Annotated in this window: 54 protein-coding genes (2 of these 54 cut by a window edge); 31 read left to right on the top strand and 23 right to left on the bottom strand. The window is 66.6% G+C overall.

Translation table 11 applies throughout. The features are described 5' to 3' along the window. The 3 genes from proC to DOL89_RS04450 form a co-directional block, all read right to left on the bottom strand. Positions 1-547 carry the 5' portion of a pyrroline-5-carboxylate reductase gene (gene proC, locus DOL89_RS04460; protein ID WP_119678051.1) on the bottom strand. 254 nt of this gene lie to the left of the window's left edge, so the window shows 547 of its 801 coding nt (coding positions 1-547); its start codon is at positions 545-547; its stop codon lies beyond the left edge, outside the window. Between the two features lie 72 nt (positions 548-619). Beyond that, positions 620-1,123, bottom strand: a complete 504-nt coding sequence (locus DOL89_RS04455) for a type III secretion system chaperone family protein (RefSeq protein ID WP_119678050.1) — start codon at positions 1,121-1,123, stop codon at positions 620-622. 220 nt (positions 1,124-1,343) lie between these two features. Then, positions 1,344-1,766, bottom strand: coding sequence for an accessory factor UbiK family protein (locus tag DOL89_RS04450; RefSeq protein WP_119678049.1), 423 nt, complete (start codon positions 1,764-1,766; stop codon positions 1,344-1,346). 256 nt (positions 1,767-2,022) lie between these two features. Here DOL89_RS04450 and rfaD point away from each other — a divergent pair, with 256 nt between their 5' ends. The 12 genes from rfaD to rlmH all read left to right on the top strand — a co-directional run bounded on the left by rfaD (position 2,023) and on the right by rlmH (position 12,693). Continuing rightward, positions 2,023-3,009: an ADP-glyceromanno-heptose 6-epimerase gene (gene rfaD / locus DOL89_RS04445; RefSeq protein ID WP_119678048.1), complete on the top strand. Its 987-nt coding sequence runs from the start codon at positions 2,023-2,025 to the stop codon at positions 3,007-3,009. A gap of 15 nt (positions 3,010-3,024) precedes the next feature. Continuing rightward, the gene (gene lgt, locus DOL89_RS04440; RefSeq protein WP_162937326.1) at positions 3,025-3,852 is read left to right on the top strand and encodes a prolipoprotein diacylglyceryl transferase; all 828 of its coding nucleotides are present in this window, start codon (positions 3,025-3,027) and stop codon (positions 3,850-3,852) included. After that, positions 3,839-4,936 carry a class I SAM-dependent methyltransferase gene (locus DOL89_RS04435; protein WP_119678046.1) on the top strand — a complete coding sequence of 366 codons (1,098 nt, stop codon included), beginning with the start codon at positions 3,839-3,841 and terminating at the stop codon, positions 4,934-4,936. Before lgt ends, DOL89_RS04435 begins: the two co-directional genes overlap by 14 nt. Before the next feature lie 22 nt (positions 4,937-4,958). Next, a complete protein-coding gene (gene pgeF / locus DOL89_RS04430; protein ID WP_205574641.1) occupies positions 4,959-5,726 on the top strand; it encodes a peptidoglycan editing factor PgeF in 768 nt (255 codons plus the stop codon). A gap of 275 nt (positions 5,727-6,001) precedes the next feature. Continuing rightward, positions 6,002-6,934 (top strand): ribose-phosphate pyrophosphokinase, encoded by a 933-nt coding sequence (locus DOL89_RS04425; RefSeq protein WP_119680245.1) that lies wholly within the window; start codon positions 6,002-6,004, stop codon positions 6,932-6,934. A gap of 144 nt (positions 6,935-7,078) precedes the next feature. Beyond that, positions 7,079-7,690: a 50S ribosomal protein L25/general stress protein Ctc gene (locus DOL89_RS04420; protein ID WP_119678044.1), complete on the top strand. Its 612-nt coding sequence runs from the start codon at positions 7,079-7,081 to the stop codon at positions 7,688-7,690. A gap of 5 nt (positions 7,691-7,695) precedes the next feature. Continuing rightward, positions 7,696-8,325, top strand: a complete 630-nt coding sequence (gene pth / locus DOL89_RS04415; protein WP_119678043.1) for an aminoacyl-tRNA hydrolase — start codon at positions 7,696-7,698, stop codon at positions 8,323-8,325. Positions 8,326-8,496: 171 nt separating this feature from the next. Then, positions 8,497-9,723: a sensor histidine kinase gene (locus DOL89_RS04410; protein ID WP_119678042.1), complete on the top strand. Its 1,227-nt coding sequence runs from the start codon at positions 8,497-8,499 to the stop codon at positions 9,721-9,723. 110 nt (positions 9,724-9,833) lie between these two features. Continuing rightward, positions 9,834-11,105 carry a glutamate-5-semialdehyde dehydrogenase gene (locus DOL89_RS04405; RefSeq protein WP_119678041.1) on the top strand — a complete coding sequence of 424 codons (1,272 nt, stop codon included), beginning with the start codon at positions 9,834-9,836 and terminating at the stop codon, positions 11,103-11,105. A gap of 10 nt (positions 11,106-11,115) precedes the next feature. Further along, positions 11,116-11,772: a nicotinate-nucleotide adenylyltransferase gene (locus DOL89_RS04400; protein WP_119678040.1), complete on the top strand. Its 657-nt coding sequence runs from the start codon at positions 11,116-11,118 to the stop codon at positions 11,770-11,772. A 47-nt stretch (positions 11,773-11,819) separates the two neighbouring features. Continuing rightward, positions 11,820-12,209, top strand: a complete 390-nt coding sequence (gene rsfS / locus DOL89_RS04395) for a ribosome silencing factor (protein ID WP_119680244.1) — start codon at positions 11,820-11,822, stop codon at positions 12,207-12,209. Between the two features lie 25 nt (positions 12,210-12,234). Beyond that, the gene (rlmH, locus tag DOL89_RS04390) at positions 12,235-12,693 is read left to right on the top strand and encodes a 23S rRNA (pseudouridine(1915)-N(3))-methyltransferase RlmH (RefSeq protein WP_119678039.1); all 459 of its coding nucleotides are present in this window, start codon (positions 12,235-12,237) and stop codon (positions 12,691-12,693) included. Positions 12,694-12,705: 12 nt separating this feature from the next. Here rlmH and DOL89_RS04385 read toward each other — a convergent pair whose 3' ends face one another. Genes DOL89_RS04385 through DOL89_RS04375 form a run of 3 tightly spaced genes read right to left on the bottom strand, consistent with a single transcriptional unit; the run spans position 12,706 to position 16,662 of the window. Beyond that, a complete protein-coding gene (locus DOL89_RS04385) occupies positions 12,706-14,028 on the bottom strand; it encodes a divergent polysaccharide deacetylase family protein (protein ID WP_119678038.1) in 1,323 nt (440 codons plus the stop codon). A gap of 14 nt (positions 14,029-14,042) precedes the next feature. Continuing rightward, on the bottom strand, positions 14,043-15,446 hold the full coding sequence (locus DOL89_RS04380; protein WP_119678037.1) for a S41 family peptidase: 1,404 nt from the start codon (positions 15,444-15,446) through the stop codon (positions 14,043-14,045). A gap of 1 nt (position 15,447) precedes the next feature. Next, complete coding sequence (locus tag DOL89_RS04375) at positions 15,448-16,662, bottom strand: murein hydrolase activator EnvC family protein (RefSeq protein WP_225889889.1); 1,215 nt, start codon at positions 16,660-16,662, stop codon at positions 15,448-15,450. A 428-nt stretch (positions 16,663-17,090) separates the two neighbouring features. Here DOL89_RS04375 and rocD point away from each other — a divergent pair, with 428 nt between their 5' ends. From rocD to DOL89_RS04360, 3 genes are all read left to right on the top strand, one after another. Next, positions 17,091-18,329 (top strand): ornithine--oxo-acid transaminase, encoded by a 1,239-nt coding sequence (gene rocD / locus DOL89_RS04370; RefSeq protein ID WP_205574640.1) that lies wholly within the window; start codon positions 17,091-17,093, stop codon positions 18,327-18,329. Positions 18,330-18,385: 56 nt separating this feature from the next. After that, positions 18,386-19,303 carry a dimethylarginine dimethylaminohydrolase family protein gene (locus DOL89_RS04365; RefSeq protein WP_119678035.1) on the top strand — a complete coding sequence of 306 codons (918 nt, stop codon included), beginning with the start codon at positions 18,386-18,388 and terminating at the stop codon, positions 19,301-19,303. Positions 19,304-19,391: 88 nt separating this feature from the next. After that, positions 19,392-19,874: an Lrp/AsnC family transcriptional regulator gene (locus tag DOL89_RS04360; protein WP_119678034.1), complete on the top strand. Its 483-nt coding sequence runs from the start codon at positions 19,392-19,394 to the stop codon at positions 19,872-19,874. Here the strand turns inward: DOL89_RS04360 and DOL89_RS04355 are convergent, their stop codons facing one another. The 7 genes from DOL89_RS04355 to phaR form a co-directional block, all read right to left on the bottom strand. After that, positions 19,875-20,942, bottom strand: coding sequence for an endonuclease/exonuclease/phosphatase family protein (locus DOL89_RS04355; RefSeq protein ID WP_162937325.1), 1,068 nt, complete (start codon positions 20,940-20,942; stop codon positions 19,875-19,877). A gap of 136 nt (positions 20,943-21,078) precedes the next feature. Further along, positions 21,079-22,131: a phosphotransferase gene (locus DOL89_RS04350; RefSeq protein WP_119678032.1), complete on the bottom strand. Its 1,053-nt coding sequence runs from the start codon at positions 22,129-22,131 to the stop codon at positions 21,079-21,081. Positions 22,132-22,144: 13 nt separating this feature from the next. After that, entirely contained in the window at positions 22,145-22,924 is a 780-nt protein-coding gene (locus DOL89_RS04345) for an SDR family NAD(P)-dependent oxidoreductase (protein ID WP_119678031.1), read from the bottom strand. A gap of 54 nt (positions 22,925-22,978) precedes the next feature. Next, positions 22,979-23,827 carry a glucose 1-dehydrogenase gene (locus tag DOL89_RS04340; protein WP_225889888.1) on the bottom strand — a complete coding sequence of 283 codons (849 nt, stop codon included), beginning with the start codon at positions 23,825-23,827 and terminating at the stop codon, positions 22,979-22,981. A gap of 588 nt (positions 23,828-24,415) precedes the next feature. Continuing rightward, positions 24,416-24,952: a DUF4189 domain-containing protein gene (locus DOL89_RS04335; RefSeq protein WP_119678030.1), complete on the bottom strand. Its 537-nt coding sequence runs from the start codon at positions 24,950-24,952 to the stop codon at positions 24,416-24,418. A 54-nt stretch (positions 24,953-25,006) separates the two neighbouring features. After that, the gene (locus DOL89_RS04330; RefSeq protein WP_205574639.1) at positions 25,007-25,549 is read right to left on the bottom strand and encodes an OmpA family protein; all 543 of its coding nucleotides are present in this window, start codon (positions 25,547-25,549) and stop codon (positions 25,007-25,009) included. A gap of 312 nt (positions 25,550-25,861) precedes the next feature. Further along, positions 25,862-26,500: a polyhydroxyalkanoate synthesis repressor PhaR gene (gene phaR / locus DOL89_RS04325; RefSeq protein ID WP_119678028.1), complete on the bottom strand. Its 639-nt coding sequence runs from the start codon at positions 26,498-26,500 to the stop codon at positions 25,862-25,864. Between the two features lie 403 nt (positions 26,501-26,903). Between phaR and DOL89_RS04320 the strand changes: the two genes are divergently transcribed. After that, positions 26,904-28,139, top strand: coding sequence for an alpha/beta fold hydrolase (locus DOL89_RS04320; RefSeq protein ID WP_162937324.1), 1,236 nt, complete (start codon positions 26,904-26,906; stop codon positions 28,137-28,139). 4 nt (positions 28,140-28,143) lie between these two features. Here the strand turns inward: DOL89_RS04320 and DOL89_RS04315 are convergent, their stop codons facing one another. Beyond that, on the bottom strand, positions 28,144-28,599 hold the full coding sequence (locus DOL89_RS04315) for an HIT domain-containing protein (protein WP_119680240.1): 456 nt from the start codon (positions 28,597-28,599) through the stop codon (positions 28,144-28,146). A gap of 339 nt (positions 28,600-28,938) precedes the next feature. On the opposite strand from DOL89_RS04315, the gene DOL89_RS04310 reads away from it, so the two are divergent. Further along, positions 28,939-31,596, top strand: a complete 2,658-nt coding sequence (locus DOL89_RS04310) for a glycosyltransferase (protein WP_205574638.1) — start codon at positions 28,939-28,941, stop codon at positions 31,594-31,596. 16 nt (positions 31,597-31,612) lie between these two features. Here DOL89_RS04310 and DOL89_RS04305 read toward each other — a convergent pair whose 3' ends face one another. After that, positions 31,613-32,440, bottom strand: coding sequence for an alpha/beta fold hydrolase (locus DOL89_RS04305; RefSeq protein WP_162937323.1), 828 nt, complete (start codon positions 32,438-32,440; stop codon positions 31,613-31,615). A 354-nt stretch (positions 32,441-32,794) separates the two neighbouring features. On the opposite strand from DOL89_RS04305, the gene egtB reads away from it, so the two are divergent. Then, positions 32,795-34,135: an ergothioneine biosynthesis protein EgtB gene (gene egtB, locus DOL89_RS04300; RefSeq protein WP_225889887.1), complete on the top strand. Its 1,341-nt coding sequence runs from the start codon at positions 32,795-32,797 to the stop codon at positions 34,133-34,135. Between the two features lie 20 nt (positions 34,136-34,155). Here egtB and DOL89_RS04295 read toward each other — a convergent pair whose 3' ends face one another. The 3 genes from DOL89_RS04295 to DOL89_RS04285 all read right to left on the bottom strand — a co-directional run bounded on the left by DOL89_RS04295 (position 34,156) and on the right by DOL89_RS04285 (position 38,274). Further along, positions 34,156-35,568, bottom strand: a complete 1,413-nt coding sequence (locus tag DOL89_RS04295) for an FAD-dependent oxidoreductase (RefSeq protein ID WP_119678026.1) — start codon at positions 35,566-35,568, stop codon at positions 34,156-34,158. Next, a complete protein-coding gene (locus DOL89_RS04290) occupies positions 35,543-36,712 on the bottom strand; it encodes a polysaccharide pyruvyl transferase family protein (protein ID WP_119678025.1) in 1,170 nt (389 codons plus the stop codon). The genes DOL89_RS04295 and DOL89_RS04290 overlap by 26 nt, the downstream gene beginning before the upstream one ends. Before the next feature lie 71 nt (positions 36,713-36,783). Beyond that, the gene (locus tag DOL89_RS04285; RefSeq protein ID WP_119678024.1) at positions 36,784-38,274 is read right to left on the bottom strand and encodes a Rieske 2Fe-2S domain-containing protein; all 1,491 of its coding nucleotides are present in this window, start codon (positions 38,272-38,274) and stop codon (positions 36,784-36,786) included. Positions 38,275-38,594: 320 nt separating this feature from the next. Here DOL89_RS04285 and DOL89_RS04280 point away from each other — a divergent pair, with 320 nt between their 5' ends. The 3 genes from DOL89_RS04280 (at position 38,595) to DOL89_RS04270 (ending at position 39,529) form a co-directional block, all read left to right on the top strand. Beyond that, positions 38,595-38,804 (top strand): cold-shock protein, encoded by a 210-nt coding sequence (locus DOL89_RS04280; RefSeq protein WP_119678023.1) that lies wholly within the window; start codon positions 38,595-38,597, stop codon positions 38,802-38,804. Positions 38,805-38,919: 115 nt separating this feature from the next. Further along, entirely contained in the window at positions 38,920-39,114 is a 195-nt protein-coding gene (locus DOL89_RS04275) for a hypothetical protein (protein ID WP_119678022.1), read from the top strand. Between the two features lie 55 nt (positions 39,115-39,169). Next, entirely contained in the window at positions 39,170-39,529 is a 360-nt protein-coding gene (locus DOL89_RS04270; protein WP_119678021.1) for a DUF6481 family protein, read from the top strand. Positions 39,530-39,546: 17 nt separating this feature from the next. Here DOL89_RS04270 and DOL89_RS04265 read toward each other — a convergent pair whose 3' ends face one another. After that, a complete protein-coding gene (locus DOL89_RS04265) occupies positions 39,547-40,308 on the bottom strand; it encodes an RluA family pseudouridine synthase (RefSeq protein ID WP_225889886.1) in 762 nt (253 codons plus the stop codon). A 121-nt stretch (positions 40,309-40,429) separates the two neighbouring features. On the opposite strand from DOL89_RS04265, the gene DOL89_RS04260 reads away from it, so the two are divergent. From DOL89_RS04260 to DOL89_RS04230, 8 genes are all read left to right on the top strand, one after another. Further along, entirely contained in the window at positions 40,430-42,874 is a 2,445-nt protein-coding gene (locus DOL89_RS04260; RefSeq protein WP_404813477.1) for a heavy metal translocating P-type ATPase, read from the top strand. Positions 42,875-43,104: 230 nt separating this feature from the next. Continuing rightward, complete coding sequence (gene soxA / locus DOL89_RS04255; RefSeq protein ID WP_119678020.1) at positions 43,105-44,397, top strand: sulfur oxidation c-type cytochrome SoxA; 1,293 nt, start codon at positions 43,105-43,107, stop codon at positions 44,395-44,397. A gap of 60 nt (positions 44,398-44,457) precedes the next feature. After that, positions 44,458-44,934 carry a thiosulfate oxidation carrier protein SoxY gene (gene soxY / locus DOL89_RS04250; protein WP_119678019.1) on the top strand — a complete coding sequence of 159 codons (477 nt, stop codon included), beginning with the start codon at positions 44,458-44,460 and terminating at the stop codon, positions 44,932-44,934. Between the two features lie 20 nt (positions 44,935-44,954). Next, positions 44,955-45,275: a thiosulfate oxidation carrier complex protein SoxZ gene (gene soxZ, locus DOL89_RS04245; RefSeq protein ID WP_119678018.1), complete on the top strand. Its 321-nt coding sequence runs from the start codon at positions 44,955-44,957 to the stop codon at positions 45,273-45,275. Between the two features lie 103 nt (positions 45,276-45,378). Further along, positions 45,379-46,398, top strand: coding sequence for a metallophosphoesterase (locus tag DOL89_RS25455; protein WP_225889885.1), 1,020 nt, complete (start codon positions 45,379-45,381; stop codon positions 46,396-46,398). After that, positions 46,395-47,069, top strand: coding sequence for a 5'-nucleotidase C-terminal domain-containing protein (locus DOL89_RS25450; RefSeq protein ID WP_225889884.1), 675 nt, complete (start codon positions 46,395-46,397; stop codon positions 47,067-47,069). Before DOL89_RS25455 ends, DOL89_RS25450 begins: the two co-directional genes overlap by 4 nt. A gap of 63 nt (positions 47,070-47,132) precedes the next feature. Continuing rightward, positions 47,133-47,978 carry an alpha/beta hydrolase gene (locus DOL89_RS04235; protein WP_119678017.1) on the top strand — a complete coding sequence of 282 codons (846 nt, stop codon included), beginning with the start codon at positions 47,133-47,135 and terminating at the stop codon, positions 47,976-47,978. Positions 47,979-47,989: 11 nt separating this feature from the next. Further along, positions 47,990-48,787, top strand: a complete 798-nt coding sequence (locus DOL89_RS04230) for a DUF6675 family protein (RefSeq protein WP_119678016.1) — start codon at positions 47,990-47,992, stop codon at positions 48,785-48,787. Between the two features lie 9 nt (positions 48,788-48,796). Here the strand turns inward: DOL89_RS04230 and DOL89_RS04225 are convergent, their stop codons facing one another. Next, positions 48,797-49,252 carry a DsrE family protein gene (locus DOL89_RS04225; protein ID WP_162937322.1) on the bottom strand — a complete coding sequence of 152 codons (456 nt, stop codon included), beginning with the start codon at positions 49,250-49,252 and terminating at the stop codon, positions 48,797-48,799. 134 nt (positions 49,253-49,386) lie between these two features. On the opposite strand from DOL89_RS04225, the gene DOL89_RS04220 reads away from it, so the two are divergent. Together DOL89_RS04220 and DOL89_RS04215 are read left to right on the top strand one after the other, a co-directional pair. Continuing rightward, on the top strand, positions 49,387-49,914 hold the full coding sequence (locus DOL89_RS04220; RefSeq protein ID WP_119678014.1) for a hypothetical protein: 528 nt from the start codon (positions 49,387-49,389) through the stop codon (positions 49,912-49,914). 100 nt (positions 49,915-50,014) lie between these two features. After that, on the top strand, positions 50,015-51,163 hold the full coding sequence (locus DOL89_RS04215; RefSeq protein ID WP_162937321.1) for a HAMP domain-containing protein: 1,149 nt from the start codon (positions 50,015-50,017) through the stop codon (positions 51,161-51,163). Here the strand turns inward: DOL89_RS04215 and DOL89_RS04210 are convergent. The 3 genes from DOL89_RS04210 to DOL89_RS04200 form a co-directional block, all read right to left on the bottom strand. Then, a complete protein-coding gene (locus DOL89_RS04210; protein ID WP_119678012.1) occupies positions 51,156-53,120 on the bottom strand; it encodes a glycosyltransferase family 2 protein in 1,965 nt (654 codons plus the stop codon). The two genes, DOL89_RS04215 and DOL89_RS04210, sit on opposite strands and share 8 nt — an antisense overlap. Further along, positions 53,120-54,376, bottom strand: coding sequence for an HlyD family secretion protein (locus DOL89_RS04205; RefSeq protein WP_225889883.1), 1,257 nt, complete (start codon positions 54,374-54,376; stop codon positions 53,120-53,122). Before DOL89_RS04205 ends, DOL89_RS04210 begins: the two co-directional genes overlap by 1 nt. 193 nt (positions 54,377-54,569) lie before the next feature. Next, a protein-coding gene (locus tag DOL89_RS04200) for a glucose/quinate/shikimate family membrane-bound PQQ-dependent dehydrogenase (RefSeq protein ID WP_119678010.1) crosses the window boundary here: on the bottom strand, positions 54,570-55,525 show its final stretch. 1,366 nt of this gene lie beyond the right edge of the window; the window shows 956 of its 2,322 coding nt (coding positions 1,367-2,322); its start codon lies beyond the right edge, outside the window — the gene reads right to left on this strand; its stop codon occupies positions 54,570-54,572.

The raw sequence follows: 55,525 nt of genomic DNA, 5'->3' as shown, positions 1-55,525 counted from the left end.
TCGCCTCCACCAGCAGAAACACATAGGCGGGGCCACTGCCGGACAACGCCGTCACCGCGTCGATCTGCGCCTCGTCCTCCGTCCATGCCACTTCTCCCGCAGCCTGGAGCAGCGCGTGGCAGAGGTCCCGCTGGGCCGGCGTCACGTTGGAATTGGGCACCGCCACGCTGATGCCCCGGCCAATGGCGGCCGGGGTATTGGGCATGGCCCGCACGATGGCCGCATCCGCGCCGAGATGCCGCTCGAAATAGGAGATCGGCTTGCCGGCGGCGATGGAGAGATACACGGCCCCGGCCGCATAGCCGGCACAGCCCGGCAGCGCCTGATCCATCATCTGCGGCTTGACAGCCAGGACAACCGCATCCGGCCTAAGATCGGCCGGAAGTTCGGCCATGGTCCCGACCAGCTCGGTTCCCTCCGGCAGGCTGCCTGCCTGCACATTGGGATCGACAACAACGAATCGGGTGGCGGCCTGGGCCGCTCTCCAGCCGGAGAGCATGGCCCCGCCCATCTTTCCGCACCCGACGAGCAACACTGTAGTGCCCATCACGCATCCTGAAGGCTTCGTCACAGGGACCCAGCCCGTCGGATGCGGGGAAGATGGCGGCCGCCCCAGGCCTCAGGCCTCGCCGACCGTATCCAGGATTGCGGCGGTCACCGCCTCCTGCGCCGTCTTCCCGCCCCAGATGACGAACTGGAAGGCAGGATAGTAACGCTCGCACTCGGCCATGGCGATGTCCACCAGATCCTCAACCTGTTCCACGCTGGCGCCACGGCTGCCGCGAAGAAGAACGGTGTGCCGGAACATCGGCGTCAGCTCGTCGGAGCAGACATCGAAATGGCCCAGCCACATCTTGTTGTTGATCTCCGCCAGCAGCTCATTGATCTGCGACCGGCGGGGTCCGGGCACCTTCATGTCGAACTGGCAGGAGAACTGCATGGCGCTGATCTCGGTCTGCCAGACGAAGAACAGGCGGTAGTCGCACCAGCGTCCGCCGATCTCCACGATCATCTCGTCCTCATTGGACCGGTCGAAGGCCCATTCGTTGGCGATGACGATCTCTTCGACGATGTCGAGCGGATTGTGGGTGGCAGTCGTGGTCTCGACGGACAGGACCGTCATGGAAGCGCCCTCCTCTCGCACACGGGTGGGAAGGGTTGACCATCCCCCGAGTCCCGGCGCGACTACGATATCTAGTGGGCCAGGACAGCGGAGCTACAAGGGAACGGTGCCAGAAGCCCGTTCCCTTGCGCAACCGGATTCCCGGCCCTGGGTGTGACTCTTTCTTGAAAACGGCCTGTGCAGAGGGCTTGGGCCGCATGTGCGTGATGGCTCCGACGGATCAGCCCTGGTCGGACTGGGTGCCGGCCGGGCTTTCCGCGGACGACTCCGGCGAACGGGCCGGGCGGCGCGGCGGCACGTCGGGGTGCAGCAGTTCCATCTGGGCGGTCAGGGTGGCGACCAGCGCCTCCAGCCGGGTCAGGCGGTCCTCCGTGCCGGTGCTGCCGGCGGCACCGGCTGCGGGTGCGCCGGACTTGGCGGCAGCCAACTCCTCCTCCAGCTCCTCCTGCCGGGCGCGGGCCTGGGCGGCCATTGCCTTCACCGCCTCGAACTCCTCGCGGGAGACGACATCCATCTGCGACAGGATTCGCTCGAACTGCTGGCGGAACTGGTTTTCCACCTCGTTGCGGATGCCCGACAGCGCCCCCACGGCGCTGCCCGCGACGCGCGCAAGATCATCCAGCAGCTTGTTGTCGACCTGCATAGTCCCCATCCCGATAAAAAGAGGCCGGCATTATGGAGAGGTCGTCGGGCGCTGTCCACGCCCCGTACCCCGTTCGCCTTGACGCACCATGCATGGTCACGGCTCTCACCGGCGGCATGGGGCGGCGGACCGGTGCCGGCGACAGACCGGTCCCTGGCTTGCGGGGCGCTCTCCACTCCCCCTATAACAGCGGCGGCCGCCGGACATGCCGGTAGCCGAGATGGAAAGGCAAGCACGCCATGCGGGCAGTCACGCCATGCTGATCGTCACCGGCGGCGCCGGCTTCATCGGCTCCAACCTCGTCGCCGCGCTGGAGGCACGGGGACTCGGGCCCATCGTGGTCTGCGACCGGATGGGCAGCGGCGACAAGTGGAAGAACATCGCCAAGCGCCGGCTGTGGGACCTGATCCCGCCGGAGGCGCTGGCATCCTTCCTCGACAGCCATGCCGGGGAGGTCGATACCATTTTCCATCTCGGCGCCATCTCCGCCACGACGGAGCGGGACGCCGATCTGATCGTCGCCAACAATTTCCGTCTCTCGCTCGACCTCTGGGACTGGTGCACGCGGACGGATGCCCGTCTGATCTACGCCTCGTCCGCAGCCACCTACGGGGACGGAGTGGCGGGCTTCGACGATAATCCCTCGGCCGAAGCGCTCGCTGCCCTGCGTCCGCTCAACCCCTATGGCTGGTCCAAGCACCTGTTCGACCGGCGCATCCTGGCCGCGGTGGATGCCGGCGACCGGCGGCCGCGCCAGTGGGCCGGGCTGAAGTTCTTCAACGTCTACGGCCCGAACGAGTACCATAAGGGCGACATGATGAGCGTGCCAGCCAAGCTCTGGCCCCACGTCAAAGCCGGCGAGCCGGCTCGCCTCTTCGCCTCCGACCGACCGGACTATGAGGATGGCGGCCAGATGCGGGATTTCGTCTGGGTCGGCGACTGCGTCGACGTGATGGTGTGGCTGCACGCGAACCCGGGCGTGAACGGTCTGTTCAATCTGGGCACCGGACAGGCGCGGAGTTGGCACGACCTCGCCACGGCGCTTTATACCTCCGGCGGCCGGCCGCCCCTGATCGAATACATTCCCATGCCCGATCATCTGAAGGGCAAATACCAGTATTTCACCGAGGCGCGGATGGACCGCCTGCGCGCAGCCGGATACGACCGCCCCTTCACCACCTTGGAAGAGGGGATCGGCCGCTATGTGCGCGACCACCTTGCCCTCCCCGACCCGTATGTCTGACCGGACCGCCCCCTGATGGCCCTCGCCTTTCCGAATATCGATCCGGTCGCGCTGGAAATCGGCCCGCTGGTGATCCGCTGGTACGCCCTGGCCTATCTGGCCGGCTTCATCGGCGGGTGGTGGTACTGCACCAGGCTGGCGCAGCGTAAGCTGGCCTTGATGCCTGCCGCCCACCCCACCCCGGATGAGCTGGCGGATTTCCTGAGCTGGGCGATTTTGGCCGTGATCCTGGGCGGCCGGATCGGCTTCATCCTCTTCTACAATCTTGATTACTATCTGGCGAATCCCACGCAGATGCTGGTCATCTGGGAGGGGGGGATGAGCTTCCATGGCGGCATGCTGGGGGTCGTCATCTCCATCCTGCTGTTCGCCCGCGCCCGCCGATTCAGCCCCTTCGCGCTTGGCGATCTCGTCGCAGCGGCTGCGCCCATCGGGTTGTTCCTGGGCCGTATCGCCAACTTTGTGAATGGGGAGCTGTGGGGCCGGCCGGCGCCGGATTTCCCCTGGGCCATGGTGTTTCCGTCCGACCCCGCCCAGCTTCCCCGCCATCCCAGCCAACTCTACGAGGCGGCGCTGGAAGGGCTGGTGCTGTTCGTGGTGCTGGCGATCCTGGCGCGGCGGCCGGCGGTTCTGATGCGGACCGGCACGCTGTCGGGCGCGTTCCTGGTCGGCTACGGAATCGCCCGGATCACGGCGGAGTTCTTCCGCCAGCCGGATGTGCAGTTGGGCTATCTGGCCTTCGGCGTGACCATGGGCCAGCTATTGTCCATCCCCATGATCCTGTTGGGGCTGTGGATGCTGTCCGCAGCGCCGTTCGGCAAGGCAGTGGATGCGGATCGGTAGGGAAGCGATGGGAACGGAACTGGCCGACTTTCTGCGCCGCCAAATCCGTCAGACCGGTCCGATGACTGTGGCGGAGTGGATGGCCTTGTGCCTGGGCCATCCCCGGCACGGCTACTACATGACGCGCGACCCTTTGGGTGCGGCCGGTGATTTCACCACCGCCCCGGAGATCAGCCAGATGTTCGGGGAGCTGCTGGGCCTGTGGGCCGCCCAGTGCTGGCTCCAGTCCGGGCAGCCCGACCCGGTGCATCTGGTGGAGCTTGGACCCGGCCGCGGCACGCTGATGGCGGACGCCCTGCGCGCCACCCGCCGGGTGCCCGGCTTCCATCAGGCCTTGCGCGTGCATCTGGTGGAGACCAGCCACACCCTGCGGGAGCGCCAGCGCCAGACTCTGGCCGGCGTGGAGGTGACATGGCACGACCGGCTGGCGGAGGTGCCCGCCGGCCCGCTGCTGCTTCTGGCCAATGAGTTCATCGACGCCCTGCCTATCCGCCAGTTCGAGCGCACGACGCGCGGCTGGGCGGAGCGGAAGGTGGGGCTGGACGAGGAGGACTCATTCACCTTCCTGCTCGATCCGCGTCCTGGCGACACGCTGGTCCCCCCTGCCCTGCGCAATGCGGATATCGGCGCTGTGGTGGAAATCTGCCCCGCCGGGCAGGCCGTGGCGCGGGAGGCGGGAGAACGGCTGGCTGCCCACGGGGGAGCCGCACTGTTCATCGATTACGGCTACGCCGGGCCATCCGCGGGCGACACGCTGCAGGCGATGCGCGGCCACGCCTACGCCCCCCTGCTGGAAGCGCCGGGAGAGGCTGACCTGACGGCGCATGTGGATTTCACCGCCCTGGCGGAGGCGGCGCGCGCCGGCGGTGCGAAGAGCTGGGGGCCGGTCGAACAGGGCAGCCTGCTTCAGAGCCTCGGCATCGCCCACCGCGCCGCTTCCCTCAAGCGCGTAGCCGCGCCGGACCAAGCGGATGGCATCGACGCGGCCCTGGACCGTTTGACCGGCGATGCCGGCATGGGTCGGCTGTTCAAAGCCCTGGCTGTCACCGGTCCTGACACCTCCGCCCCTGCCGGCTTCGAATGATTTTCCTTCCAAGGATGACACCTTGATCACGCTCGGCGTCCTGAACGACATTCCCGGCATCCGCCACGGCTTCTTCACTCGCCAGGGCGGCGTCTCCACCGGAATCTATGCCTCGCTGAACTGCGGGTTCGGCTCCAACGACGCAGCTGACGCGGTGGCGGAGAATCGCCGCCGGGTGGCGGAGAAGCTGGGCCGGCCGGCACAGGGCCTCGTCACCGTCCACCAGATTCATAGTCCGGACGTCGCCGTGGCGGAAACTCCCTGGGTTCCCGCCGATGCGCCCAAGGCCGACGCCATGGTGACCAGGGCTCCGGACGTCACCCTGGGCATCCTGACGGCCGACTGCGCGCCGGTACTGTTCTGCGACCCGACGGCGAAGGTCATCGGCGCGGCCCATGCCGGCTGGAAGGGCGCGTTCGGCGGGGTGCTGGAGGCGACCATCGCGGCCATGAAGAAGCTGGGAGCCGAGCCGTCCCGCATCGTGGCCGCTATCGGCCCGCACATCAGCCGGAATTCCTATGAGGTCGGGCCGGAGTTCCGCGAACGGCTCGTGGCCGATGCGGAAGCGAACGCAAGCTGGTTCGTGCCGTCCCAACGGGCCGAACACTGGATGTTCGATCTCGGCGGCTATGTGGCGTCCCGACTTGCAGCCGCCGGCATCGGCCATGTGGAACGAGCGCCCCATGACACGCTGGCCGAAGAGGATCTCTTCTTCAGCTATCGTCGATCCACCCTGCGGGGAGAGCCGGACTATGGGCGCTTCCTGTCGGCCATAACCCTGGCGCCATGACGACGAGGGAACCGGCCGATGCACTACATCATTCTGTTTTTCCTGTTTTTCATGATTCTGGCCCTGCTTGCCATGTGCGCGGTGTGACACAGACACGCATCTCCTGTTATGCCTCCGGGTGGCCGGTAAGATTTACAGGCCATTGGCGCATTGGTATGGTGCGCCCGCCTTTGTGAAGGTTCCGCGACGTGCGGTCCGAACAGGGGTGCCCCGACGGGATGCTTGGCGGCATCTGCGCGGGTTCCTTTCCCACCATCAGTGACGGGCCGCGACCCATGAAGCTCATTGCCGGGAACAGCAACCGGGCATTGGCCGAAGCCATTTCCGTGGTTCTGGAGACTCCCCTGACGAAGGCGAGCATCCGCCGCTTCTCCGACATGGAGGTCTTTGTCGAAATCCTGGAAAATGTGCGCGGCGAGGACGTGTTCGTCGTCCAGTCGACGAGCTATCCGGCCAACGACAATCTGATGGAACTGCTGGTGATGATCGATGCGCTGCGCCGCGGCTCCGCCCGCCGCGTCACCGCCGTCATCCCCTACTACGGCTACGCCCGCCAGGACCGCAAGACCGGCCCCCGCACGCCGATCTCCGCCAAGCTGGTGGCCAACCTGATCACGGAAGCCGGCGCAAATCGCGTCCTGACCATGGACCTGCATGCCGGCCAGATTCAGGGCTTCTTCGATATCCCGACCGACAATCTGGTCGCAGCCCCGGTCTTCACCCGCGACATCAAGGAGCGGATGAACACCGGCAATCTTGTCATCGTGTCGCCGGACGTCGGCGGCGTGGTGCGCGCCCGTGCCATCGCGAAGCGTCTGGACGCAGACCTCGCCATCATCGACAAGCGGCGTGAGCGCGCCGGCGTGTCGGAGGTGATGAACGTCATCGGCGACGTCGCGGGCCGCGACTGCATCCTGATCGACGACATCGTGGACAGCGCCGGCACGCTCTGCAACGCCGCCGTCGCGCTGAAGGAGCGTGGGGCCACTTCCGTGCGCGCCTATGTGACCCACGGCGTTCTGTCCGGCGGCGCCGTTGCCCGCGTGGCCGACAGCCCGCTGGACGAGCTGGTGACCACCGACAGCATCCTGGCGACCGAGGCGGTGCGGGTGTCCCGCAATATCCGCCAGCTCAGCATCGCTCCGCTGATCGCCGAGGCGATCGAGCGCATCACCCATGAAAAGTCGGTGTCCAGCCTGTTCGACTGAGCACGGCCGCACTTGACTTGAGCCAATCGCGGGCATAAACCCGCGCCACTATCGGGCGTACAGCACCCCTGGAGGCTGGCGTACCGAACCGGACCCTGGGGCAATCCTGCCGACCGGGGTCCGTCTGCTTTGAGGAGTAGGACTATGACCCAGATCATCGCGCTCGCCGCCGAGCCGCGCGACCGGGCCGGAAAGGGGACCGCCCGGACCACGCGTCGTGCAGGCCGCATTCCCGCTGTCATCTACGGCAACAAAGAGAAGCCGTTGATGATCTCCCTGGACTACAATGGGTTCTGGAAGCTCATCAACAAGCCGGGCTTCTTCACGCATCTCTATGACATCACGGTGGACGGCACCGCGCACCGCGTGCTGGCCCGCGACCTGCAGCTCGACCCGGTCACGGATCGCCCGATCCATGCCGACTTCCTGCGCGTCAGCGACACCACCGAGATCACCGTGAAGGTGCCGGTCGAATTCGCCAATGGTGACAAGTCCCCGGGCCTGAAGCGCGGCGGCGTGCTGAACATCGTCCGCCATGAAATCGAGGTCATCTGCCGCGCCAACTCCATCCCGGAGAAGTTCGTGGTGGATCTGGAGACCGCGAATCTGAACGAGAGCATTCACATCTCCGCGGTCGCACTGCCGGAGAATGTGCGCCTGACGATCACGGACCGCGACTTTACCGTTGCGACGATTGCCGTTCCGTCGGGTCTGCGGTCCGAAGGCGCTGACGAAGCCGCCACCGCCGAGGGCTGAGCGGCATGATGCTGGTGGTCGGCCTGGGCAATCCCGGCCCGGAGTACGAACGTCACCGGCACAATGTCGGCTTCATGGCGGTGGACGATGTCCACCGCCGGTTCGGCTTCAGCCCCTGGAGGCGTCGCTTCCAGGGGCTGTCCGCCGAGGGGACAGTGGGCGGGGAGAAGATCCTGGCCCTCAAGCCCCAGACTTTCATGAACCTCTCCGGCCAAGCCGTCGGCGAGGCCATGCGCTTCTACAAGATGATTCCCGACCAGGTCGTCGTCTTCCATGACGAGCTGGACCTTCCGGCCGGTCGAATCCGCGTCAAGCGCGGCGGCGGCCATGGCGGGCACAATGGCCTGCGCTCCATCGACGACCATATCGGCAAGGATTACTGGCGCGTCCGCGTCGGCATCGGCCATCCCGGCTCCAAGGAAAAGGTACATGGCTGGGTGCTGTCGAACTTCGCCAAATCCGATGAGGCGTGGCTCGAGCCGCTCCTTGACGCGATGACGCGGGAGTTTCCGCTGGTCGCCGCGGGTGAGCCGGAAAAGTTCGCAAGCCGCGTCGCCCTGCTGATCCAGCCGCCCAAACCCCCGAAAGCGCCGAAGGCTGCTAAGGGCGATCCCGCCGCTTCCACGGACGAATAGCCCGGTTCAGGCCGGAATATCGATATGGCGGCATTGCGTCTCCGCTCTGACCCGAACAGGCGGTTCAGGCCAGCTTCACGATACGGCTGGTGATCCCGGCGCGAAGCCGTGGTAGCGTCTTCTGCATCCTCGCGTAACCGGGCCTCCCGCGCCCTCCTCCCCACGGGTCCCATGCGGATCGTCATCATCGATGACCAGCGTCTGAACATCGCGATTCTTGAAGCCAGCCTCCGTGGCGAGGCTGGGCTGGAGATCGTGTCGTTCGAACGCGGTGCGGAAGCTGTGGAGTGGATTCGGGCGGAGCGGCCGGACCTGGTCTTCGTCGATTACGACATGCCGGAGATGGATGGGCTTCAGGTCGTCGGCGCTTTGCGGGAGGACCCCAGCCTGGAGGACATGCCCGTGGTCATGGTCTCCGGAGTGGAGGAGAAAGAGGTCCGCCTGAAGGCCCTGACTCTCGGCGCCAACGACTTCCTGGCCAAGCCGGTGGACCCCATCGAGCTGCGCGCCCGTACGGCCAATATGCTGCGCCTGCGCCGCCGCTCCCTGGATTTGCGGGAAACCAACCGTTCGCTGGAGGAAGCCCGCGCCCGGGCGGAGGCGGCCCTGGCCGATCTCCGCTCCGCCCAGGATCAGCTTGTCCAGACGGAGAAGCTCGCCGCGCTCGGCAGTCTGGTGGCCGGCGTGGCGCATGAGATCAACACGCCGATCGGCAACGCCCTGACCTCCATCACCTGGACCGCCGACCGGGCGGCGCGGATGAAGGAGGATCTGGCCGCGGGCCAACTGCGCCGCACCGAACTGGCCGATTTTCTGGAGGAGGCCGGCGAGGTCACGCAGCTTGTCCGCGCCAATGTGGAGCGGACGGCGCGTATCGTTCAGGCCTTCAAGCAGATCGCCGCCGACAGTACGACGGACGAGCCGCGCCGGCTGATGCTGCGCGACCATCTTGAGGACCTGCATATCGCCTTCGCCTCGGAACTGGCGAAGGGCGGCCACCGGCTCGTCCTGCAGTGTCGGGAGGAGTTGGAGCTGATCACCCCGCCGGGCGCTTTGACCCGCGTGCTGGCCCAACTGGTGCAGAACGCGATCGCCCATGCATATCCGCACCGGCGCTCCGGCGTGATCACCATATCCGCCAGACCCTATCCCGTCGGGATGGTGCGGATCGAAGTGGCGGATGACGGGCGTGGAATCAGCGGCGAAGTGCAATCGCGGCTGTTCGAGCCGTTCTTCACCACCGCCCGTGGTCAGGGGCATATCGGCCTGGGGCTCGCGACCGTGCACAACCTGGTCCGGCGCGCTCTGGCCGGTGAGATCGAATTGGATACCTGCCCGGGCACCGGAACCCGCTTCCGCATCACTGTGCCGGCGGTCCCCCCCAGCCCCGTGGCATAGATGTCCATACCGGATCGGGCGGCGCGCCATGCGCCCGCTCCCCATCTCCTTTCCCCGAACCGTGCTAAACTCTCGCCCCTTCCGGATCGGAGGTAGAGGCCGTGGACAGCATGGACCGTGGCGCACAGGCGCTGAACGAGATGATGGATGAGCTTGGTCGGCGTGCACGCGCCGCCTCGACACGGCTCGCCATTGCCCCGTCCGACGCGAAGGACAAGGCTCTGCGTGCCGCCGCCGCGGCGATCCGCGCCGGTTCGGAACAGATTCAGGCCGCCAATGCCGAGGATATGCGGGCTGCCCGAGCCAAGGACCTGTCCTCCGCCCTGCTGGACCGGCTGATGCTGGACGGCAAGCGCGTGGAGGCGATGGCCGCCGGGCTGGAGGAAATCGCTGCCCGACCCGATCCCATCGGCGCCGTGCTGGAGCGCTGGACCCGCCCCAACGGCCTTGAGATTTCCAAGGTGCGCGTGCCGCTGGGCGTTATCGCCATCATCTATGAGAGCCGTCCCAACGTGACGGCCGACGCCGCAGCCCTCTGCTTGAAGTCGGGCAATGCCGCCATCCTCCGCGGCGGGTCGGAAAGTTTCCAATCCTCCCGTGCTATCCTGGCCGCGGTGCACGAAGGGTTGCGCGCGGCGGGACTGCCGGAGGATGCGGTGCAAGCCGTGCCCACCACCGACCGCGCCGCCGTCGGCCGACTGCTGACCATGACGGAGCATGTGGACGTGGTGATCCCGCGCGGCGGCAAATCCCTGACCGGCCGTGTCGCGGCGGAAAGCCGGGTGCCGGTGATCTACCATCTGGACGGCATCTGCCACGTCTATGTGGACCGTGCGGCGGATCTGAAGATGGCCCGGAACATCGCGCTGAACAGCAAGATGCGCCGCACCGGCATCTGCGGAGCCATGGAAACGCTGCTGGTGGACCGCCCCGTGGCGGACAGCCATCTGCGGCCGATCCTGGACGATCTGATTGCCAATGGCTGCGAAATCCGCGGCGACGAAACCGTGCAGGCCATGGACACGCGGGTGAAGCCCGCCACGGAGGAAGATTGGGATACCGAGTATCTGGACGCCATCCTGTCCGTGCGCGTGGTGGACGGCATTGACGAGGCCATCGTCCATATCGGCCGCCATGGCAGCCATCACACCGACAGCATCGTGACGGAGGACGCCGATACGGCGGCGCGTTTCCAGACCCGCGTGGATAGTGGTATCGTCCTCTGGAACGCCTCCACCCAGTTCGCAGATGGCGGCGAGTTCGGCTTCGGGGCGGAGATCGGCATCTCCACCGGCAAGCTCCACGCCCGCGGCCCGGTCGGGGCGGAGCAGCTCACCAGCTACAAATACGTCGTCCGCGGCAGCGGCCAGGTCCGGCCCTGACAGCGCTGGCATGAACAGTCACATCTGGATACGTCCACGCCGCCTGACCGGCCGGGCCTGGGCCGGGCGGACGGTCGGCCTGCTGGGAGGATCGTTCAACCCCGCCCATGCCGGCCACCGGCGCATGAGCGAGTTGGCCCTGCAGCGGCTTGGCCTGGACCAGGTCTGGTGGCTGGTCAGCCCGCAGAACCCGCTGAAGTCGGCTGCGGACATGGCGGCGCTCGATGTCCGGATCGAGACGGCCCAGGCCAGGGCCGGCGATCCGCGCATTATTGTCACGGCGCTGGAGACGGAGCTGGGAACACGCTATACGGCGGAGACGTTGGCTCAATTGAAACAGCTCTATCCCCGCACCCGCTTCGTCTGGCTGATGGGGGCGGACAATCTGCTGCAGGTTCCGCGGTGGAAAGGATGGCGCTCAATCTTTGGGATGGTGCCGGTTGCAGTCCTTCCCCGCCATCCCTATTCTATTCGGGCGCTTGGCGGAAAGGCTGCCAGGCTCTTCGCCCGATACCGGGTGGACGCGGATCGGTCGCGTCGGCTTCCCTTGATGGAGCCGCCGGCCTGGGTTTTCCTGGACGGTCCGTTGCACCCGGCTTCGGCCACCGAAATCCGACGCACAGGCGATGCCCGTGCCTGGATTTCGAAACGCAAGGATCAGAGGTGAGAACCATAACTACCGCACACGACACCGGCACCAACATGGGGTCCCCGATGCCGCATCTCGCGGCCGACCTGCCGGAGCGCATTCGCGATCTCGTCGTCCAGTCTCTCGAAGATGACAAGGCGGAAGACACCGTCGTCATCGACCTCCAGGGCAAGACCAGCCTCGCAGACTTCATGGTGGTGACCACTGGCCGCTCCGCGCGTCAGGTGGGGTCCATGGCCGACCACTTGCTGGAGAAGCTGAAGGCGCTCGGCGTTGCCGGCGTGGAGGCCGAGGGTGCGCCCCAGTGCGACTGGGTGCTGATTGACGCAGGCGACGTCATCGTGCATCTGTTCCGCCCCGAGGTCCGCGCCTTCTACAACATCGAGAAGATGTGGGGCGTGGAGCCGCCGGCTTCGCTTCTGAACGCCGGCCCGTCGGAATACCTGCCCACCTGACGGGGCCGCGGACGGGGAACGATGCATGCGCCTGTGGCTTGCCGCCGTCGGGCGGGCCAAGCCCGGCCCTGCGCGCGACCTGTTCGAGGAGTATCAGGGCCGCCTCGGCTGGCCCCTGACCCTGCGGGAGGTCGAGGTCAAGAAACGCGTGGAAGGGGAGGAGCTGAAGCGGCTGGAAGCCGAGCTTCTCCTCGCCGCGATACCTGCCGGCGCCAAACTGGTTGCCCTGGATGAGCGGGGCCGTGCGTTGCCCTCATCGGATTTTGCCGCCCGCATCGGCGCTTGGCGCGACCAGGGCACGGCGGACATCGCCTTCGTCATCGGCGGAGCGGATGGTTTGGCAGAGGAGGTCCGCCGCCGGGCCGACCTTCTGCTCGCCTTTGGCCCCATGACATGGCCGCACATGATGGTGCGGGGCATGCTGGCCGAGCAACTCTACCGCGCGCAGCAGATACTGGCTGGTCACCCCTATCACAGAGCCTGACGGCTCATTCCGTCAGCGGTCAGCTTGACGGTTCACCACGGCGCTGACCGGCGCCAGCACGACTCCACGCTCCCGCAGCCCTTCGGCCCAGAGGACCAGGCGCTCCATCGTAACCGGCAGCGCCTGCGCGAAGCCGACGGCAGCTCCGTTGGCCTTGGCCAGCCGTTCCAGTTCCGCCAGCTGTGCGTCAATCCCGGCGGGCGAGGCCATCCGGTCCACCTGGATGTCAGCCACCGCCCGTGGAAGCTTGATCTCCGTCGCGATCCGGGTGGCTTGGCTTTCAGCCACTGGCCGACTGTCCACATACAGCAGCCCTCGCCGCTGAACCTGGTTCAGGATCGGCCGCAGATTCTCCTGACGCGTCAGGAAATAGCTACCGGTGGTACTGGTCAGCCCGACATACCCGGTGGCCGCCGTCATCGCGGTCTCAAGCCGGCTGATGTTCCGCTCATCCCCTAGATTGGTCAGGAGTGTGCCCGGCCCGGGGTCGTTGGCGGGAAAGCCAACCGGCTCCATGGGAACTGACAGCAACACCTCATGCCCGTCCGCCCGCGCCTTGTCGATCTGCGCCTGCAGATCGGCGGTCCCCGGCACGAATGCCATGGTCACCGCGCCAGGCAGCCGGGCGACGGCGCTATCGGTTGCCTTGGAAGACAAACCCAGTTCCGCCACGACGATGGCGACCCGCGGGCGGCCATCCTCCTGCGGGAAGGGCCGGGCATAGTGCTGCCAGGGAGCGGTGCCGTCCGCCGCCACAACGGGCAGCAGTCCGGCCGGACCGCGCTCCAACATCGCCTCATTGCGCGAGGGCGCCAGTTCAACCGGCAGATCGACGGGGTCCACCTCCTCTGCCGGCGCAACCTCGGGGGGGACCACCGTAGCAGCCACCGGTTCCTGGAAGCGCGGCGTCCCGTCAGGAAGCAGTACTGGAGCCACAACCGGCGGCAAGGGATCGAGCCGGCTGACAGTCTCCTCCGCCGTGAGTGCCAGCCAGACCAGCAGTCCGGCGCCGGACAGCATAACCATACCGAAGGCGAGCGAAACGGCGCTGAGACGCCGGCTCTTGCGCCTCCCCGGGGCTTCCAGGGCCAGATAACCGTCCGGCGCGGCCGGCTTGCGTCTGCGGAGGAGCTTCAACGGGTTGAACGACGATTGCCGGCCACACCTGGGGGCAGCCGGCGGGACATCGTCCAGGGCGGAATGCTCGGCGGTTCCGCGACGCACGCCGAAGCGTTGGGCGAGCACCGCGGCGCTGCCGGAAAGCGCCAGATCCGGATCACCCGGATCGAACGCCGCTCCGGCTGCCGCCTTGCGTCTGAACTGAAAGCGGGCCAATTCTCAGACCGATATCAGTTCAGCGGCTTCGCCTGCGCGAACAGGCTGACCCCGCGCAGCAGGTCCACGGCACGCGCCAGCTGGTAGTCGAAGGGCGGCTCGTTGGGCTGCCCCTGGGCGGTCGTCGCCTCGGGCGCCGCTGGCGCTTCCACCTCACCGCCCGTCGGAGCTGGCGGCTGCACCTCGGAAGTCGGGCCGGGAGCGGGAGTCTGCGTTTGCGGCTGAACTTCGCCCTGCGCGGGCGGCGTCCCCTGCCGCTCCGGATTGCTCAGGGAATGGCGGAGGTCTGCTTCGCGGCGGCGCTGCCCCTCGGCGATCTCTTCCAGCTTGGCCGGATGCACCTCGATGTCCGGGGTGATGCCGAGCTGCTGGATGGACCGGCCGGACGGCGTGTAGTAGCGCGCCGTGGTCAGCCGCATGGCGCCGTTGCCCTGTAGCGGAATGATCGTCTGGACCGACCCCTTGCCGAAGCTCTGGGTACCCAGAACGATGGCGCGGCGATGGTCCTGCAACGCCCCGGCCACGATCTCCGACGCGGAGGCGGAGCCGCCATTGATCAGAACGACGACAGGCTTGCCTTTCGCGAGGTCACCCGGCTTGGCATTGGCGCGCTCACTGTCGGCGCTGTCCCGCCCGCGGGTGGAGACGATCTCGCCGCGCTCCAGGAAGGTATCGGAGACGCTGATCGCCTCGTTCAGCAGGCCGCCGGGATTATTGCGAAGGTCCAGCACATAGCCGACCAGATCATCCCCCAGATCCTCCTCCAGCTTCGCGATGGCCTTTTCCAGGCCGGGCTGGGTCTGCTCGTTGAAGCTCGAAATGCGGATATAGCCGACGTTCCCGGCTTCCACGCGATAGCGGACGGACTGCACCTTCACCACGGCGCGGGTCAGATTGTAGTCGATCGGCTCCTGCACCTCGGGACGGCGGATGGTGACCTTGATGCTGGTGCCGACGGGACCGCGCATCTTCTCCACCGCCTCGTTCAGCGGCAGGCCGACGATGCTCTCGTCATCGATGGCGACGATGTAGTCGCCCGGCAGGACGCCGGCCCGGTAGGCCGGGGTATCATCAATGGGGGAAACGACGCGGACGACCCCCTCCTCCGTCGTGACCTCGATGCCCAGCCCGCCGAACTCGCCGCGGGTCTGCACCTGCATATCCTGGAAGCTGTCCTTGTTCAGGAAGCTGGAATGCGGGTCCAGCGAGGTCAGCATGCCGGAGATGGCCGCCTCGATCAGCTCCTCGTCCGTGACCTGCTCGACATACTCGGAGCGTACGCGCTCGAACACGTCGGCGAACAGGTCAAGCTGCTTGTAGGTGTCTGACTGGACCGCCTGCTTGCCCTGCGCGCCGGCGCAGGCCGGAGCAAGCATGAGCAGCGAGACCGTTGCGACCGATGAGAGGAGCTTCTTCATATCAACTTTGCCCTTTGCCGTCGGAGGACGAGACACCGTGCATGGGGTTGATCGGCTGACCACCCCGCCGCAATTCGAAATACATGGTGGGCGTGCCGTCCGATGACAGCGCTCCCAGGGGTTCCCCCGCCAGCACATGCTGACCCACCTGACCATCGATCCGCCCCAGACCTGCCAGCAGGGAATGATATCCACCGGCATGTTCCAGGATCAAGATAAGCCCGTAGCCCTTGAAAGGTCCGGCAAACATCACCGATCCCTCCAGCGGGGCGACGACATCCGCGCCAGCGCGTCCCTTCAGCGTAAGGCCGCGGCTGGTCACCCCGAATCTGTCCTGCTCGCCATAGCGCGTCACGACGTCTCCGCCCACGGGCAGGATCATTCCTCCGGATTTGGACATTCCGGGGGCACGTTTCATCGCCTCGGCGCGTTCTTTTGCCCGGCGTTCCCGCTCGGCCTGCGCCTGGGCTTGCCGCGCAGCCTCTTCGGCGCGCTGCCGCTCGGCGGCGGCACGCCGCTCCGCCTCGACCTTGTCGATCAGTTCCTTCAGATCGCCCGCTTGCCCGGCCAGCGCCGCGAGCCGGGTGGACAGGGCCTGCCGCTCACTGTCGGTGCTTCTGTACAGTTCCTCGCGCCGCGCGGCCAGCTTGGCCGTCTCCGCATGCCTGCGGTCCAATGCCGCCGCGGCCGCGGCCACCTCTTCCCGCTGTGCAGCCAGTTCCGTGCGCAGACTGGCCAACTGTTCCAGTTCCGCCGCAAGCGCGTCCGCCCGCTCCTTCAGTTGCGGCACCGCGGCGCGCAGAAGCAGCGCGCTCTTCAGTGTTCGGGATGGCGGTTCCGGCCGCGCGATCATCGCTTCCGGCGGCATGCGGGACAGGCGTTGCAGGGCCGCCAGCAGCTCTGCCAGGGCGGCGCGGTCCGCTTCGATCCGGGCACTGCGCGCCGCCTCGTCCGCGTCAAGCCGGGCCAGCTCGGTCTCCAGCCGGTCCAGCTCCTCTCCCTTGGCGCGGGCCTCCGCGGCGGCGGAAATCAGGGATGCGCGCAGTTCCGCGAGTTCCTGCTCCAGCGCCTCGGCCCTGGCGTCCAGCTTGGCCCTTTCCTTCTCCCCGGCCTGAAGATCCCGCTCAACTTGGCGGAGCCGGTCCTGCGTATCGACAGCTGGAGCAGCGTTGGCGACGCTCATCGAATGGATGCCGGCAGCCAGGGCCACCGCCATGACAAACGGACCGGGGACAGGGAAGCGTCCAGGATGGCGTTCGCCATTTCCCCGCCGTCTCCGCCTTATACCCTGGTCCGGAATCCTGCCCATCCGCCGTCCTGAATCCGCTACGTCCGGCAACTCTGCTGGCGCGCGATGCCATGATAGGGCCGTCGGTGCCCCACGTCATCCGGGGATCGTTGCACCGATATGAATAACCCCTCCACCTAAGCGGCCCCAGGGTTAAGGAAATCTTGCCTGCCCCGCCGCGCAATCGGATGAGCCCGCAGCGGGCTCAGCCTGTCCGGTTCGGCTGAGCCGCGTACCGTTCAGGACCGCTTTCTGTCGGCCATGCCCTCCTCTTCGGCCGTTTCGGCTGCCTGCTCCGTGCCAGACTCGAAATAATGGAGCCTGAACAAGGGTCGGAACGGGGGGATCACATGGACATGCGCGCGAACGTCGTGGCCGATGCGATTGCGGTGGAAGAGCGCTGGTGCGCCCGGAACTACAAGCCGCTCCCAGTGGTGATCAGCCGCGCCGAAGGCGTGTGGATGTGGGATGCCGACGGCACCCGCTACCTGGACATGATGAGCGCCTATTCGGCCGTTAATCTCGGCCATTCCCATCCGCGCATTCTGCACGCCCTGACGGAGCAGGCCGCCAAGGTCGCCGTTGTTTCCCGCGCCTTCCATACTGATCGGCTGGGTCCATTCCTGGCGAAGCTGTGCGAGCTGACCGGGCTCGACGGCGCCTGCCCGATGAACACCGGGGCGGAAGCGGTGGAAACCGCGATCAAAGCCGCCCGCCGGTGGGGCTACCGGGTCAAGAACATCCCTGAGGGCCGGGCGGAGATCATTGTCGCCAGGGGCAACTTCCATGGCCGCACCACCACCATTGTCGGCTTCTCCAGCGAGGCGGAGTATCAGGACGGCTTCGGCCCCTTCGCCCCCGGATTTCGGCTGGTGGATTATGGCGATGCCGACGCGCTCGAAGCTGCCATCACGCCCGATACTGCCGCGATCCTGATCGAGCCCATCCAGGGCGAGGCTGGGATTGTCGTTCCGCCGACGGGCTATCTGCGCCGGGTCCGCGAAATCTGCGACCGACAGAATGTCCTGATGATCCTGGACGAAATCCAGTCCGGCCTTGGCCGCACCGGCAAATGGTTCGCCTATCAGCATGAGGATATCCGCCCGGACGGCCTCTGCCTCGGCAAGGCGCTGGGCGGCGGGGTGCTGCCGGTTTCCGCCTTCGTGGCGCGCCGGGATGTGATCTCCCAGTTCGTGCCGGGCAACCACGGCTCCACTTTCGGCGGCAACCCGTTGGCCGCCGCCGTGGGGCTGGAAGCGCTGAATACCATTGCCGACGAGAAGCTGGTGGAGCGTTCCGCGGAACTGGGCGCGCACATGATGACGCGGCTGTCCGCCATCAACTCCCCGCTGATCGCCGGCGTGCGCGGCCGCGGCCTCTGGGTCGGGGTAGAGATCAACCCGACCCTCGCCACCGCGCGGTCGGTCTGCGAGGCGCTGATGCGCAACGGCGTCCTCTCGAAGGAAACCCACGACACCGTCATCCGCTTCGCTCCGCCCCTGGTCATTTCGGCAGAGGAGCTGGACTGGGCGATCAACCGCTTCGAGGAGACGCTGAGCGCCCTCTTCCTGGCGGATGCAAAGGTGCCCGCCTAGGGCGCCCAACCAACAAAGACACGACACCAGACGAAGGCTGAGCCCCAGGAGGGACCATGGCAGACACAAGGCACGCCGCCCCGCGCGCCCGCATCATGATGTGCGCGCCCGACTATTTCGAAGTCAGCTACAGCATCAATCCTTGGATGCATCCCGACGACTGGAACAGCCGGCGCGACGAGCTGACGGGCCGCTCCGCCGACGGCTGGTCGCTCCTGCGCCATAAGCTGGAACAGCTCGGCGCCGCCATCGAGCTGGTGCCGCCGGCCGACGGTCTGCCGGACATGGTGTTCACCGCCAATGCCGCCGTCATCCTGGACGGCAAGGCCCTGAACGCCACCTTCCGCTTTCCGGAGCGGCAGGGCGAAACGCCCCTGTTCCGGAAGGCCTTCGATCAACTGGCCGCCCGCGGCATCCTGACGGAGGTGCATGACATGCCCGCCGGGGTGCATCTGGAGGGAGCCGGGGATTGCGTGCACGACATCAATCGGGAGACCTTCTTCCTCGGCTACGGCTTCCGCTCAGACCGGGAGGCAGCGCCGGTGGTGGCGGAGCTGTTCGGGGAGCAGGTCGTGCCGCTGGAACTGGTTGACCCGCGCTTCTACCACATGGACACCTGCCTGAACCCGCTGTCCCGCGGCCATGTGATGTGGGTGCCCTGCGCCTTCAGCCGTCAGGGACAGGGCCTGATCCGGGAGATCGTCGGCGACGAGAACCTGATTGAGGTTCCAATGGAGGATGCGGAGAAGCTGGCCTGCAACGCCGTCAATCTGGGCGACGATATCGTGCTGGCCGAGGCGTCACAGCGCATGAGGTCCATGGTGGCGGAGCACGGCTACACGACCCATGAGGTGCCGATCCGCAGCTTTGGCATGTCCGGAGGCTCCGCTTGGTGCCTTGTCCTGCGCCTGGACCGTCATTCCAAGCGTGGAGCACGGGCCGCGCAGCTTGAACTGGCGGAGGCCGGCGACTGACCGGTTGCACGGGCAGGCGAAGGACGGCGGAAGGCTTCCGCCGTCCATTTCGTGTGCCCGAAGCCTCCTTCGTGCTAGTGTCCCGCCCATGCGGCGAAAGCTCGACCAGATCGATATCCGGATCCTGAAGGAACTTCAGCAGGACGGCCGGATCACCAATCAGGCCCTGTCCGAACGGGTGGGCCTGTCACCCCGTCCCTGCCTTGAGCGTGTGCGGCGGCTGGAGCGGGACGGGCTGATCCTCCGCTATCAGGCCATGTTGGACCTGCGGAAGCTTCAATCCTGCATCACTGTGCTGGCCCAGATCGCCATGGAGCGGCAGGGCCAGGCCCATCGCCAGATCTTCGAACGCCGCCTTGCCGATACGCCGGAGGTGGTGGAGTGCTTTGAAGTCAGCGGAGAGTTCGACTACATCGCCAAGCTGGTCTGTCCGGACGTGGACGCCTATCAGGCGCTGACCCAGGGCTGGATCGATGACGGGGAGCTCGGCGTCTCCCGCGTCACCAGCAACATCGTGCTCCGCCCCGTCCGTGAGCTGGCCCCCCTGCCGATCTTTTCGGATGAGGGCTGATCAGGGCCCGGCGGCGTCCCACGACAGTTCGTAGGTGACCAGGTAGCCGTCATGGTCGGACAGCTTTTCCCCGTCAAACGGTACATCGAACATCGCCTCCACCCGCACCGGGCGCACATGGACGCCGACGCCATCTGCGAAGCCCTGAAGGTCCTGCGTGTCCAGCCATGGCGCGTCCCCGTCCCAGGACATGCGGACATCGCAATCCGTGGTGATGACGGTGCAGTAGTAGCGGACAACGGTGCCAGGCACGTTCATGGTCTTGCGCGCATAGCGCAGGTCGGAGCCCCGGGTGTTGAAATCCCCGCCATAGATAAAGGGCCAGTCCGGACGGAGATGCCGGCCCAGGAAGATGTGGATCTCATCGAGCTGGCGGGCGTGGGCTTTGTGGGTCCGGTCGATGGGGACGCGGGAAGCCCCTCTCGCATTCAGGTGCGTGTTCATCACCTGGATCGGTTCGGGCACGCCAGGAATGGCGATGGTCGCCATCATCACGCCCTTGTTCGCCAGACAGTCATAGCCGGCGCAACTGTTCCGGCCGAACGGCGTCATCTCGACAGCCTGGATCGGGTAGTTGCTGTAGATATAGAGGCCGCTGGACACGAGCTTGCCGATTCCCTCCCCCTTCCAGAACCGGCGACCGGCCATGAACTCAGGATTCTGCAGCGGGGTTTCGATGGTCAAGTCGTCGCCCGCCTTGGGTCCCCGCACCCAGTTGGGATAGAGCCCCCGAATGCCGATATGGCCGGCCTGCGACGTGAACGCCTCTTGTAGGAGCAGGAGGTCCGGCGCTCTGCCCTCAAGCTGCAACCGGCGCAGATCGTCGCCGATGCGGTCCAACGCCCAGCCCCGACCCCATCGCACCGGCCAGGGCAGACCCGCGACATTGTAGATCAGGACGGACAGGGTCGTCTTCCGGCGCCCCGTCCCGGAGTCCTGGATGATTTCCGGGGTCCTGGTTGCAAGCTGGGGCAATGGCGCCGGTGTCGGATGCTTCCCGCAGGCGGCGAGAGCCGCGAGCAGAAGGGCAGCCGCCACCATTCTCATGGCGCGGGGCAGTGAAAACATCGATCAATCTGGTCTTCGTGGAGCATGGCCCGGGGCCGGTCCCCGTCCTTACCCCACATGGCCGGATGTGGCAATCGGGCGGGAGGGTCGGCCCCAGCCGTCTCCCCGCCCTGAGCCCCGCGAAGCGCCGTGGCGCTCAGCTCTTCTGGGCCAGGCTCCAGCCGATCTCCGCCGTTGCCTGCGCGACCTGGCCATAACGTTGCGCCCGCCTGTCGGCGGCATTGCCGGCCAGGGCGCGGGCATAGACGCCCTGGCAGATGCTGGCGATACGGAAGAAGCTGAAGGCCAGGAAGAAGTTCCAGTCCGGAATGCCGCTACGGCCGGTGCGGCGGCAATAGGCGTCCAGATACTCATCCTCCGACGGGATGCCCTCCGCCTTGAGGTCGATGCCCATCAGGCCGGGAAACTCCTTGACGCCGGCCGGCAGGTGATAGGCCATGCAGTTGTAGGCGAGATCGCCCAGCGGGTGGCCCAGCGTCGCCAGCTCCCAGTCCAGGATGGCGGCGACCTGCGGCTCCGAGCTGTGGAACATCAGATTCCCCAGCCGGTAGTCGCCATGGGCGATGGTGGTCTCGTTCCCCGCCGGGATGTGCTCCGGCAGCCAGGCCATGAGCCTGTCCATGGCCGGGATTTCATCCGTCTTGGCCGCGACATACTGCTTCGACCAGCGATCCACCTGACGGGCGATGTAGTTCTCCGGCTTGCCGAACCCCTCCAGCCCCACCGCCCTCCAGTCCACGGAGTGCAGGGCCGCCAGAGTGGCGTTCATGGCGTCGAAGATCGCGGCGCGCTCGGCCGGCCGCATGCCGGGCAGGGTCACGTCCGCGAAGACGCGGCCGTCGATGAAATCCATGACGTAGAAGGCCGTGCCGGTGACCGACGCGTCCTCGCACAGCAGCCGGGCTTTCGGTACCGGCGCCGGCGTGCCGGCCAGGGCGCGCATGGCCTGATATTCCCGCTCCACCAGATGGGCGCTGGGCAGCAGCTTGCCGGGCGGCTTCTTGCGGAGCACGAATTTCGCCCCCGCCGCATCCTCGATCAGGAAGGTCGGGTTGCTCTGCCCGCCCTGGAACTGGCGGATCGAAGCCGGCGTGCGGAAGCCCTCCAGATGGCGAGATAGGTAGGCTTCCAGGGCTCCCTGGTCGAATCGGTGCTGGTCCAGGATGTCGATCAGGACGGCGCTGCTCATCCCTGCTTCCCTTTCAGATCACGGTCGGGTCGGCGATGGTGGCGCCGCCATCCACCATGATGAGCTGCCCGGTGACGAAGCGCCCTGCGTCTCCCGCCAGCATCAGGGCGACGCCGGCGATTTCCACCGGCTTGCCGAAGCGGCCCAGCGGAGCCCGGCTCATCACCGCTTTGGCGATATCCGGATTGTCGGTCAGGGCCTTGGCGAAATCCGTCTCGATGATGCCGGGGGCGACGGCGTTGACGCGCACATTGTACCGTCCGTACTCCACCGCCAGATTCTTCACCAGCGCCGCCTCCGCCGCCTTGGACACGCCATAGGCGCCGATTACCGGATTGCCGCGCACCCCGGCGATGGAGGAAAGCACGATCACGGACCCGTCCTTCCGCTCCGCCATCTGCGGCATCACCATGTTGCAGATCTGCCAGGTGCTGCGCAGGTTGGTGCCCATGATCTTGTCCCAGGCCTCATCCGTGACGCTGCCCAGCGGACCGTAGACCGGGTTGATGGCGGCATTGGCGACCAGGATGTCGATCCGGCCCCAGGCCTCCATCGTAGCAGCTACCAACCGCTCCAGCTCTTCCTTGCGGCCGATGTTGCAGGGGACGGAGATGGCCTCGCCGCCAGCCGCAATGATCTCATCCCGCACCCGGTCGCAGGCATCCTGCTTGCGCGACGAGATCACCACCTTGGCGCCAACCTTCGCATATTCCTCGGCGATGGATTTGCCGATTCCCCGCGAGGAGCCGGTGATCAGCGCCACCTTGCCGGTAAGGTCGAAAAGCGGATGCATGTCTGAGCGTTCCTTCCTGGATAGTTTCTTCTTTTCTGTACGCGTCCGCAGCCGTTACCGCGCCGTCAGCCCGCCATCCACGACGAACTCGGCGCCGGTCACGAACCGGCTCTCGTCGGAGCAGAGATAGACGATGATGTGGCCGGCATCCTCCGGCTCCCCCATGCGGCCCAGCGCCGAGGCGCTTTCCAATGCCCGTTCCATGCGGGCCGGATCGGGCGCGCCGTCGATCATGCTCTGTACCATGGCCGTCCGCAGGAAGGACGGATGCACGGAGTTGCAGCGGATCTCGTACTTGGCCTGGGCGCAGTAGACGGCGATGGACTTGGTCAGCAGCCGCACCGCTCCCTTGGAGGCGCAATAGGCCGGCAGGGTCGGAGCGCCGATCAGGCCAGCGACGGAGGACAGGTTCACGATGCTGCCGCCGCCTGTCTTCTTCATCGCCAGGATGGCGTGCTTGCAGCCGATGGCCACGGCTTCGACATTCACGGAATTGACGAAGCGCATCTCCTCAATGGTGATCTGCTCAATCGTGTTCATCGAGCCGACGCCGGCATTGTTGACCAGCCCGTCCAGTCGGCCGTGCCGCGCCACGACGTCGGCGACGATCTCCTCCCACCGCCGCTCATCCGTTACGTCCTGGGCGTGGAACTCGACGCCGTTCCCGACCTGCTCAAGCGCGGCAGCGCCGCCATCGGCATTACGGTCAGTCATGATGACCTTTGCGCCCTGTTCCGCCAGCAGCCTAGACGTAGCAAGGCCGATGCCCGAAGCAGCGCCCGTCACCAGAATGACCTTGTCCTGTACCCGCCCCGTCATGAGCGCCTTCTCCCCTGCCATCTTGTAATTTCCGCCTGCCCGGCTCCAGGAGAACCGGTTGGCGGAGCTGGGGCTGAGCGGCATGGCGTCCGTTCGAATATCCCCCAACGCACCTTATAACATGGCAGGAAGGCCTGAAAGCCTATTGGACGCGCCTCATACCGTTACATCGAATGTGTTGGCCGGGACCTCGTCCCCCATTGTCCTCCGATAAGCGCGGTCGGCTTCGGCAAAAGCCTGGGCCGCCGCCTTCTGACCAGGAAGCGGCACGAGGGCGCGGCCGGACGGGTTTGCAGGAACGCACGCGGGCACGGCGACGCCCTCCGCGGTCGGGGCGGAATATTCAATCCGTTCAGGGGCCTCCCACACCGCCACTGCCCGACAGCTGGCGACAGGCACCGGGAGCCGCCTTTTCCAGTCTTCGTGATTTTCCATGCAGGAAGCTTAGCCGGTGCGGCCGCAACCGGGCCGGCGCGGGGGCCTTAGCGAGGAGCGAAGGCGCGGCACCACTGCCATGGGTGCCGGCGTTACTGTGGGATAGGAGGCGCAAAGGGAGCATGCAATTCCTATCTCCCCCGCTGCTGCACCACCCCCTTCTTGCAACCGGAAAAGAAAAGCCCCCGGCGCTCGCGACGCCGGGGGATCTGGCCGATCTGTGATCCTGCTGAAGAATCACTGGGCCTCGGTCACCTCACAGCCCTGGCCCCACTCGCTGCAGTGACGCAGCGCTTCGGACCGGGCGGCCTCAATGCTGGAGGCGCCGGCGACCCAGCCCCAGGCGCCGTCCTGGGAGGTGGCGAGCGCCTTGGGCGACTGCGCCTGACGGAAATCCTGGACCGCCTCCTCGCGCAGCCCGCCCATCGTGGAGGTGTTCATGCTGCGCAGGGCCTCTGCCACGCCCGGGCCGGCGGCGACCATGGGCTCATCATTCATGGACACGACTTGGCAGTCGCCGGTGTTGCTGACGCTCTGGCAACGGCGAACGGCTTCCGACATCGCCTGATCGGCGCTGCCCTGCCCGCCATAGAATCCGTAGGCCCCGTCGGAAGCGACGGCGAAAGCCTTCGGGTTGGAGAACTGGCTGTAGACGGTGAAGGCGTCCCGGCCCTGGGAGGACAGGTTGGCAATCGCCTCCGGCTGATCCTGGGCCATGGCGGGCGCCGCCGCGAGAGCGGCGAGCGAAGTCAGAAGAAGAATCTGTTTGCGCATGGTTCTGCTCCTCATCATCCGGCATCGATCCGGTTCGGTGCATCCAACTGGCGGTTACTGGGCGCTCGCGGCCTGGAACCCGCCGGCGGCGGGAATCGTGATCGCCACGCGCCGGTTCTGCTGCTCCGGAACGCCGTCGCCGGTCGGCACCGCCGGGTCCTGCTCGCCCTCCCAGGAGAGGTCGATGATCTGGTTCTGGATGCCCAGGTCGGTCAGTGCCTGCGATACCGCCTCGGCCCGACGCTGGGAGAGGCCCATGTTGTAATCGGCAGGGCCGGCCGTGTCGGTGTGGCCGACGACATTCACTTGACCGATGTCGTTCTCCCGGACCATGCTGGCGAGGTCGTTCAGCTTGGTCCGCGCATCGGAGCGCAGCTCGGCGCTGTCGAAGTCGAAATAAACCTGTTCGAGCACGTCCTGAGCCGGAGCTGCCTGCGCTTGCCCCTGACGCAGGGCCGCGTCATAGCCGGCGGAGTAGGAGTAGTTGCCGGACTGCTGACCGGACTGTTGCGCAGCGGCGCTGCCCGCCGCGAAAAGCACCAGACCGGACAGCATGGCGGCCGGCACGGTCGCGCAGAGTTGCTTCGGGACACGCATGGGGTGTTCCTCCGAGTGGGTGAGTCTCATTGCTGACACGCGCCGCTCCTTTCGGGTGCGCCGTGCCTCGTGCCATGAACCACCACATCAGGGCATGAGTTCCCATCTTTCGGGGTGGCACCCCGGCAGGATGGGATAAATCCAGCTCGCCTCGCCCGCCCTGGCTTACATCGATCCAATTGGCGAATACCCGCATCCAACCACCCGATCCGGTGGAAATATCGGCCCGGCGTCCTCATGCGCTGCATGAAAACGAAAAGGGGCACCGCCGTCCGGCGGTGCCCCTTTCGAGTTGAATGGCTACGTTCCGGTCTATTCGACCTTGCGCTTGGTCAGCCCCTCGAGCTGCTGCTGCAACTCGTCCAGGCGCTTCTGCAGCTCGTCGAACTTCTCTTCCGCCTGGGAGCCGGCCGCCTTACGCGAGACATCTGATGCCGCCGCGGAAGCAGCGGAATCACGTCCGGCCTCCTTCATCGCGCCTTCCACCCCGCTGAAGGGGCTGAACATGCGCATGGCGCGCTCGAACATGGCGATGTTCTGCTTGCTCATCTCCTCGAACGTGCCGAACGGGAACATCCCGCCGAACGCATTCTGGAAATAATCCCGCATCTTCTCCTGATTCGAGGTGAAGGATTGCATGGAGTGTTCCAGATACCGAGGCACCAGCCACTGCATGTTGTCGCCGTAGAAGCTGATGAGCTGACGCAGGAACGGAATCGGCAGCAGGTTCTGGCCCTTTGCCTCTTCTTCCACGATGATCTGGGTAAGGACGGAGCGGGTGATGTCGTCTCCGGTCTTCGCGTCGTAGACCACAAAATCGGTCCCGTCCTTCACCATCTGGCAGAGATGGTCAAGAGTGACGTAGCTGCTGGTGGCTGTGTTATAGAGGCGCCGATTGGCGTACTTCTTGATTGTCACCGGTGCGGGTTTGGATTCTTCTTTATCAGCCATGAAGGCGTTTCCCCCAGCATGTGCATGGTGCGACCTATAGAATTACGCTATTGCACCATTGCAGTGCAAGCATTGCGCAGGAGTGCCTTGAATTTCAGCAGTTTCGCTAATGCTGCGCAGCCACCAACGGAATGCTAAGCTATTCACATGACTGGACAAGATCGCGATCCCCCCTCGATGGAGGAACTGGCCCGGCGTTATCTGGACCTGTGGCAGGACCAGTGGGCCGCCATGTACGCCGATGGCGGCATGGCCGATGCCATCGCCAGGACGGTGCAGGGTCTTGGACAGACCGCATTGATGATGAACCCTTTCCTGGCCGGCGCTGCGGGCAAGCCGCCGGGCTGGCCCCCCGGATTTACGCCGGGCGCGACCCCCTCACCGCGCGACAGGAGCGTTTCCGATGACGATGCAGCCGGGCGGCCAGCCACCTCGACGGCAGGGACCGCGCCCGCTGGGGCTGCATCTGACGACGGCGCTGACCGTGCTGCTGAGCTCGCCCGCCGGATTGCCCTTCTTGAGGAACGGATCGCTTCCCTTGCCGCCCAGCCTGCGCCAGCGGGCGCAGGAGCTGGCAAGCGACCTCGCGGCAAGCGACCCGGATGAGCTGGCCCGCGTCGTCGACCGCGAGATGCGGCGACGGCTCGACCTGCTGCTGACCGGAGTTGAGCGGTACCGCCGCCATACCTATCGCAGGAACGTGGAGGACCCTCCCGCCATCTGGCAGGAGGGGCGGAGCAGGCTGCTGGATTTCGGCGGAATCGGGGGAGCCGGCGGGATGCCCGTGCTGTTCGTTCCGTCCCTGGTGAACCGCGGCTACATCCTGGACCTTTCCGCCAGGAAAAGTCTGGCGCGGTGGCTGACGGGGCGCGGCATGCGGGTATTCGTGCTGGACTGGGGTGCGCCGGGACCGGACGAACGACCGGCCGGACTGGACGAATTCATCGCCGGACGGCTGCTGCGCGCGGCCGCGGCCGCCAAGGACGCGGCCGAAGGTCAGACACTGGCGGCGGTAGGCTACTGCATGGGCGGTCTGCTGGCGCTCGCGGCGGTACAGCAGCGGCCGGACCTGTTTAGGTCTTTCGTGGCCCTGGCGACCCCCTGGGACTTCCACGCCGACGACCCGGCCGCCGCCACGCGCGTTGCCGCGATGCTGCCGGCGCTGGAACCTGCTCTGCGCCTTGCCGGAGAGCTACCGGTGGACGCCATCCAGACACTGTTTGCGGCCCTGGACCCGTTGCTGGTTCTGAAGAAGTTCAGCCGCTTCGCTCGGCTCGATCCCGCATCGCCGGAAGCGGAGGAGTTCGTGGCCCTGGAGGACTGGCTGAACGACGGGATCGCCCTTCCGGCCGATGTCGCGCGGGATTGCATGGAAGGTTGGTACGGTCAAAACACGCCCGGCCGGGGGATGTGGAAGATCGCAGGTCGCCCGGTACGCCCGGAGCAGTTGCGTATGCGGAGTCTGGTAGTCGTACCGTCGCGAGACCGCATCGTACCGCCAGCCTCCGCCGCGGCGCTGGGCGCGCTGATCCCGGAGGCGGAGATATGGCAGCCCAACCTGGGGCACATCGGCATGATCGTCAGCGGCAACGCACCGCAGACGATCTGGGAGCCTCTGCATCGCTGGCTTGCTTCCTGACTGGTCATGCCGGGGCGGCCAGAGCCTCACTTATCCGCATCGCGAAGGCTTCCGCCTCCCCCGCCCCGTAATCCCGGTGAACGCCGCTGCCCCAGACGGGTCCGGGCCATGCGGGATCATCCCTGCGGCGGGCGACGACATGCACGTGCAGCTGCGGAACCACATTGCCCAGCGCCCCGACATTCATCTTGTCCGGCGCCGCCAGCCGCTCCAGCGCCTGCGCCGCCAGGGCCATTTCTTCCATCAGCCTGAAGCGGTCGGCCGCAGGCAAATGGTGGATTTCTGTGGCAGCGACGCGGCGGGGGACAAGGATCAACCAGGGAAAGGCCGCGTTATGCATCAGCAGAACCCGGCAAAGGGCCAGATCCGCAACGAACAGCGTGTCGGCCGCGAGCCTTGGGTGCAGTGCGAAACTTGTCCCATTCTGGTCATTCGGCACATTGTTGGATTGTGATGTCATGATCGCCAATTCTACGTCCTGTCCAGTTGGGCTGCGCAGCTGTCCGGGTTTTTTCTTTTCGGAGTGCGAAAAACGCAAGACTGGCGCAGAGAAGTCCCGCTGGACGCATTGATCTGGGTGCATAAGTATTAGTCTGTTCGGCGAGAGCGCCGGATGCTGCCTTATGGCTGGATCCGGCGATAATCGCCATGCAGGTTCCACATTATCACCGTAAACGGCGCCTATATCCGCCGTCCAGACCGGGCGTTCGCACCGCAGCATCGGTGGGACGGATGTGCGGAAGGCGGCCGGGGGAATGCGACCGGCAGGGGCAAAAAGGTCAAGGGAACGCTGATCCACATGCGTAAGATAATGGCGTTGCGGGCGACGGCATGGGCCGTGCTGTTCCTTCTGCTGGCCGGCAATATGCTTGCCTGGGCTCTGAGCAACCGTCCCTCCACGCCGGAGCGGCCGTGGTCAGGCATTATCGCGGGCGTCGGCTTCACACCGTACCAGACGGACCAGAACCCGCAGGAAGGGCGGCACCCCTCGCGCGAGGACATCGCCAGGGACCTGGACGTGGTTGCGCCCTACGTGAAATCGGTGCGCACCTATTCCGCCCTGAACGGTCTGGAACAGGTCCCCGAGCTGGCGGCCGAACGCGGCCTGCTGGTGACGGCAGGCGCCTGGATTTCCGGCGACCGCGGCGCCAACGAGGCGGAAATCAACAGCGTCGTCCGCATTGCCCGTGGCAATGAGAATGTCCGCCGCCTGATGGTGGGCAATGAGGTGCTGTTCCGCGACGATATCCCGGTCGAGGATCTGATCGAGTATATCGGGCGCGTGAAGCGGCAGGTGGACGTTCCAGTCTCCACGGCCGAACCGCCCTATGTCTGGAAGGAGCATCCGGAGCTGGCGGAGGCGGTGGATTTCATCACCATCCACCTGCTGCCCTACTGGGAGAAGGTGCCGATCTCCGAGGCGCTTGATGCTGTCCAGAACAGCTACAATGAGATCAAGGCGCTCTACCCCGACAAGCATGTGCTGATCGGCGAGGTGGGCTGGCCGTCCGACGGCGCCTATCGCGGCGGGTCCGAGCCCAGTCTGGTGAACCAGGCCGGCTTCATCCGCGGCTTCCTGAACCTGGCGGGGGAGCAGCGCTGGGACTTCTACATCATGGAGGCCTTCGACCAGCCCTGGAAACGGGTTCTGGGCGGCCCCGTCGAGGCGAACTGGGGCATCTGGGATACCAATCGGAACCTGAAGTTCCCGATGCAGGGCGGCGTCTTCGAGGTGCCGAGCTGGCCGGTGCTGGCCGCCATCTCCACCCTTCTGGCGGCCCTGCCCCTGTTCTGGTTCGTGCTGCGGCGGGATGACCTCAAGCCCGGCGGACAGCTCTTCTACGGCGCGCTGATCCAGGCCACGGCGTCCGCGCTGGTCTGGACGGGGGCGGAGGCCATGACGGCCGGCATGGGCACCATGTCCACGGTCGCCTTCTCCATCCTGCTGACCGCGCAGGTGATCCTGCTGGCGGTGATGCTGATCGACGGGCTCGAGCTGACGGAGGTGGTGTGGTCCGCGAACTGGCGGCGCAAGTTCCAGCCGGTTCGCGGGGACATATCGGGCTATACGCCCAAGGTCTCTATCCACATTCCCTGCTACAACGAACCGCCGCACATGGTGATCCAGACGCTGAACGCGCTGGCCGCCATGGGCTATTCGAACTTCGAAGTCCTGGTGATCGACAACAATACCAAGGATGAGGAGGTCTGGAAGCCGGTGGAGGAGCATTGCCGCAAGCTCGGCCCGCATTTCCGCTTCTTCCACCTGCCGAAATGGCCAGGCTACAAGGCCGGCGCGCTGAATTTCGGCCTGCAGGTCACCGCCCCGGACGCGGAGATCGTGGCGGTCATCGACAGCGACTATCAGGTCAAGCCGGACTGGCTGTGCGCCACGGTTCCCTACTTCCAGAACCCGAACATCGCCTTTGTCCAGTCGCCCCAGGATTATCGCGAGTGGAACGGCCATCCCTTCCAGCGGATGATCAACTGGGAGTACCAGGGCTTCTTCCATATCGGCATGATCCAGCGGAATGAGCGCAACGCGATCATCCAGCACGGCACCATGACCCAGATCCGGAAGAAGGTTCTGATGGATGTGGGCATGTGGGCGGAGTGGTGCATCTGCGAGGATGCGGAGCTTGGCCTGCGCCTGTTCGAGGAGGGGTATGAGAGCGTCTACATGCCGGACAGCTTCGGCCAGGGCCTCGTCCCCGATAGCTTTGCCGGCTACAAGACCCAGCGCTTCCGCTGGGCCTATGGCGCCGTGCAGATCATCAAGCGGCACTGGCGGGAATTCCTGCCCAGCGGCAAGAAGCTGACCTTCGGGCAGAAGTACCATTTCGTCACCGGCTGGCTGCCCTGGTTCGCGGACGCCGCCCACATGGCCTTCGTCGTCGGCGGCATCATCTGGTCCATCGGTCTGCTGCTGCCCTACTGGCTGCCCGACAATCTGGCGCGCTATGCCGCCGGCATGTTCGAGCTGCCGCCCACCGTGTTCCTGTTCCCTACCCTCTCGGTCTTCTTCTTCAAGGTGATCTGCGGGCTGTGGCTGTACGAGGCGCGGGTCAACTGCTCCTTCCTGGACAAGGTCGGGGCCGCCGTGGCCGGCATGGCGCTGACCCACACGGTCGGCCGCGCCGTCTGGCAAGGCCTGTTCACGGAGGGCCGGCCCTTCGTCCGCACGCCGAAGTGCGAAAATCAGCCGGCTCTTGTGCAAGGCTTCCAGAACGCCAAGGAAGAGACCTTGCTGATGCTGGGCCTGTGGGTGACGGCCGGGCTGGTCGCTTGGTGGATCGGCGGCGAAAACCGCGACGCCTATATCTGGTCGGCGATGCTGGTCGTGCAGTCGCTGCCTTATATAGCCGCCCTGGCGGTGAGCTGTCTGAACGTCCTGCCGCTCGGCCGGCAGGAGGAAATGGTCCCGGACGCGGCAATGCCGAAGCTCGGCGCCGACTGACGGATAGGGCGGGCCGCTACAGGCCCGCCCTATCCCGCACCTCGTCCAGCGCCGACATCACAATGTCCGGCGCAAAGTAATGCAGCATGTGCCCGAGTCCGGGCAGCAGGTGTAGCTGGGTTCCAGGCACCGTCCGGGCCAGCCGCTCCGCCTGGTCGTGGGCATCGAGCACGATGTCGCCTGTTCCGGCGATGGTCGCCATCGGCGCTCTGATCAGCCGGTACTGTCGCGGCAATGCCGCCATGGAGGGCAGGTCTGTCAGGATTTCCTGCGACGTGGAGCGGATCTGCACCGGGCGCGCCAGAAGCCCGGCCGGGGTCGCCGCGAGAAAGCTCCGCGGCACTTTCTGCGGTCGGAATGCCTCTTCGATCACCTTCCCCATTCCCATCCGCCCCAGCACGGGGGAAATCGTCCGGTTCAACACCGGAAGTCCCTGGAGAAGGCCGAGCAGGCCGAACCCGACCGTGGCCGCCGTCGCCTTGGGGAATGCCTGCGGCGCCAGGGTGACGACGCCTGCGACCTCGTCCGGGTAGCGGGCCGCATAGGCCAGCGCCACGGCTCCGCCAAACGAATGGCCCATCAGGATCGGCCGCTGGATGCCCAGCCGCCGCACCGCTTCGCGCAGCAGGTCGGCCTGATGCTGCGGGGCCATGTGGAAGGGATATTCGCTGCTGTACCCGTGCCCCGGCCGGTCGAAGCTGATGCAGCGGTAGCGCCGGCGCAGCCGCGCGCCCAGCGGTCCTTTCGACATGTCGCCATGCAGGTAGGCGGCGCCATGGAACAGGACCAGCGGCGGGCCGCTTCCCTGCTCCACATAGTGCAGCCTCCCGCCCCCGACCTGCACGAACCTTCCTTCCGGAGGATGGCGTCGTTCCGCCTGTCGTGTCCGACGAGCGGTATCGAGCCAGAGACCCGCAAGAATGCCGGCTATGAAGGCTGAGCGTCCGGAAATGCGCGGGATGCCGGAACCAGCCCGGCGCGGAAAAAGGATATCAGCGGTCATCTCTGGATAACCGCTCGAAGCCTTACCCGTCTCGTCTGCTCCGCCTGGGTGGTCGGACCCTACCTCCAAGAGCTTGAGCGCCAGCTAATGTGCGCCGTGGAACTGCGGTTTGGCGCTGCCGTTCAATGGTGTGAACCGCGGACCGGCTCGACGACCGGAGAATCCAAGCGGGGTACGCAGGCAGGGAGAAGCCCGATGCTCGGCGCCAGACCGGATCGGCACGCAAGCCGCCAGGGCGCGGTAGGTCCCGGCATGTCCGGCGACGCCGGAGGAACCGCAACACCGGATCGGTCGGTCCTGGCCGCCCGCTTCCGCCGGGTGCGCGGCAACAGCGGACTGCTGGCGTCGCGCCTGACGCCCGAGGATCAACTCGTCCAGTCCATGCCAGAGGCCAGCCCGGTCAAATGGCATCTCGGACACACCTGCTGGCTTCTGGAGAAGCTGGTGCTGGAACGCTTCCTGGTCGGCTACACCGCTTTCGACGACCGGTTCACCTATCTGTTCAACGCCTTGAAGGAACCAGCGGAAACCGCCCACCCGGCCGCCTCCCGCCATCTGCTGAGCCGCCCGGCCCTGAGCGACGTCAGCCGCTGGCGGGAACATGTGAACGCGGCGGTGATGAGACTGATCGAAGAAGCGTCGACGGGCATCTGGCCCCAGATCGCCGGCTGGATCGAACTCGCCCTCACCCATGAGGAGCAGCATCAGGAACTGATCCTATCCGACATCAAGCATGCCTTCTGGTCCAACCCGCTGCGTCCCGCCTATCAGGAAAGCCAGCCGACGCCGCTGACTTCCGCCCCTGGGCAGAGTTGGATCGCCCATCCGGGAGGCACAGCCGAAATCGGATATGGCGGCGCCGGCTTCAGCTTCGACCTGGAGCAGCCGCGGCATCCCGTCATCCTGCCGCCCTTCCGCATGGCCGGCCGGCTGGTCACCTGCACCGAGTACCAGGAATTCATGGAGGATGGGGGCTATTCCACCGCTTCCTTCTGGCGGCCGGAAGGCTGGGCCTTGGCCCAGCAGGAGGGCTGGAAGGCTCCGCTCTACTGGTTCAAGCATGGCGGCCTCTGGCACCAGTTCACCCTGTCCGGCATGCGGCTGGTCGATGGGGAGGAACCGGTCTGCCATCTGAGCTGGTTCGAGGCCGACGCCTTCGCCCGCTGGTCCGGCAAGCGCCTGCCGACGGAGATGGAATGGGAGGTGATGGCCGCCGGCCATCGCCGTACCGGCAATCTGCTGGACTATGGGCGGCTGCATCCCGTCACTGCCGCCTGTGCCGGCGAGGGTCCCTGGCAGATGTATGGCGACGGCTGGGAATGGACGCAGAGCCCCCTGACCCCCTACCCCCGCCACAAACCGGGACCGTTCGCAGTGGGCGAGTTCGCCATGCCGCGGCTGGGCGCCGGCCACATGGTCCTGCGCGGCGGCAGCGCCCTCACGCCCGGCGAGATGATCCGCGCCACCTACCGCCACCACCTCGCCCCCGGCAGCCGCTGGCAGATGACCTGCATCCGGCTGGCGGAGGATGCGTGAGATGAGCCGGCCTTGCGGCGCTAGATGATCGCTCCCTGCCGCCGCAGCTCCGCCCTGACCTCCTCCACCGGAACGTCCCGCGGGGTCCGGCCGGTCCGCACCGCCAGCGCGGCGGCCACGCCGGCAGCCTGCCCGGTTGCCACGGCAGTCGGCGTGACCCGATAGCTGGAATGGGCCTCGTGCGTGCCGCTGATGCTGCGGCCAGCGACCAGAAGGTTGTCGACGCCTTTGGGCAACAGGCAGCGATAAGGCACCTCGTACCATTCGCCGGGCGGCAGCCGCTTCAGCACGGTGCCCTTGCCGGTGGGATTGTGGATATCCACCGGATAGCTGGCGCGCGCGATGGCGTCCGGGAACTTGGCCGCCCCCAGCACATCCTCCGCCGTCAGCGTGTAGTCGCCGACGATGCGCCGCGTCTCCCTGACGCCGATATTCACGCCGGCCTGGATCACATAGGCGTCCTTGAAGCCCGGCACATATTTGACCAGGAAGGCCATGATCTCCCGCATCTGCCGCCGGGCCTCGATCTCGGCACGGGAGATGTCCAGCACGTTGGTGGCGAGCCCGCCGGTGACACGGGTGCAGTTCACCGACAGCTCCCGCGGATGCGGGGTGGCGAAGAACAGGATGTCCTCGCGCGGCATGGTGAGGTCGCCGGCCTCCGTCGCCTGCCGCACCAGATCCCAGAGGCCATGCACCCCGCGCCACTGGTCCGGGTGATCCCGCACATAGTCGGCGAAGGCGTCGCGGTCGAAATCGCCGATCCGGAACATCAGCGTCATGGGCTGGACCAGCCCGTCGCCCTCCCGTCCCACATGGTAGTCTGCCCCCGCCTTGGCCGCGATGTCGCCATCGCCGGACCCGTCCACGATGGCTCTGGCCTTGATCACGTAAGGCCCGGCCTTCCCCTCATAGACCACACCCTCCGGCTTGCAGCGCGGCCCCAGCGGGCCGGTGGCGAAGGCGTGCAGCAGCACCCTGGCCCCGGCGGCATCCACCGCTTCCAGCGCCACGGCCTTGTAGGTTTCCGGATCGAACGGAACCGTGTAGCCGGTGGTGATGCTGGGCGGAATGGCGCCGCCCGCCTCCAGCAGCAGGTTCACGAAATGCAGCATGGCCCCCGCCACCACCGGGTCTCCGGGCCCGTGGTCTTGGGGCAGCAGGCGGGTCTTGTCCTCGTTCAGCAGCGGCTTGCCATTGCTGGTGTGCCAGGACATCAGCGGGTTCACGAGACTGGCTGTGGGATTGCCGCCAAGGAATCCGAACCGCTCCGTCAGGATCGTATCCGCCCCGGCCCAGGCGGCCCCCATGGCCGCCCCCATGCCGGAGGGGCCGCCGCCGACCACCAGCACGTCACAGCTTGCCAGGACAGGCGCCTCCCGCGCCGGGAGCTGAACGGTTTCAACCTCAGAAGGCGACTGGAGGATTGGCAAGGTCTTCTCCCACGCGCTGTACCTGGATGCTGTTGGCGCCCGGCCCATGGCCGATGGTCGCCAGCGCCAGGGGAACAGTCCGTCGCGCCAACTGCTGCACCTGCCCCAGACGTTCGGCGATGACGGCCTTCTGGTCCTTGCGCGTGTCCCACAGCCGATCCAGCCGCGCCAGGAATGCTCCGGCCTTTGCCGTTTCGACCGGCATGTGTTCGATGCCCAGGCTGGACACCAGATCCTGTACCTTGGACGCATAGGGCAGCGCGATCAGCGGCGTGCCTGTGACAGCGGCGAAGATCAGGAAGTGCAACCGCATCCCGGCCACCAGTTCCAGCCGTTGCGCCAACCCCATGATCTGCTGCGGCCTGTAATCACGCTTCAGCACATAGGCGCGGTCCGGATGCGCCATGCGGGAGATCACCCGGTGGGATTCGTTGCGGTCCACCCGCTCCATCGGAACGAACACCGGTTCGGCATCGAAGCGCTGGATCATGAAGTCGGCCACATCGGCCACCAGATCGTGATAGTCGGACGCTGTCAGGCCGGGAGCCGCGGCCCCCCGCTCCCGCACGGAAATGCCCACCAGCGGCCGGTCGGTTGGAATGCCCTCCGCCGCCAGCATCTCGTCGGTGAAGGGCTCCGGCCTCAGCAGCAGGGCCGGGTCGGCGGTGACCTCCACCGGAACCTGCACGCCGATATCCTCGCACAGCCGCTTGGCCGTGACCTCGCGCACGGTGATGCCGGCCATCCGGTTCAGGCCGTTGCGAACGGCGATCCGTTCATCCCGGTCCTTCAGCGGGCCGATGCCGACGGCGAAGGCGAAGGTCGGGATGCCCAGCTCATGGGCCAGCTCCACCTCCCGCAGATAGGCCTGGGCCTCCGTGTCATAGAGGATGCCGCCCCCGCCCAGCAGCAGCAGGTTCAGCCGCTGTACTTCCGGCAGGATCTGCTGGCGCATGGAGGTGCGGGCGTTCAGCGCCCGGTCCACATCATGGTGCCGCCTTGTATGCTCCGCATTGCGGGAGAACACCACGATCTCCACCCCTGGACATGCGGCGCGGAGCTGCTGGATAGCGGAGGAGAGGATCGCCTCATCCCCCAGGTTCAAGCCGCCGTAGGAGCCTGAGATGCCGATTACCGGGGGCATGGGCCACCTGTCCGCTGGGGTTGTCTGTCACCAAACAGCGGACAGGGGCCCATGTTGCGGTGCAGCGCCGGTCAGCGTTCGGCCGACATCAGCGACCCGCTCATCGCCCTTCCCATCCGCCCGCGCCCCCGCTCCAGCATGAGCTGACGGCCAAGCCGGATCAGGTTCTGCACGCGGGAGCGGCGCAAATCCTCCAGCCGCCGTTCCATCCGCATGCCCAGCCGCCGCAGCTCTGTGTCCCCCAGATTCTGGGCATCCGGGAACATCTCCCGCTCCTCCGACCCGGCATGATGCTCCAGGGCGGACCGGAGGGCGCGGAGATGGTCATCGAACTCCGCGGTGGACGGATCGAGGGTCAGCGTGATGGCAAGCTGGTCGGCAAGCTGCTGATGCTCCGCTCCAGCGATCGGGATGGAGTCGGTGACCCGCCGAACGGCGGGATAGAAGATTTCGTGCTCGATCTTCTCATGCATGTCCATCTCCCCAGCCAGCTCGTCCACCAGCTCAAGCCGGCGCGGGTCGTTCCGTTCGGTCAGGGCGATGCGGTCGAACAGGCTGCGCATGATCTGGTGATGCTCGAACAGCACCTCATCCGCCTTCCGGGCAGTGCGCGGCGGGGCCGGTTCCCTCTGGTCGCGGGGTGGAGGCGTGTTCGGCCGGCGGGTTTCGGGCTTCCGCACCTCGATCATCCCGTCCATCACCCGAACGTCGAAGCGCGGCTGCACGCCTGTGGCCGGTCCGTCGATGGGGCGCCCGGTCTTCAGGCAGTAGCGCGAGCCGTGCCAGGGGCAGACCAGCCCGTCCCGGAACACCCAGCCTTCCGACAACGGTCCGCCGAAATGGGAACAACGGTCGCCCAGCGCATGGACCTTGCCCTTGTTGCGCACCAGCGCGATCCGCACGCCATCCGCCTCCACCAGGCGGGGCTGCCCTTCCCGCAGCTCGGCGTCGCGCATCACCGGCACGAACTCCCGCGGGGCCGGATTCCGGTCGGCGTGGTCGGCGCTGACATTGCGGCGGTGGACCAGATGCCCGCCCATATAACCGCCCGCGAACATGGTCCCGAACGCCAGGGCCGACACCGCCTTGGCGCTGGAGCGCTGCCCGCGCCGCCGCATGGAGAGCGACGACAGGAACAGCGCCAACGCCGTCGCATTCGTCGCGGCATGGACAAGCCCAAGCCGCCGAGGCTCCCCATGCGTCTTCTCCCAGTCGACGAGCCCGGTGGCGATCGCGCCCGCCGCCCCCGCGCAGCCGACCTTGAGCGTCAGGTCCGCCGCATCGGCATAGGCCGGCCCTTCTTTTCCTCTCTGCATGCTGTCCATCAGGTCGAACAGCACCGATGCCGCCCAGGACCCGATCGGAACGGTGACGACCGTCGGGTGGAGGGAATGGCCGTAGCGGGTCCCGTGCAGCACGGTCCGGACCTCCTTCCCACGCCCGCCCATCAGCCGGAACGGAAGCGCCACCGCCTCTCCCAGGCTGTGGCTGAGCCGGTCGAGGCTCCGCGCGCGTTCGATGCGCTCGATGATGCTGTCACCGATCCGTGCTGGGTTCGCCATCCGCCGACATCCTTTCCTGCTGGCACAATCCTCTGCTTGTTCAACAGGCGTGCCGCGGAACCGACACCACGAATTTGCCCGGCCGGGGCGGACGGCCGTGCCGTGCGACGGCTGGACGGGTTGGGGCGGCTGCGGAACGCCCCCTCCTAAATTCCCGAGCCGACACGATTGAATATTCCGCAGAAAAGGACTATATGTCCTGCCGTCGAACCTGCTGACGGCTAAATGTTTTCGGTCCCTCTGGCGCCGATTCTTTTCCCGACGTGATTTGATGCGACTGGCAGGATCGCCAGGAACACCTCCTTCAGGGGAAAGCCGCCATGACAATCGGCACTGTAAAGTTTTTCAATTCCACCAAGGGCTTCGGTTTCATTCAGCCGGAAGATGGATCGGCCGACGTGTTCGTCCACATCTCCGCGGTTGAGCGCGCCGGGCTGGGAAATCTGAGCGAAGGCCAGAAGGTTTCCTTCGACGCCGTGATGGACTCCCGCCGGGGCAAGTCCGCCGCAGAGAATCTGCGCGCCGTCTGAGTATATCGGCGCCTATTGGTGCTGATCCGACGGGGCGGCCTTGGCCGCCCCGTTTCGTTCCGGGAAACACCGCCTACAGTGGTCGCCATGACCGCACCCAAGCGAAAGGCCCGTCATGAACATGCACAAGTTCCAAGTCGGACAGAGTCTGGTTTTCACGCCCGGCCGGTTCGAACATCAGAAGGGCTCGGACCTGTTCGAGGTGACACGCCTGCTTCCCGCGGAAGGCACGGAACTCCAGTACCGGGTCAAGAACACCGGCAGCGGCCAGGAGCGGGTTGTCCGCGAAAGCCAGCTGCACCGAGGCTGAAGCCTCCCCACCTGCGCCTGCGCTGGCAGGACGCGCGAACAGGAAACTGTCTGACTTGAAGAACGCGCCTAATTCGAATTTCAATGACCGTCTGAACGCCGCCGCCCAGGCCCGCAAGGCCGTGATGGAGCGCATCGGCAGCATGCCCCGCGCCGACGACCCGGCGCTGCTGGCGCGTCAGGCCGAACGCCAGGCCAAGCGCGCCGCGCGTGAGGAAGAGGCCAAGGCCCGGCGGATCGCCCGTGCCGAGGCACAGGCTGCCGAAGCCGCCCGCCTCGAAGCTGCCCAGGCGGCGGAAGCCGCAGCGCGCGCGGCCGAAGCGGCCGACAGCGCAGCGAAGGCCGAAGCGTTGCTGGCCGAGCAGAAGGCCGCCAGGGATGCGCGCTACGCCGCCCGCAAGGCCCGCGCGAAGTAACAGGGGTCAGCCGGGCATTATTCGAGCGTTCCCGGCGTCTCCCATCCCAGCCCCGCCAGCGCTGCCGCCATATGCGGCGGCGGCGGGGCTTTTGCGTTTACCGGCGGGGTGCCGGGCGGGCCGTCTGGCAGGCTGACCTCACGCGCCAGCAGATGCAGCGGCACGGGCGGCGGCTGCTCCGGCCCGTAGATCGGATCGCCCAGGATCGGGAAGCCGGCATAGGCGCAATGCGCTCGGATCTGGTGCATGCGCCCCGTCCGCGGCTTCAGCTCCAGCCAGGACAGCCTGCCATCCGTGCCCATCAGCCGCCAGTCGGTGAGGGAGGGCTTGCCCTCCGGCGTCACCACGACCTTGGAGCAGCCGGGGATGGTGACCTTCAGCAGCGGCATGTCGATCTGGCCCTCCCGCCCCGCCGGACGCCCCACCACCACCGCCCAGTAGGTCTTGTCCACCAACCCGCGCATGAACAGATGCCCCAGCCGGTTGGCGGCCGCGGCACTGCGCGCCAGCACCAGGCAGCCGCTGGTATCCTTGTCCAGCCGGTGGGCCAGCCGCGGCGGTTCCGGGCTGTCGAAGGCGATCAGGGGCAGATATTCCTCCAGATGCTCGACCGTTTTGGTACCGAAATGAACCGGCAGGCCGGGCGGCTTGTCGAAGATCATCGTCTCGGGATCGAGGTGGAGGATGCGGGCGCGCATCTCCTCCGCGGTATAGGGCATCGGGGAACCTGCAGGGCGGGACAGGTGCCGCTTATAGCGTGTCGGGATGATCCCGGCCATGGGAACTGATCCAGCGCAACGCGCCGGGTCGCCCGGCAGTTTACCCCCTTGACCTTCCAGTTGCTGGAAGCCCCATCTGTCATGGGCAGTGGAAACAGCCTCAAGCCCGGAGGACGAGATCATGTCCGCCATGCCCGCCGATACCGCCGTAAGACACGCGGCCCCCGATCCTGTCCGACTGGACTTCGCGGTCCAAGGAATGACCTGCGCCTCCTGCGCCGGGCGGGTGGAGAAGGCGCTGAGGAAGGTTCCCGGCGTGACGGAGGCCGCGGTGAACATCGCGACCGAACATGCCTCCGTCGCCGTCGAACGGTCGCAGGCCGATCCCGCCGGTCTGGCGGCCGCCGTGACCAAGGCCGGCTACACGCCGGTAAACAGCATGGTCGAGCTGAAGGTGCGCGGCATGACCTGCACCTCCTGCGTGGGCCGGGTGGAAAAGGCCCTGAAAAGGGTTCCCGGCGTGCTGGACGCGCAGGTGAATCTCGCAACCGAGACCGCCACGGTCACAATGCTCGGCACCGATCCGGACGCCCTGATCCGCGCGGTGGAGAAGGCCGGCTACGAAGCGGCCCCGGTCGCACCCGATGCCGACGCGTCCGAGGATGCGGAGGACCGGCGCCGTGTCACGGCGGAGCGGAACCATGTCATCCTTGCCGCCCTGCTGACCGCCCCGCTGGCCCTGCCCATGCTGCTGCAGGCCGTGGGCATCCATGTCATGCCGCCGGGCTGGCTGCAGTTCCTGCTGGCGACACCGGTGCAGTTCTGGCTGGGCTGGCGCTTCTATGTGGCCGGCTGGAAGGCGGTGCGCGCGGGGGCCGGCAACATGGACCTGCTGGTCGCCATCGGCACCAGTGCGGCCTGGGGCCTGTCCACCTGGGAGCTGGCGGCCACCCTGCCCAGCCCCGGCGCCATGCTGCCCCACCTCTATTACGAGGCCTCCGCCGTCGTCATCACGCTGGTGCTGCTGGGCAAGTATCTGGAGGGGCGGGCCAAGCGGCAGACCACGGCCGCCATCCGCGCCCTGGCGGCCCTCCGGCCCGACCGGGCCCGCATCCTGCGCGGCGGGGCGGAGGTGGAGGTGCCCGTGGGCGAGGTCCGCATCGGCGACCGCGTGCTGATCCGCCCCGGTGAGCGCATTCCCGTGGACGGAGCCGTCGTGGAGGGAGCCTCCCATGTGGATGAAAGCATGCTGACCGGCGAGAGCCTGCCGGTGGCGAAGGAGGCCGGTTCCAAGGTGGCCGGCGGTGCCGTCAATGGCGAGGGCCGGCTGGTGGTGGAGACCACCGCCATCGGGGCGGAGACGATGCTGTCCCGCATCATCCGGCTGGTGGAAAGCGCCCAGGCCGCCAAGGCCCCGCTTCAGCGGCTGGTGGACCGGGTCAGCGCGGTGTTCGTGCCGGTGGTCCTGGGCATCGCCGCCCTGACCCTGCTGGGCTGGTTGATGGCCGGGGCGACGGCGGAGTTCGCCATCGTGGCCGCCGTCAGCGTGCTGGTCATCGCCTGCCCCTGCGCCCTTGGCCTTGCCACCCCCACCGCCATCATGGCCGGCACCGGCGTGGCCGCGCGGGCCGGCGTGCTGATCAAGGATGCGGAGGCGCTGGAACGGGCGCAGGCGGTGGACACCATCGTCTTCGACAAGACCGGCACCCTGACGGAAGGCAAGCCCTCCCTGGTCGCCCTGCTCCCCGCCCCCGGGCTGGAGCGGGCGGAGCTTCTGCGCCTCGCCGGCGCCGTCCAGTCCGGCAGCGAGCATCCGCTGGCCGACGCCGTGCGCCGCACCGCAAGCGCGGAAGGCGTCGCCCTGCCGTCCGCCACCGACCTGAAGGCGCTTCCCGGCCGCGGCGTTTCCGCTTTGGTGGATGGCCGTGAACTGCGTCTCGGCAGCACCCGGCTGATGGAGGAGATGGGCGTCGAGCTGTCGCCGTTACGGGCCGAGGCCGACAGGCTGGCCGCCGATGGCCGTACCGTCTCCTGGCTGGCGGAAGCCGGGAGCAACCGGCTGCTGGGCCTGATGGGATTCGGCGACGCGGTGAAGGCGGGAGCCGCGGAGGCGGTGGCGCGCCTGAACGCCGACGGCATCCGCACGGTGCTGCTGACCGGCGACAACAAGGGCAGCGCCGCCGCCGCCGCCCGCACGCTGGGCATCGCGGAGGTGATCGCGGAGGTGCTGCCGGAGGACAAGGCGGCGACGGTGGAGCGGCTGAAGGCGGAGGGGCGCACGGTCGGCATGGTGGGCGACGGCGTCAACGACGCCCCGGCGCTTGCAGCCGCCCATGTCGGCCTTGCCATGGGCAGCGGTACGGACGTGGCCATGCATGCGGCCGGCATCACCCTGATGCGGGGCGATCCGGCGCTGGTGCCGGATGCGCTCGCCATCTCCCGCCGCACCTATGCGAAGATCCGGCAGAACCTGTTCTGGGCCTTCGTCTACAATGCGCTGGGCATTCCGCTGGCCGCCCTGGGCCTGCTCTCGCCGGTGCTGGCCGGTGCGGCGATGGCCTTTTCCAGCGTCAGCGTGGTGACGAACGCGCTGCTGCTCCGCCGGTGGAAGCCGGGCCGGCGTTGATGCGCCGGGCGCTGGTAAATAATACTGCACCGATGTGTAGAATAAGCTGCGGCATGCGATAAATCCACCGGCGCGTTGTAGTTTTCGCATTGAGCACGGGCCGAGGGCTGTTCTAAAGTGGCAGTCTTGGCTGGCTTGGAACCGCACGGGCACAGGTGTGGAATGCGGCCGAAGGTGATTTTCCCCCTGGCTACGGTGCCGCGCCGGGGTTGCAGGTTTGGAAGGCGTCCATGCACCCACATACGCGCTCGATTGGCGTGGCGTTCCGAAAGGCGCTGCAGGCGTCGGCCGTCACCCTTCTCGCCCTTGGCCCGGTCGGGCTGGCGGGTTCGGCCGTGGCCAAGGACCTCGGCGAGGTTCCCATGGTGACGGAGGGCTCGGCCGCCCAGGCCCCCTGGACGCGCTACAAGGGTTGGACCAACAACAGTTGGGATAAGTACAACACCCTGGCGGATACCAGCCGCACCCCCGCCCCGCCCGCCGGCCCGGTGAAAGAGATCGATGCGCCGCTGAACGGCGATGCCGCCAATGGCAAGAAGCTGGCCTTCGACCGCTCCCGCGGCGGCGGCTGCCTTGCCTGCCATGTGATGGGGCCGGAGACTGCGGAACTGCCGGGCAATGTCGGCGTGGACCTGTCCCAGATCGGGGCCACCAACCCGGATGAGGAGTATCTGTTCAACTACATCTGGGACCCGCGCGCCTACAACCCCGAGTCCGTGATGCCGCCCTGGGGTGCGCACGGCTTCTATTCGGAGCAGGAGGTCGCCGACATGGTGGCCTTCCTGAAGACGCTGAAGACGCCGGCCACCTTCAAGAACGAGCTGGACGACCCGTCAAAGCGCCCCCTGCCCGTCGAGGACCGCGACTGGACCGACCCGTTCGTGAACCCGGCGGCGGAGGCGTTCGATACGGGGCCCGAGCTGTTCGCCATGGATGGGCCGAACGGCAAATCCTGTGCGAGCTGCCACGCCAATCCCGATGCCCTGAAGGGCTGGGCCGTGACCATGCCCAAGTACCACAAGGGCATGGACAAGATGATCGGGGTGGAGGAATTCGTGGCCCGGCATGCCAAGGCCACGACCGGCGCGGACTGGATCATGCAGACCAGCGAGAACCTGCATATGTCCATCTATCTGCGGTCGCTCTCCAACGGCATGCCGATCAAGGTCGACGTGTCGAGCCTGGGTCCGAAGGCGGCCATGGAGCGCGCGACGAAGATGGTGAACACCAAGGTCGGCCAGTTGAATTTCGCCTGCGTGGACTGCCACAGCCCGGACAAGGGCGCCAACAAGTGGATTCGCGGCCAGTATCTGGGTGAGACCGCCGGGCAGATTCCGCACTTCCCGACCTGGCGCACCAGCCGGAACGAGATCTGGGACATCCGCAAGCGCCTGCAATGGTGCAACATCCAGGTCCGCGCCGATGAGCTACCGCCCGACGCCAAGGAATATGCGGACCTAGAACTCTACGTCACAGCAGCCAGCAACGGGCTGCCCATGGAATCGCCGGGCATCCGGCACTAGGTCTGGAATGAACGTCCCGCGGCGGGCCAGCCCCGCCGCCCGACAGAGGAGAGTTGGACCATGAACCAGTTGAGCACAGCGCGAACGCTCGGGCGCCGGGACGTGCTGCGGGGAGCCGCAGCGATGGCCGCCGCCGGCACCGTCGTCCTGACGCTGCGCCCGGCCCATGCCACGCCGGAGAAGACGGCGGAGGTGATGGGCAAGTTGATCGGCGGCAAGACGGCCAAGGAAGGCCGGGTCACCCTGACCATGCCGCAGATCGCGGAGAACGGGAACACCGTGCCCCTGACCGTGTCGGTCGAAAGCCCGATGACGGAAAAGGACTATGTGAAGGCCGTGCACATCCTGGCCGACGGCAATCCGGAACCGGCGGTCGCCACCTTCGGCTTCACGCCCCAGGCCGGCAAGGCCGAAATTTCCACCCGCATGCGCATGGCCAAGACCCAGAACATCTGGGCCGTGGCGGAGATGAGCGACGGGTCCGCCTGGATGGCGAAGACCGAAGTCAAGGTCACCATCGGCGGCTGCGGCGGCTGAGCGGGTAGGAGGAACAGACAATGGCAAAAGCACGCATTCGCCTGCCGTCCTCGGCCAAGAAGGGCGAGGTCATCGAGATCAAGACGCTGGTGAACCACGCCATGGAAAGCGGCCAGCGCAAGGACAGCGCCGGCAACGTGATCCCGCGCAAGATCCTCAACAAGATGACGGCCACCTTCAACGGGAAGGAAGTCCTGAACGCGACCCTCCATCCCGGCATCTCGGCCAATCCCTATATCTCCTTTTTCACCAAGGTGGAGGAGAGCGGGACATTCGAGTTCACCTGGACCGACGATGACGGCACCGTGACCAAGGAAACGGCCGACATCACCGTCGGCTGAGTACATTGACGGCTGTTCCACCGGAGCCGTCATCCCGGCGGAAGGGGGGGCTTAAGAGCACTGGCCGCCCTTTCCCGCCCACTTACCTTCTGCTGGACCCTTCATGCTGAACCGACGCGACTTCCTGCAGGTGGCGGCCGCCGCGGCGACCCTGATGGGCACCGGTGCGGGCGGTCTGGCCCGCGCCGCGGCCGCGGGCGCCATCACGCAGGACGGGCTGCTGCGGTTTCCGGCCCTGGGCAATGTCACCCTGCTGCATGTCACCGACATTCACGGCCAGTTGAACCCGCTCTATTTCCGGGAGCCGGCAGTCAATCTCGGAGTCGGCGAGGCGGCGGGCCTGCCGCCCCATCTCACCGGGCGGGATTTCCTGGAGAAGTTCGAGATCAAGGCCGGCAGCCCGGAAGCCTATGCCCTCACCTCCGAGGATTTCGTTCAGCTTGCCCGCCACTACGGAAAGGTCGGCGGGTTGGACCGGCTGGCCACGCTGGTCAAGGCAATCCGGGCGGAGCGTGGGGACAAGGTGCTGCTGCTGGATGGCGGCGACAGCCTGCAGGGCTCCTGGGGTGCGCTCCAGACCCGGGGCGGCGACATGGCCCGGGCGCTGAAGGCGCTGGGCGTGGAGGCCAGTACAGGCCATTGGGAATTCACCTATGGCGCCGACCGCGTGCCGGAGCTGGCGGAGGAGCTGGGTTGCCCCTTCCTGTGCGGTAACGTCCGCGATACGGAGTGGGAGGAGGATGTCTTCGAGGGCACGGCGAGTTTCGAGCGCGGCGGCGTGAAGATCGCCGTGATCGGCCAGGCCTTCCCCTATACCCCCGTCGCAAACCCGCGCTGGATGATCCCGGAATGGTCCTTCGGCATCCGGGAGGAGCTGGTGCGGGAGCGGGTGGAGAAGGCCCGCGCCGCCGGGGCGGAGCTTGTCGTGCTGCTGTCCCACAACGGCTTCGACGTGGACCGCAAGCTGGCGAGCCGGGTGGAGGGAATCGACGTCATCCTGACCGCCCATACCCATGACGCCCTGCCCGTCGCGGTGCGGGAGGGGAAGACGCTGCTGATCGCGTCGGGCAGCCATGGCAAGTACCTGTCCCGCCTGGACCTGGATGTCCGGGCGGCGAGGTGAAAGGGTTCGAGTACCGTCTGATTCCGGTCTTCGCGGATGCCATCGCGCCGGACCCGGAGATGATCTCCCTGGTCCGGGAGCTGCGCCAGCCCTTCGAGGAACAGTATGCCAGGGTGCTGGGCGCCGCCGACGGGCTGCTGTACCGCCGCGGCAACTTCAACGGCACCTGGGACGACCTGATCTGCGACGCCCTGTTGGCGGAGCGGGATGCGGAGATTGCGCTGTCGCCCGGCTTCCGCTGGGGCAGCTCCCTGCTGCCGGACACCCCCATCACCATGGAGGATGTCTGGAACCAGACCGCCATCACCTACCCCGCCGCCTACCGGAACGAGATGAGCGGTCAGCAGATCAAGGACATCCTGGAGGACGTGGCCGACAACCTGTTCAATCCCGACCCCTATTACCAGCAGGGCGGCGATATGGTGCGTGTCGGCGGGATGGGCTACAGCATCGACATCTCGAAGCCGATCGGCAGCCGGATTAGCGGCATGACCATGCTGAAGACGGGCCAGCCGGTGGATGCGTCCCGCAATTACGTTGTCGCCGGCTGGGCCAGCGTGAACGAGGGCACGGAAGGCCCCGCGATCTGGGATCTGGTCGCCGGGCACATCCAGAAGCAGAAAATCATCCAGGTCCGGGAAAACCAGTCCGTTCGCATCCAGGGCGCATAAGGGCAGGCCATTTTCCCGTCAAATGGGTTATAGCACCCTAGGAAAAACCATCAGGAAGTCTCCATGCGCCCCTTCGCCGCCAGCGCCGCCCTTTTCGCCATGCTCGCCGGCGGCCTCCCCGCCGGGGCGGAGCAGGTGTCGCGCGACCAGGATGGTCTGACGGTTTATGGGGAACTTGAACTGGCGGAGGGCAAGAGCCTGACTGACGGGCTCACGCTCATGCTCCACGGCACGATGGGCCACAGCGGCATGGAGATCATGCAGGCGTTCCAGGAGCGTCTCGCCGAACGCGGGCACAGCAGTCTGGCCGTGACACTGTCACTGGGGCTGAACGGGCGGGAGGGCTTCTATGACTGCGCCGAACCCAGCACCCACCGGCAGGTGGATGCCCTGGCCGAACTTGCCGGCTGGATCGAGTGGCTGAAAAGCCAGGATGCCGGTCCGGTGGCGCTGCTGGGGCACAGCCGCGGCGGCAATCAGGTCGCCCGCTATCTGGCTGAGGCGCCGGACCCGCTGGTCACCAAAGCCATCCTGGTGGCGCCGACAGGCCTGCCGCAGGGCGATGAGGTCGAGCCCCTCCTGGAGTTGGCGGCGGAGCAGCCGGACGATGCCATGTTGACCGCGCCCAAATTCCTGAACTGTACGGACACCCATGTCAGCGCCGGGGCGATCCGCGGTTATTACCAGGATGACGGCCGCTATGACACGCCGGCCCTGCTGACGCAGATCGACATACCGGTGCTGATGCTGGCCGCCAGCGACGACAGCATGGTGCCCGACCTGCCGGAGCGGATGCAGGCGGTCACAGCGGAGAAGGTGACGTTCCAGGTGATCGAAGGCGATCACTTCTTCCGTGACTTCGCAGCCGACGATGCTGCCGATGCCATAGACGCCTTCCTGGCCCAGTAAGGGAGCGGCGCATGATCCGGCTTCCCCGCCACGCCTGCTCTTGCGGCGCGCTGCTTCTCTGCTGCCTGGCTCTCGCCACCCCTCTCCCTGCCACAGCGGTCGAGCCGACAACGGAGCCTCCGCCCGTTTCCTGCGATGTCGGCCCGGCCCCGTCGGCAACCGCCGCCCCGACCGTGCGGCTCTGGATGGAGGGCGAGGATGCGGATGACTGGATTCCGCCGCCCTGCACCGGCTGGACGGAGCCGGGATACCGCGTTCTCGTCGAGCTGACCGGCACCATCCCCGCCGACGGGGACACGGACGCGCTGCTGGCGCAGCTTGGCGCCGTATCCGGGATGCGCGGCCTGAAATACTGGTCGGTCAGCGATCAGGCATGGCAGATCCTGGTCATCGACTCCTCCGCTCTTTCCAGCCCCGATGACGAGGCGCGGCGCGGGGATTTCACGGCGGAGGAGCTGGTTTCGGAACCGGAACAATATTTTGTTCAGGCCGACAACCGGGCCGGCAATCCCGTGATCTACCGGATGCGGCTGCTGGAGGCGAAGCCGGATCGGATCGCCTTGACGGTCGAGAATGCGACCCCGATCCGCAAGCTGTTCCTGACCATCGCCGATGCCGGCGCGCTTCAGTCCCTGCATGTGCTGGAGCGCCGGGAAGAAGGCTGGGCCTACCGCCTGCTTTCCCGCACCGGGCTGGGCAGCATGGGGTTGGTGACCAGCCAGCCGGAAAGCCTGGTCAACCGCGCTGCCGCACTGTACCGCCACTTTGCGGGGCTGCCCGACACGATGGAACCTCCGGCGGCTCCCTGACCCGTGGCCCTACGGCCGGACATAGATCCAGCCGCGCAACTGCCGCTCCACGATCTCCGCGATGCCAGCAGTAACCAGGGTCACGCCATCGATCAGCTCATCTTCCGTGTGGCCGGTCGTTTCCAGCGTGTTGCCGCAGGCCACGAACTCCACATCATACTGTTGAAGGCTGGTGATGCGGTCCTTCACCGGCGTGGTCTTCTCATAAAGCGCCTCCATTCCGGCGCCGAAAGCCACGATGGCGATCCGCACATTGTCCTGCCCATAGAATTTCTGCAGGTTCACGGCGTTGTAGAGGATGTTGTTGATCATCTGCGGATCGCTGCTGGTGAGTTGCAGCATGATGTGACGGGGATTGTCGAAACTCGGCGGCGGGTCGGCCAGCACCGTCTCAGCCGCCCGCGCGCCGGCGCAGCCCATGAGCCCGACCAGCAACAACACAGTCATCGACCGCAACAGGGGCATGGGCTTCATCCGCTTTCGAATAGGAGCTTCCGCCATCATGCCCGTGTCGGGGCGGACAGGGCAAATCCCAACGGGCACCCGCCGCCGGCCATGACTGTTGCATCGGGATTCGACACCAGGATAGGAGCTTGCGCATGACGACGACGCCCACACCCGATCCCCGTATTGAAACCCACCTTCTGCCGCCCGGCACGAACGTGCCCAACAATGACCGGCTGCCGCTGGTGATCTACCGCGGCGCGCTATCCGGCGCGTCCGATGCCGCCAGCGGCTTCGAGGAGCTGTTCGATCGCAATGGCTGGGGTGGAAGCTGGCGGGACGGCATCTACAGCTATCACCATTTCCACACGACGGCCCATGAGGCGCTTGGCATCGCCGCCGGCACGGCCAGGGTCTGCTTCGGCGGGCCAGACGGGGTCGTGGCGGAGGTGGCGGCCGGCGACATGGTCGTGATTCCCGCAGGAGTCGGGCACAAGAATCTTGGTGCCAGCAGCGACTTCCTGGTGATTGGAAGCTATCCGGACGGTCAGGAGCCGGACATGAACCGGGACGACCGACCAGTAAAGCCGGCCCTGCTGGACAAGGTGCGCGCCGTTCCGCTTCCCGGGACAGACCCGCTGTTCGGCCCGACCGGTCCCCTGTTGCGCCATTGGGGCGGATGACAATCCATGCGCACTTGAAAGGTCGGCAGCGCAACCGATCCTTTACAATGGGCCGGCTATGACAGCAGGCTTGCGAAGCCTGTTTCCGAAGATTGCCAAAATGCCGAGCCGCCCCCCATCCCTCTTCCGCCTTGTCTCACTGGCCGTCGCCGCAGTCACCGCGGTTCCCATCATCGGGGTCAGCGTGATCGTAGGCGGAACGGCCACGGCACGCGTCGAGGCCTATGTCAGCGGCCGTTTCCAGAATCTGGCGGACCGGGTGACGGAACGGCTGGACCAGGGCCTTCAGGAACGTTTGGCGGATGTCCGCTCCCTTGCTGCCGTACTCGGTTCGGACCTGTCGCCCGACGCTCAGTCACGGCTACGGGCGGCAATCGAGGCTATGCAGGCCTCGGCCCCGGAATATGGCTGGATCGGGCTGGCCGCCTCCGCCGGCCAGGTCCTGGTCGCAACCGATTCCATGCTGGAGGGGCAGGACGTCTCCAACCGCCCCTGGTTCCGCGGCGCACTGCAAGGTCCCTTCGTCGGCGATGTGCATGATGCGGTCCTTCTGGCCAAACTTCTCGGCCCCGCGCCGGACGGCAGCCCCGTTCGCTTCGTAGATGTGGCCGCCCCGGTAACCCGCCCCGATGGCGTTCCCGTTGCCGTCCTTGGCGGACATCTGAGCTGGACCTGGGCGGATGAGGTGCAGCGTTCCATCCTCGGCACGATCACCCAGGGCGGCAGCGGCGCGGAGGGCCTGGTCCTGGCGAAAAATGGAACCGTCCTGCTCGGCCCGCCTGACCTGCTGGGCAGCCAGCTCACGCTGCCCAGCACGCAGGCCGCCGCCCAGGGGGTGCGCCGCACCTCGGTGGAGACCTGGCCCGATGGCCGTGAATATTTGACCGCCGTCACGCCATCTGATGGCTACCGGGATTATCCCGGCCTGGGGTGGATCGTGGTGGTCCGCCAGGATGCCGACGTTGCCTTCGCCCCGGCCCGCGCCATCCGCTGGCAACTGGCGACCGTCGGGCTTGCGGCCGCTCTCCTGGCCCTGGCGGTGGGCCTATGGCTGGCACGGCGTGTGACCAGACCGTTGACGGATGTTGCTGCCGCTGCGGAGCGGGTGCGCCAGGGCGACCTGACCGCCCATGTGCCCTATACCCGCGCCTATGCGGAGGTCGCCACCTTGTCCGCAACCCTGGTCGATCTGGAGGCGCGACTGGCGGAGATGGAGCCGGCCGCCCCCGTCAGGGCGAAATCTACCTGAACAGCCGCTCCGCCAATCCCGTCAGCACGCCCGTGATCCGGACGTTCGGGGTGCCGCCCGTATATTCGTCGGCATAGAGCTTACGGATCAGCCGGTCGCGCAGCTCCGGGTCATTGGCGAAGGCAACGGCGAAGAAGCCGTCGTGCTGCGCCACCAGAGTGGCCGGAACCGCCCCGACGCCCTCCAGCTTCACGGTCATGCCGTCGCCCGGCGCCAAGTCGGCGGTGCCCTGCACGCGCGCACCGCCGAGGGAGATGTCCAACAGGTGCAAAGCCCGGTCCCGCGCGTGGCCGATGTCGATGTGCACCACCTCGCTGCTGGCGAAGCGCTCATCCCGCCGGTAGCGGGGCAGTTCGATGCAGACAATGATGGCAAGCGCCAGGGCGGCCAGATTGTAGAAGGTCCAGAACAGAACGATCCATTTGCCGTCCCCTGCCCCGCCCTCGATCCCGTAATCGGCCAGGCTGCCATACAGCATGCCGCCCAGATTGGCCGCGAACAGCCAGCCGAAGCGCCGCAGCAGCCCCCACTGGACCACCACCTGTCCCCGCTCGCCGCCCTTGGCCGTGACCTTGAAGGCATGCCCCTTGGGTTTCAGCAGCCCGGTGACCACGGCGCGGTTGATCTCGAACATGGTCAGCATCTGGCCGACATCGGTCAGGATCGGGACTACCTGCCCCCGCGTCGTCCAGTTCAGGGCGATCATCACCATCAGGAAGTACGGCAGGAAATAGGCCACCACGTCCGGCAGGGTGGCATTCACCACCGTGACGCCCAGGAACCAGTAGAGCGGAGGCGCCAGGAAACAGGCGAGCCGGAAGGAAAAGGTGATCGACCAGTAGAGGAAGCTGTCCACCAACCCCAGCCGGTCCATGAAGGTCAAAGGGTTGCGGGCGAACGGCCCGTTTTGCCCGCGGATGATCTGGACCAGCCCCAGACACCAGCGTCCGCGCTGGGTGATGTATTCCTTCAGCCCTTCTGGCGCCAGACCATCGCTCAGCCTTTCATTCAGATAGACGGTGCGCAGCCCCATCTGCTTCAGCTTCAGCGTGACAAGAAAATCCTCCGTCACGCTGTCTGTCGGGAAACCGCCGATGGCCTGCAGCCCGGACCAGCGGATCATGGAGGAGGTGCCGCAGCAGAAGGCGATGCCCCAGGCATCCCTCGATGCCATCACATGGTCGAAGAAGAAGCGCTGCTCATCCGGATAGGCATGATTGATGTTCAGGTTGGCCTGGATCGGGTCGGGGTTGAAGAAGTGCTGCGGCGTCTGCACAAGTCCCACGCCCGGATCGTGGAACAGAGCCAACGCCCGGCTGACGAAGTTCCGGTGCGGCACGAAGTCGGCATCCAGAACCGCCACGAAGTCCGGCGACCTTTCCAGTCCGGCCAGATGGTTCAGGGCGTGATTGATGTTGCCGGCCTTGGCATGTTTGTTGTCGGGACGGCGCAGATAGCCGACGCCCTTTGCGGCACACAGGTCCCGCAGCCAATCCCGCTTTCCGTCATCCAGCACCCAGACCCTGAGGCGCGTATGGTCCATGCCTGCGGCGCCCGCGATGGTGCGGGCCAGGATCGCCTCCTCCTCATTGTATGTGGCGATCAACACATCGACCTGGGGCGGCTCCGCGCCCCACCAGCCGCCATGGTCCGTCGCTTCCCTCCGTCGGTCCCGGACCCGCGAGAGGATCAGGAAGGACAGGCAGGAGCTGACCACCGCCAGCCCCTCCAGCGCCACGAAGAGATAGGAGAACAGCACGTCCGCGGTGAGGGCCGGCGATGGCACCGTCTCCGTCACCCGCCACAATAAGTACCGCAGGCCCAGCAGCGCCGACAGGCCGAACAGGCCCACGCGCACCCGCGTGTTCATCCGGTCCAGGAACGGCAGAACCGCAAGCGCCAAGCCGCCGAGCAACAGCGATAGCGCGACACTCGACTGCAGCGCGGAGAGGATCATCAGGCGAAACCGAGCCAGCGACCGATGAAGCGGAAGATATCCCGCGGGGCTCCGGTGAATACGACCCGTCCCGTCCGCCCGACGGCGCACCCGGCCTCCGGATCGGACAGCAGATCGGGGAATCGGAGCGCTACGTCGAAGCGCTCGAGATGCTTCTCACCCGGTGCGATGGCCAGATTGTTGTAGACCGTCGCAGCGCCCGACCCTGCGAGGCGCAGGATCACGCCATCGAACACCTTGGAGGTGCCGGACAGGCGGAACCGCGCTGCATCGCCGACCTTCAGCCGGTTGTAGTCGCTCTCCCCGACGCTGGCCGTGACGATGACGGTCGAGCAGTCGAGGAGACGCAGAAGATCCTGCCCCTTGCGGGCATACTCGGCGTTGCCCAGCGGCGCCTCCCAGACAAGCCCGTCCACCGGGCTGGTCAGGAATGCATCGCGGAGCTGGGCCACACGCGCCCGCTCCGCCTCGATCTGCCCCCGAACCGCTACCAGCCGCTGCTGGTAGTCGGCCAGCATGGACCTGAGCTCCGCCTCTCGCAATTCCAGATCGAAGGCACGCTGGCTGCTGAAGGGCGTGTCGTTGAAGCTGTCGCCGAGGAAGGTGCCTTCGCGGGCGGCGGCAAGCTGGATCTCCAATGACCGCAGACGCGCCTCGGCCGCCTCCGCATCCTTCATATCGACGTCGCGCGCCGTCCGCGCCTTGTCCAGCGAGGCGATGGACTGGCTGCCCTTGTCCCGCAGCTCCTGAGCCCGCTTCAGCGACGCGCCGCTCTCCTCCAGCCGCGCCAGGGCGGCAGACCGCAGGGCACGGGCGACGTCGATCTCCGCCTCGAGCTGGGCGATGCGGCCGGTGCGGTAGGCATCGCTCCGCCCCTGAAGCTGGCCAAGGCTGCCCTGTACGCTTTCCAGTTGGGAGCCGGCGCGCTGCACATCGGCTGCCAGTTCGGATTCCATCTGCTGCAGGTCGAGCAGGCGGGCCGTATCGGCTCGGACGTCATTGAGACTGCCCAACGGCTCCCCCTGCCGAACCGCCTCGCCGATCTGCCGGGGCTGAAGCGACAGGACGCCGTCGATCGGGGCCCGCACCAGCGCCACGCGTGCATTCACCACTGCATCGGCGCTCACCACAGCGATGCCTTCGCTGAGGAGGATATATCCGCCCACCAGCGCCAGCACGCCGCCGAGGCCGAGCTTCAGAAACTTCTGCTTTCCGATCTGCATCTCGCACTGCCATAGACCGAGCCGTGTCGCCATGGCGGCGCGGCTTCCAACACCTGCGCCATACTGGACACGCCTGGGTTACCAGACCCTTAGGACGTGACCCGCGCGGCTGCATTCGTCGGGATTAGTTCGACTGTGGAGGGCTCTCCACGTAATCGAGGATAGTGCGATTGCAGACCTGGACCAGCCCCTGTCCCACGGAGCTGGTAGCGAAAAGGACCGGCCGTCAGGGGCGTGGCAGCGTATAGGCGATCACATAATCGCCTGGATCGGTACCGATCGAGCCATGGCCTCCTGCGACCTGGACAACGAACTGCCGGTCGCCCGCCGTATAGGTCATCGGTGTGGCCTGTCCGCCGGCTGGCAGGCGCTGCTGCCAGAGCTGCTCGCCCGTGCTGACATCGTAGGCGCGGAGATAATTGTCGATACTGGCTGCCAGGAAGGCTACCCCGCCGGCCGTGATGATCGGCCCGCCGATGCCTGGAACGCCCAGCTTGATCGGGGGCAGCGCCACAGGTCCGGCGTCCCGGATGGTCCCGTTCTTGTGCATCCAGACAATCTCCCCTGTGCGCAGGTTCGCGCCGGCGACATACCCCCAGGGCGGGGCTTGGCAGGGGAACCCCAAGGGCGAGGTGAAGGGCTGCATGATCACGCCATAGGGTCCACCGACATTGAGGTTCAGCCCGGCCTCGCCCGCATTGGCCCGCTGGTCCGGATCGATTTCCTCTCGCGGAATGAGTTGCGAGGTGAAGGCCAGATATGTCGGCATGCCGAACATCACCTGCCGCACCGGATCGACAGCTATCGAACCCCAGTTGAAGACGCCGAAATTGCCGGGGTAGACCAGCGTTCCCTCCAGCGAGGGCGGGGTGTACCGCCCCTCATAGCGCAGGGAGCGGAACTGGATGCGGCAGGCGAGCTGATCGAACAGGCTGGCGCCCCACATGTCCTTCCCCTCAAGGGGCTCGGGCATGAAGGTGAGGCCGGAGACGGGCTGCGTCGGGGCCGTGAAATCCTCCGGGATGGCGCCGCCCGGGGCCGGAACCTCCCGGATCGGAATGATCGGCTCTCCCGTGCGGCGATCCAGCACATAGATGTCGCCCTGCTTCGTCGGGCCGACCAGAGCCGGAACGGGACCGTTCTCCGTCGTGATGTCCAGCAGCACGGGCTGCGCGGGCACGT

The organism is Indioceanicola profundi, from assembly GCF_003568845.1.
GTDB lineage: Bacteria > Pseudomonadota > Alphaproteobacteria > Azospirillales > Azospirillaceae > Indioceanicola > Indioceanicola profundi.
This window is presented reverse-complemented; position numbering and strand designations above follow the sequence as displayed.

Excerpts from the sequence above, each read along its gene's own strand:
- DOL89_RS04455 (WP_119678050.1), bottom strand. The coding sequence starts at position 1,123 with ATGACGGTCCTGTCCGTCGAGACCACGACTGCCACCCACAATCCGCTC.
- DOL89_RS04450 (WP_119678049.1), bottom strand. The coding sequence starts at position 1,766 with ATGCAGGTCGACAACAAGCTGCTGGATGATCTTGCGCGCGTCGCGGGC.
- rfaD (WP_119678048.1), top strand. The coding sequence starts at position 2,023 with ATGCTGATCGTCACCGGCGGCGCCGGCTTCATCGGCTCCAACCTCGTC.
- lgt (WP_162937326.1), top strand. The coding sequence starts at position 3,025 with ATGGCCCTCGCCTTTCCGAATATCGATCCGGTCGCGCTGGAAATCGGC.
- DOL89_RS04435 (WP_119678046.1), top strand. The coding sequence starts at position 3,839 with ATGCGGATCGGTAGGGAAGCGATGGGAACGGAACTGGCCGACTTTCTG.
- DOL89_RS04425 (WP_119680245.1), top strand. The coding sequence starts at position 6,002 with ATGAAGCTCATTGCCGGGAACAGCAACCGGGCATTGGCCGAAGCCATT.
- DOL89_RS04420 (WP_119678044.1), top strand. The coding sequence starts at position 7,079 with ATGACCCAGATCATCGCGCTCGCCGCCGAGCCGCGCGACCGGGCCGGA.
- pth (WP_119678043.1), top strand. The coding sequence starts at position 7,696 with ATGATGCTGGTGGTCGGCCTGGGCAATCCCGGCCCGGAGTACGAACGT.
- DOL89_RS04410 (WP_119678042.1), top strand. The coding sequence starts at position 8,497 with ATGCGGATCGTCATCATCGATGACCAGCGTCTGAACATCGCGATTCTT.
- DOL89_RS04405 (WP_119678041.1), top strand. The coding sequence starts at position 9,834 with ATGGACCGTGGCGCACAGGCGCTGAACGAGATGATGGATGAGCTTGGT.
- DOL89_RS04400 (WP_119678040.1), top strand. The coding sequence starts at position 11,116 with ATGAACAGTCACATCTGGATACGTCCACGCCGCCTGACCGGCCGGGCC.
- rsfS (WP_119680244.1), top strand. The coding sequence starts at position 11,820 with ATGCCGCATCTCGCGGCCGACCTGCCGGAGCGCATTCGCGATCTCGTC.
- rlmH (WP_119678039.1), top strand. The coding sequence starts at position 12,235 with ATGCGCCTGTGGCTTGCCGCCGTCGGGCGGGCCAAGCCCGGCCCTGCG.
- DOL89_RS04380 (WP_119678037.1), bottom strand. The coding sequence starts at position 15,446 with ATGAAGAAGCTCCTCTCATCGGTCGCAACGGTCTCGCTGCTCATGCTT.
- DOL89_RS04375 (WP_225889889.1), bottom strand. The coding sequence starts at position 16,662 with ATGGCGGTGGCCCTGGCTGCCGGCATCCATTCGATGAGCGTCGCCAAC.
- rocD (WP_205574640.1), top strand. The coding sequence starts at position 17,091 with ATGCGCGCGAACGTCGTGGCCGATGCGATTGCGGTGGAAGAGCGCTGG.
- DOL89_RS04365 (WP_119678035.1), top strand. The coding sequence starts at position 18,386 with ATGGCAGACACAAGGCACGCCGCCCCGCGCGCCCGCATCATGATGTGC.
- DOL89_RS04360 (WP_119678034.1), top strand. The coding sequence starts at position 19,392 with ATGCGGCGAAAGCTCGACCAGATCGATATCCGGATCCTGAAGGAACTT.
- DOL89_RS04355 (WP_162937325.1), bottom strand. The coding sequence starts at position 20,942 with ATGTTTTCACTGCCCCGCGCCATGAGAATGGTGGCGGCTGCCCTTCTG.
- DOL89_RS04350 (WP_119678032.1), bottom strand. The coding sequence starts at position 22,131 with ATGAGCAGCGCCGTCCTGATCGACATCCTGGACCAGCACCGATTCGAC.
- DOL89_RS04345 (WP_119678031.1), bottom strand. The coding sequence starts at position 22,924 with ATGCATCCGCTTTTCGACCTTACCGGCAAGGTGGCGCTGATCACCGGC.
- DOL89_RS04340 (WP_225889888.1), bottom strand. The coding sequence starts at position 23,827 with ATGCCGCTCAGCCCCAGCTCCGCCAACCGGTTCTCCTGGAGCCGGGCA.
- DOL89_RS04335 (WP_119678030.1), bottom strand. The coding sequence starts at position 24,952 with ATGCGCAAACAGATTCTTCTTCTGACTTCGCTCGCCGCTCTCGCGGCG.
- DOL89_RS04330 (WP_205574639.1), bottom strand. The coding sequence starts at position 25,549 with ATGCGTGTCCCGAAGCAACTCTGCGCGACCGTGCCGGCCGCCATGCTG.
- phaR (WP_119678028.1), bottom strand. The coding sequence starts at position 26,500 with ATGGCTGATAAAGAAGAATCCAAACCCGCACCGGTGACAATCAAGAAG.
- DOL89_RS04320 (WP_162937324.1), top strand. The coding sequence starts at position 26,904 with ATGACGATGCAGCCGGGCGGCCAGCCACCTCGACGGCAGGGACCGCGC.
- DOL89_RS04315 (WP_119680240.1), bottom strand. The coding sequence starts at position 28,599 with ATGACATCACAATCCAACAATGTGCCGAATGACCAGAATGGGACAAGT.
- DOL89_RS04310 (WP_205574638.1), top strand. The coding sequence starts at position 28,939 with ATGCGTAAGATAATGGCGTTGCGGGCGACGGCATGGGCCGTGCTGTTC.
- egtB (WP_225889887.1), top strand. The coding sequence starts at position 32,795 with ATGCTCGGCGCCAGACCGGATCGGCACGCAAGCCGCCAGGGCGCGGTA.
- DOL89_RS04290 (WP_119678025.1), bottom strand. The coding sequence starts at position 36,712 with ATGCCCCCGGTAATCGGCATCTCAGGCTCCTACGGCGGCTTGAACCTG.
- DOL89_RS04285 (WP_119678024.1), bottom strand. The coding sequence starts at position 38,274 with ATGGCGAACCCAGCACGGATCGGTGACAGCATCATCGAGCGCATCGAA.
- DOL89_RS04280 (WP_119678023.1), top strand. The coding sequence starts at position 38,595 with ATGACAATCGGCACTGTAAAGTTTTTCAATTCCACCAAGGGCTTCGGT.
- DOL89_RS04275 (WP_119678022.1), top strand. The coding sequence starts at position 38,920 with ATGAACATGCACAAGTTCCAAGTCGGACAGAGTCTGGTTTTCACGCCC.
- DOL89_RS04265 (WP_225889886.1), bottom strand. The coding sequence starts at position 40,308 with ATGGCCGGGATCATCCCGACACGCTATAAGCGGCACCTGTCCCGCCCT.
- DOL89_RS04260 (WP_404813477.1), top strand. The coding sequence starts at position 40,430 with ATGTCCGCCATGCCCGCCGATACCGCCGTAAGACACGCGGCCCCCGAT.
- soxA (WP_119678020.1), top strand. The coding sequence starts at position 43,105 with ATGCACCCACATACGCGCTCGATTGGCGTGGCGTTCCGAAAGGCGCTG.
- soxY (WP_119678019.1), top strand. The coding sequence starts at position 44,458 with ATGAACCAGTTGAGCACAGCGCGAACGCTCGGGCGCCGGGACGTGCTG.
- soxZ (WP_119678018.1), top strand. The coding sequence starts at position 44,955 with ATGGCAAAAGCACGCATTCGCCTGCCGTCCTCGGCCAAGAAGGGCGAG.
- DOL89_RS25455 (WP_225889885.1), top strand. The coding sequence starts at position 45,379 with ATGCTGAACCGACGCGACTTCCTGCAGGTGGCGGCCGCCGCGGCGACC.
- DOL89_RS04235 (WP_119678017.1), top strand. The coding sequence starts at position 47,133 with ATGCGCCCCTTCGCCGCCAGCGCCGCCCTTTTCGCCATGCTCGCCGGC.
- DOL89_RS04230 (WP_119678016.1), top strand. The coding sequence starts at position 47,990 with ATGATCCGGCTTCCCCGCCACGCCTGCTCTTGCGGCGCGCTGCTTCTC.
- DOL89_RS04225 (WP_162937322.1), bottom strand. The coding sequence starts at position 49,252 with ATGCCCCTGTTGCGGTCGATGACTGTGTTGTTGCTGGTCGGGCTCATG.
- DOL89_RS04220 (WP_119678014.1), top strand. The coding sequence starts at position 49,387 with ATGACGACGACGCCCACACCCGATCCCCGTATTGAAACCCACCTTCTG.
- DOL89_RS04215 (WP_162937321.1), top strand. The coding sequence starts at position 50,015 with ATGCCGAGCCGCCCCCCATCCCTCTTCCGCCTTGTCTCACTGGCCGTC.
- DOL89_RS04210 (WP_119678012.1), bottom strand. The coding sequence starts at position 53,120 with ATGATCCTCTCCGCGCTGCAGTCGAGTGTCGCGCTATCGCTGTTGCTC.
- DOL89_RS04205 (WP_225889883.1), bottom strand. The coding sequence starts at position 54,376 with ATGGCGACACGGCTCGGTCTATGGCAGTGCGAGATGCAGATCGGAAAG.